47 protein-coding genes (1 of these 47 running past the window's edge) are annotated in these 57,671 nt (G+C 63.3%); 20 read left to right on the forward strand and 27 right to left on the reverse strand.

Features of this window, described 5'->3' with window-relative positions:
* Positions 1-17: 17 nt before the first annotated feature.
* The 5 genes from B7449_RS09125 to B7449_RS09145 form a co-directional block, all read right to left on the reverse strand.
* Positions 18-1,217 (reverse strand): MFS transporter, encoded by a 1,200-nt coding sequence (locus tag B7449_RS09125; protein ID WP_039736774.1) that lies wholly within the window; start codon positions 1,215-1,217, stop codon positions 18-20.
* Between the two features lie 14 nt (positions 1,218-1,231).
* The gene (locus B7449_RS09130) at positions 1,232-2,527 is read right to left on the reverse strand and encodes a lipase family protein (protein ID WP_039736870.1); all 1,296 of its coding nucleotides are present in this window, start codon (positions 2,525-2,527) and stop codon (positions 1,232-1,234) included.
* A 100-nt stretch (positions 2,528-2,627) separates the two neighbouring features.
* Positions 2,628-3,500: a methylenetetrahydrofolate reductase gene (locus tag B7449_RS09135; protein WP_048883578.1), complete on the reverse strand. Its 873-nt coding sequence runs from the start codon at positions 3,498-3,500 to the stop codon at positions 2,628-2,630.
* Positions 3,493-4,344 (reverse strand): bifunctional 5,10-methylenetetrahydrofolate dehydrogenase/5,10-methenyltetrahydrofolate cyclohydrolase, encoded by an 852-nt coding sequence (locus B7449_RS09140; protein ID WP_039736775.1) that lies wholly within the window; start codon positions 4,342-4,344, stop codon positions 3,493-3,495. The genes B7449_RS09135 and B7449_RS09140 overlap by 8 nt, the downstream gene beginning before the upstream one ends.
* A 24-nt stretch (positions 4,345-4,368) precedes the next feature.
* A complete protein-coding gene (locus B7449_RS09145) occupies positions 4,369-4,950 on the reverse strand; it encodes an NAD(P)H-dependent oxidoreductase (protein WP_039736776.1) in 582 nt (193 codons plus the stop codon).
* A gap of 177 nt (positions 4,951-5,127) precedes the next feature.
* Here B7449_RS09145 and B7449_RS09150 point away from each other — a divergent pair, with 177 nt between their 5' ends.
* Together B7449_RS09150 and B7449_RS09155 are read left to right on the forward strand one after the other, a co-directional pair.
* Positions 5,128-5,871: an IclR family transcriptional regulator gene (locus tag B7449_RS09150; RefSeq protein ID WP_039736777.1), complete on the forward strand. Its 744-nt coding sequence runs from the start codon at positions 5,128-5,130 to the stop codon at positions 5,869-5,871.
* 12 nt (positions 5,872-5,883) lie between these two features.
* Positions 5,884-6,798 carry a bifunctional 5,10-methylenetetrahydrofolate dehydrogenase/5,10-methenyltetrahydrofolate cyclohydrolase gene (locus B7449_RS09155; protein ID WP_039736778.1) on the forward strand — a complete coding sequence of 305 codons (915 nt, stop codon included), beginning with the start codon at positions 5,884-5,886 and terminating at the stop codon, positions 6,796-6,798.
* Between the two features lie 58 nt (positions 6,799-6,856).
* Here the strand turns inward: B7449_RS09155 and B7449_RS09160 are convergent, their stop codons facing one another.
* The 3 genes from B7449_RS09160 to B7449_RS09170 all read right to left on the reverse strand — a co-directional run bounded on the left by B7449_RS09160 (position 6,857) and on the right by B7449_RS09170 (position 10,921).
* Positions 6,857-8,623 (reverse strand): adenine deaminase, encoded by a 1,767-nt coding sequence (locus tag B7449_RS09160; protein WP_039736779.1) that lies wholly within the window; start codon positions 8,621-8,623, stop codon positions 6,857-6,859.
* Between the two features lie 49 nt (positions 8,624-8,672).
* On the reverse strand, positions 8,673-10,016 hold the full coding sequence (locus tag B7449_RS09165) for an NCS2 family permease (RefSeq protein WP_039736780.1): 1,344 nt from the start codon (positions 10,014-10,016) through the stop codon (positions 8,673-8,675).
* Positions 10,017-10,129: 113 nt separating this feature from the next.
* Complete coding sequence (locus B7449_RS09170; RefSeq protein ID WP_039736781.1) at positions 10,130-10,921, reverse strand: GntR family transcriptional regulator; 792 nt, start codon at positions 10,919-10,921, stop codon at positions 10,130-10,132.
* A gap of 211 nt (positions 10,922-11,132) precedes the next feature.
* On the opposite strand from B7449_RS09170, the gene B7449_RS09175 reads away from it, so the two are divergent.
* The 3 genes from B7449_RS09175 (at position 11,133) to B7449_RS09185 (ending at position 15,876) form a co-directional block, all read left to right on the forward strand.
* The gene (locus B7449_RS09175; RefSeq protein ID WP_039736782.1) at positions 11,133-12,728 is read left to right on the forward strand and encodes an acid phosphatase; all 1,596 of its coding nucleotides are present in this window, start codon (positions 11,133-11,135) and stop codon (positions 12,726-12,728) included.
* Between the two features lie 6 nt (positions 12,729-12,734).
* Positions 12,735-13,550: a ribonuclease T2 family protein gene (locus B7449_RS09180; protein WP_082084816.1), complete on the forward strand. Its 816-nt coding sequence runs from the start codon at positions 12,735-12,737 to the stop codon at positions 13,548-13,550.
* A 226-nt stretch (positions 13,551-13,776) separates the two neighbouring features.
* Positions 13,777-15,876, forward strand: coding sequence for a phosphocholine-specific phospholipase C (locus B7449_RS09185; RefSeq protein ID WP_039736783.1), 2,100 nt, complete (start codon positions 13,777-13,779; stop codon positions 15,874-15,876).
* 128 nt (positions 15,877-16,004) lie between these two features.
* Here the strand turns inward: B7449_RS09185 and B7449_RS09190 are convergent, their stop codons facing one another.
* From B7449_RS09190 to B7449_RS09220, 7 genes are all read right to left on the reverse strand, one after another.
* Positions 16,005-17,576 carry an amidohydrolase family protein gene (locus tag B7449_RS09190; protein ID WP_039736784.1) on the reverse strand — a complete coding sequence of 524 codons (1,572 nt, stop codon included), beginning with the start codon at positions 17,574-17,576 and terminating at the stop codon, positions 16,005-16,007.
* A gap of 83 nt (positions 17,577-17,659) precedes the next feature.
* Entirely contained in the window at positions 17,660-19,279 is a 1,620-nt protein-coding gene (locus tag B7449_RS09195) for a carboxylesterase/lipase family protein (protein WP_039736786.1), read from the reverse strand.
* A gap of 152 nt (positions 19,280-19,431) precedes the next feature.
* Positions 19,432-20,736 carry a phospholipase D-like domain-containing protein gene (locus B7449_RS09200; protein ID WP_141654851.1) on the reverse strand — a complete coding sequence of 435 codons (1,305 nt, stop codon included), beginning with the start codon at positions 20,734-20,736 and terminating at the stop codon, positions 19,432-19,434.
* A gap of 122 nt (positions 20,737-20,858) precedes the next feature.
* Positions 20,859-21,767: a S1/P1 nuclease gene (locus tag B7449_RS09205; RefSeq protein ID WP_039736787.1), complete on the reverse strand. Its 909-nt coding sequence runs from the start codon at positions 21,765-21,767 to the stop codon at positions 20,859-20,861.
* 147 nt (positions 21,768-21,914) lie between these two features.
* Positions 21,915-22,946 carry a purine-nucleoside phosphorylase gene (locus tag B7449_RS09210; protein ID WP_141654856.1) on the reverse strand — a complete coding sequence of 344 codons (1,032 nt, stop codon included), beginning with the start codon at positions 22,944-22,946 and terminating at the stop codon, positions 21,915-21,917.
* 403 nt (positions 22,947-23,349) lie between these two features.
* Positions 23,350-24,795, reverse strand: coding sequence for an amidohydrolase family protein (locus tag B7449_RS09215; protein WP_199858412.1), 1,446 nt, complete (start codon positions 24,793-24,795; stop codon positions 23,350-23,352).
* A 70-nt stretch (positions 24,796-24,865) separates the two neighbouring features.
* Positions 24,866-26,122: a cytosine deaminase gene (locus tag B7449_RS09220; protein WP_082084818.1), complete on the reverse strand. Its 1,257-nt coding sequence runs from the start codon at positions 26,120-26,122 to the stop codon at positions 24,866-24,868.
* 217 nt (positions 26,123-26,339) lie between these two features.
* Between B7449_RS09220 and B7449_RS09225 the strand changes: the two genes are divergently transcribed.
* Genes B7449_RS09225 through B7449_RS09260 form a run of 8 tightly spaced genes read left to right on the forward strand, consistent with a single transcriptional unit; the run spans position 26,340 to position 34,007 of the window.
* On the forward strand, positions 26,340-27,338 hold the full coding sequence (locus B7449_RS09225; protein WP_244465753.1) for an ABC transporter substrate-binding protein: 999 nt from the start codon (positions 26,340-26,342) through the stop codon (positions 27,336-27,338).
* Positions 27,335-28,132, forward strand: coding sequence for an ABC transporter ATP-binding protein (locus B7449_RS09230; RefSeq protein ID WP_039736789.1), 798 nt, complete (start codon positions 27,335-27,337; stop codon positions 28,130-28,132). Before B7449_RS09225 ends, B7449_RS09230 begins: the two co-directional genes overlap by 4 nt.
* The gene (locus B7449_RS09235) at positions 28,129-28,911 is read left to right on the forward strand and encodes an ABC transporter permease (protein WP_039736790.1); all 783 of its coding nucleotides are present in this window, start codon (positions 28,129-28,131) and stop codon (positions 28,909-28,911) included. Before B7449_RS09230 ends, B7449_RS09235 begins: the two co-directional genes overlap by 4 nt.
* 34 nt (positions 28,912-28,945) lie before the next feature.
* The gene (locus tag B7449_RS09240) at positions 28,946-29,767 is read left to right on the forward strand and encodes a creatininase family protein (protein ID WP_039736791.1); all 822 of its coding nucleotides are present in this window, start codon (positions 28,946-28,948) and stop codon (positions 29,765-29,767) included.
* 26 nt (positions 29,768-29,793) lie between these two features.
* Positions 29,794-31,155, forward strand: a complete 1,362-nt coding sequence (locus tag B7449_RS09245; RefSeq protein ID WP_039736792.1) for an FAD-binding oxidoreductase — start codon at positions 29,794-29,796, stop codon at positions 31,153-31,155.
* Positions 31,152-32,801 carry a CocE/NonD family hydrolase gene (locus B7449_RS09250; RefSeq protein WP_141654852.1) on the forward strand — a complete coding sequence of 550 codons (1,650 nt, stop codon included), beginning with the start codon at positions 31,152-31,154 and terminating at the stop codon, positions 32,799-32,801. Before B7449_RS09245 ends, B7449_RS09250 begins: the two co-directional genes overlap by 4 nt.
* A 1-nt stretch (position 32,802) precedes the next feature.
* Complete coding sequence (locus tag B7449_RS09255; protein WP_039736793.1) at positions 32,803-33,222, forward strand: cupin domain-containing protein; 420 nt, start codon at positions 32,803-32,805, stop codon at positions 33,220-33,222.
* A gap of 11 nt (positions 33,223-33,233) precedes the next feature.
* Positions 33,234-34,007: a cysteine hydrolase family protein gene (locus B7449_RS09260; RefSeq protein WP_039736879.1), complete on the forward strand. Its 774-nt coding sequence runs from the start codon at positions 33,234-33,236 to the stop codon at positions 34,005-34,007.
* Between the two features lie 254 nt (positions 34,008-34,261).
* On the opposite strand, the gene B7449_RS09270 is transcribed toward B7449_RS09260, so the two are convergent.
* Both B7449_RS09270 and B7449_RS09275 read right to left on the reverse strand, forming a co-directional pair.
* A complete protein-coding gene (locus B7449_RS09270) occupies positions 34,262-34,921 on the reverse strand; it encodes a TetR/AcrR family transcriptional regulator (RefSeq protein WP_039736795.1) in 660 nt (219 codons plus the stop codon).
* 249 nt (positions 34,922-35,170) lie between these two features.
* The gene (locus B7449_RS09275; protein WP_039736796.1) at positions 35,171-36,181 is read right to left on the reverse strand and encodes a zinc-dependent alcohol dehydrogenase family protein; all 1,011 of its coding nucleotides are present in this window, start codon (positions 36,179-36,181) and stop codon (positions 35,171-35,173) included.
* A gap of 515 nt (positions 36,182-36,696) precedes the next feature.
* Between B7449_RS09275 and B7449_RS09285 the strand changes: the two genes are divergently transcribed.
* Entirely contained in the window at positions 36,697-37,932 is a 1,236-nt protein-coding gene (locus B7449_RS09285) for a NupC/NupG family nucleoside CNT transporter (protein ID WP_039736798.1), read from the forward strand.
* A gap of 380 nt (positions 37,933-38,312) precedes the next feature.
* Here B7449_RS09285 and B7449_RS09290 read toward each other — a convergent pair whose 3' ends face one another.
* Genes B7449_RS09290 through B7449_RS09300 form a run of 3 tightly spaced genes read right to left on the reverse strand, consistent with a single transcriptional unit; the run spans position 38,313 to position 42,260 of the window.
* Entirely contained in the window at positions 38,313-39,584 is a 1,272-nt protein-coding gene (locus tag B7449_RS09290) for a M20 family metallo-hydrolase (RefSeq protein ID WP_039736799.1), read from the reverse strand.
* Positions 39,585-39,624: 40 nt separating this feature from the next.
* Positions 39,625-40,899 (reverse strand): NAD-dependent dihydropyrimidine dehydrogenase subunit PreA, encoded by a 1,275-nt coding sequence (gene preA / locus B7449_RS09295; protein ID WP_010514459.1) that lies wholly within the window; start codon positions 40,897-40,899, stop codon positions 39,625-39,627.
* A gap of 11 nt (positions 40,900-40,910) precedes the next feature.
* Positions 40,911-42,260: an NAD(P)-dependent oxidoreductase gene (locus B7449_RS09300; RefSeq protein ID WP_039736800.1), complete on the reverse strand. Its 1,350-nt coding sequence runs from the start codon at positions 42,258-42,260 to the stop codon at positions 40,911-40,913.
* A 314-nt stretch (positions 42,261-42,574) separates the two neighbouring features.
* Here B7449_RS09300 and B7449_RS09305 point away from each other — a divergent pair, with 314 nt between their 5' ends.
* Complete coding sequence (locus tag B7449_RS09305) at positions 42,575-43,315, forward strand: TetR/AcrR family transcriptional regulator (RefSeq protein ID WP_048883581.1); 741 nt, start codon at positions 42,575-42,577, stop codon at positions 43,313-43,315.
* A 47-nt stretch (positions 43,316-43,362) separates the two neighbouring features.
* Here B7449_RS09305 and B7449_RS09310 read toward each other — a convergent pair whose 3' ends face one another.
* Positions 43,363-44,793, reverse strand: a complete 1,431-nt coding sequence (locus tag B7449_RS09310) for an NCS1 family nucleobase:cation symporter-1 (RefSeq protein ID WP_039736801.1) — start codon at positions 44,791-44,793, stop codon at positions 43,363-43,365.
* A gap of 129 nt (positions 44,794-44,922) precedes the next feature.
* Between B7449_RS09310 and hydA the strand changes: the two genes are divergently transcribed.
* Positions 44,923-46,308 carry a dihydropyrimidinase gene (gene hydA / locus B7449_RS09315; protein WP_039736802.1) on the forward strand — a complete coding sequence of 462 codons (1,386 nt, stop codon included), beginning with the start codon at positions 44,923-44,925 and terminating at the stop codon, positions 46,306-46,308.
* 45 nt (positions 46,309-46,353) lie between these two features.
* Here hydA and B7449_RS09320 read toward each other — a convergent pair whose 3' ends face one another.
* Positions 46,354-47,283, reverse strand: coding sequence for a nucleoside hydrolase (locus B7449_RS09320; protein ID WP_039736803.1), 930 nt, complete (start codon positions 47,281-47,283; stop codon positions 46,354-46,356).
* Positions 47,284-47,417: 134 nt separating this feature from the next.
* Between B7449_RS09320 and B7449_RS09325 the strand changes: the two genes are divergently transcribed.
* Positions 47,418-48,026 (forward strand): nucleoside 2-deoxyribosyltransferase, encoded by a 609-nt coding sequence (locus B7449_RS09325; RefSeq protein ID WP_048883584.1) that lies wholly within the window; start codon positions 47,418-47,420, stop codon positions 48,024-48,026.
* 42 nt (positions 48,027-48,068) lie between these two features.
* Positions 48,069-49,817, forward strand: a complete 1,749-nt coding sequence (locus tag B7449_RS09330; protein ID WP_039736804.1) for a glycoside hydrolase family 13 protein — start codon at positions 48,069-48,071, stop codon at positions 49,815-49,817.
* A gap of 149 nt (positions 49,818-49,966) precedes the next feature.
* On the opposite strand, the gene B7449_RS09335 is transcribed toward B7449_RS09330, so the two are convergent.
* Complete coding sequence (locus B7449_RS09335) at positions 49,967-50,818, reverse strand: SDR family oxidoreductase (protein WP_039736806.1); 852 nt, start codon at positions 50,816-50,818, stop codon at positions 49,967-49,969.
* Here B7449_RS09335 and B7449_RS21045 point away from each other — a divergent pair.
* Positions 50,817-50,960, forward strand: coding sequence for a hypothetical protein (locus tag B7449_RS21045; RefSeq protein WP_158003697.1), 144 nt, complete (start codon positions 50,817-50,819; stop codon positions 50,958-50,960). The genes B7449_RS09335 and B7449_RS21045 overlap by 2 nt on opposite strands.
* 93 nt (positions 50,961-51,053) lie before the next feature.
* On the opposite strand, the gene B7449_RS09340 is transcribed toward B7449_RS21045, so the two are convergent.
* The 3 genes from B7449_RS09340 to B7449_RS09350 are packed head-to-tail and all read right to left on the reverse strand — an operon-like array spanning position 51,054 to position 56,203.
* Positions 51,054-53,276 (reverse strand): EAL domain-containing protein, encoded by a 2,223-nt coding sequence (locus B7449_RS09340; protein WP_039736807.1) that lies wholly within the window; start codon positions 53,274-53,276, stop codon positions 51,054-51,056.
* 43 nt (positions 53,277-53,319) lie between these two features.
* The gene (locus B7449_RS09345) at positions 53,320-55,521 is read right to left on the reverse strand and encodes a putative bifunctional diguanylate cyclase/phosphodiesterase (RefSeq protein ID WP_048883585.1); all 2,202 of its coding nucleotides are present in this window, start codon (positions 55,519-55,521) and stop codon (positions 53,320-53,322) included.
* Between the two features lie 25 nt (positions 55,522-55,546).
* Positions 55,547-56,203 carry a hypothetical protein gene (locus B7449_RS09350; protein ID WP_039736808.1) on the reverse strand — a complete coding sequence of 219 codons (657 nt, stop codon included), beginning with the start codon at positions 56,201-56,203 and terminating at the stop codon, positions 55,547-55,549.
* Between the two features lie 262 nt (positions 56,204-56,465).
* Here B7449_RS09350 and B7449_RS09355 point away from each other — a divergent pair, with 262 nt between their 5' ends.
* Entirely contained in the window at positions 56,466-57,035 is a 570-nt protein-coding gene (locus B7449_RS09355; RefSeq protein WP_039736809.1) for a recombinase family protein, read from the forward strand.
* A 308-nt stretch (positions 57,036-57,343) separates the two neighbouring features.
* Here the strand turns inward: B7449_RS09355 and B7449_RS09360 are convergent, their stop codons facing one another.
* Positions 57,344-57,671, reverse strand: the 3' portion of a protein-coding gene (locus B7449_RS09360; protein WP_039736883.1) for an SDR family oxidoreductase. 737 nt of this gene lie beyond the right edge of the window; only the last 328 of its 1,065 coding nucleotides appear in the window; its start codon lies beyond the right edge, outside the window; it ends in the stop codon at positions 57,344-57,346.

A 57,671-nucleotide genomic window follows, 5' to 3' on the forward strand; every position in this document is an offset into this window, starting at 1 on the left:
GCCGCCAGCCAGTCCCGTCAGGCGACGGCCATGCGCGGCTGGCGGATGGCGCGATAGGTCAGGAACAGCAGCCCGGTGGCCGCCACCAGGGCGACGACGGCAAACAGGAAATAATCGGTCCATGTCGTGGTGGAAAAATAGAGCGAGGGCACCAGCACGGACGAGACCGATATGAACTGCCCCACAATGCCCGACACCACCCCGCGCGCGTTGCCGCTGCCAGCCACGGCGGGCAGCAGGGACATGGCGCTGCCGCTGAGGCTGCTATAGGCGAACATCCACACGAACAGCCCGACAGAGGCAAGGATGATGCCCGAAGGCGGGAAGAACAGCATGAACTGTGCGCCTGTCCCCACCACCGCCATGATGACGAACAGCATGAGCGCGCGCTGCTGCGTGCTGGCCAGCAGGCTGATCAGGCCACCGCCAAGCAGCATGACGACAATCTTGATCAGCGCCACTTCGGTCGAGGTGGTGCCAAGGCTTACGGAATGGGCATGCGCGAGATAGGTCGGGGCGACAAGGCTGGTCCCGTAGGCAATGCCGTTGGGCAGCGCCACGCTTAGCGACAGTGTCAGCACCCGTGCAAAGGCCGGGCGCACCTGTGGCGCATTTTCCGTGGTCGCGGCTTTGCGGGCAGGCCCGTCTTCGCGCAGGCGCATGAGGAACATCCAGCCCCCCACAAGGGCAATGACCATCAGCCCGATATGGAACAGGCAGGCCATGGCCCAGTTGCCATTGTGCAGGAAGGGCACCGCCAGCAGCAGCCCGGCGGAATAGCCGGCCGGCGCGAAAGTCGACCAGAAGGCCAGCGCGCGTGAACGCATGTCCTGCGGCAGGTAGTTCATGAGCAGCGCGGGCGATGTGGTGGTGGCATAGGCAAACCCGCACCCCGCCAGCATCAGCCCGATGCGGAAGGGCCAGATGTCATGCGCGCTCATCAGCAGGACATCACCCGCCACCGTCAGGAAAACGGACAGCACGAAGCTCCTGCGCACGCCGATCCTGTCCACCGTCATGCCGAATATGAAGGACAGGATCGCGGCGGGAAGTGAAAAGAAGGACAGGCCCTTGCCCACCATGCCGGGCGAGACATGCTGTATGTCCGCTATCGTATGGATGAACGGTACGACCAGGCCCACCACCGCCATGGACGCGGCGGCATAGAGGTAGATGATCAGGATCAGGCCGATATTGAACGTCTTGTCCCGGTTCATGACCGTTCGCCTTTTCAGTTGTTCCAGGGAATGCCCGGTGTTGCCTGCTGGATGGGGCCCGGCGGCGCCAGCGTGGCGCAGGTGCTGGCGATATGCTTCCCCTTCATTAGCCGTTTCACGAATGGCAGGGAATCCTGTGCCGAGACATTGACCGCCCCGTTATGGGTCAGCCCCGGATATTCATGCCAGCTGACCGTCGTGCCCGCGTCGCACATCGCGGCCACGGCATTGTACTGCCCCGCGGTTCCGGCTTCGCCATCCGCAAGGCCGGTGCCGACAAAGACAGGCATGTGGATATGGCCATCAGGGATGTCGAACGCATCTGCATGGCTTTTTTCATAATCCGACAGTTTCGCGTTGAACAGCGCGGGTGATGAAATGTGCTTCTTCGCCGCATAGTCGAACAGGTTATGCAGGCACGATGTCTGGGCCTGCCGGGCGTAATCCTTCCCTTCCGGCGTCAGGACCGTGCTGGCGTCCCGTGTGGGGTTCAGGCTCTGGTCCGTGCCTTCCACCCGCAGCATGGCAAAGGCGGAATCCATCTGTGTCGGATCGGTATAGACGGCGGGAATGGGGCTGTGCGGCGCATTGGCGGGAACCCTGAACCCGGCCACGACACCTGTCGCCACCACGCCCAGAATGTTCAGGTCCGGGGCATGGGTGGGCGCAAGCCACGCCGTGCCCAGTGCGGCCCCCGACCCCTGTGACTGTCCCACCAGCACGATCCTGTTACGCAGCAGCGTGGGGAACTGCTTCAGCGCCGCATGCAGGCCATCCAGCACGCTGTAGCCTTCGGGGCGGTACAGCAGGTAGGGATGCGGCCCCTTCGTGCCCAGTCCCTGATAGTCCGTTGCGACAATGGCGAAACCTGCGGCAAGCCAGCGCGCCAGATAGGCCCGGTCGCGCGATGAATAGCCCCGCCATGATGGCGCGCATACATCCGCCACCCCTGTCGTGCCGTGTTCCCATGCAATAACGGGCCAGCCATGCCTGGGCGGTTTGCCGCGTGGCAGCAGGATCTGGCCCGAGACGGCAGTGGTCGTGTCCGCCCCCACCCCGCTTGTCGCGCTGTACAGCGTGCGGATGCCGCGCGCGGTCCCGTCCGGCAGGTGGGCGGTGTCCATGTCTTCGGTCCGGATCATGGTGCCGGGGGCGGGCAGCGTCACCCCGTCGGTGTCATAGAAGGCGCTGACGCCGCCATCACCGTACGGACTGGCCGTGTGCGGTGGCGTTGCGGCAGGGGCTGGCGTGGCCACCATGATGGCGCAGGTCGCCAGGAGTGACGCGAAGAAGGGACGTGTATCGGACATGGGCATATCCCGGATGAACGAAGGAATGGAAAATATTATGACGATAACGTAACGTATTGAAAATGAATTATGCCGCCATAAGCCACCGGCGGCATGTGTCTTATGGCCTGCCGCTGGCCTCCCGCCACCCCAGCGTACGCGCCACGGCCCCGAATGGAAAGAAATGGAAGCCCCGGAACAGGGAATTCCCGTCACCGGCGACCGCCCGGGCGACGGGCTGGATCACCTGTTCTGGCGCGCCGGGCCAGAACCAGCGGTGCAGCCGGTGGCGCTGCCCCTTCAGGAACTGCAGCGACTGCCCGACCCCGCATTTCAGGCCATAACGGACCAGCATGCGCGGGGAAATCAGACCGGGCAGCCCCACGTGCACCGGCAGCGTGATCCCGTTATCGCGCAGCCCCCGTTCCCATTGTAGCAGCGGGCCGGGATCAAAGCAGAGCTGGCTTACGATACGGATGTCAAGATCGTCCTGCTGGCCGATATCCTGCTTCATGCGCAGGAAGGACAGTGCCTGCTCCGGTGGAATGACGGGTGATCCTTCGGGGTGGCCGGCCACGTATATCCGGCGTATGCCGCTGTCCTGCAGCATGCGCGTGCGCAGGACGGCAACCGTATCGGCAAAACAGCCCGCCGGTGTCGCCCCGCCACCCGCGATAAGCAGTACCCGGTCCGTCTGCAGTTCCTGCGTCACGGCCTGCGCGATCATCTGCAACATGGGCACATCGGCTATGGCGCGTGCGGGCAGGTGCGGCACGGGCACGCAGCCCCATTGCCGTATCCTGTGGCAGGCCGCCAACGTCGGCCCGAACGGTTCGCCCGTCAGCCAGGTTATGAAAACGGTGGTGCCGGGCGGCAGGGCGTCGGGACGTCGCCGTGCCGTGCTGACATAGCCGGGCGTCATTTCGATGGAGCTTTCATGCACCAGACGCCGGGTCGTACGGTCAACCGCCGCGCGGAATTGGGAATCAGACATTCGTAGCCGCCACATCCAGGATATTGTGCAGGAGCATCATGCGGGTCATGCCGCCAAAACTTTCGTCGGGCGGCGTGATCCAGCCATCATGCATGGTCATGTCGGCAGACAGGTCGCCCGTCATCCGTCCGTCATGCCAGGTCATGCCAACGCCAATCACGGTTGTGCCGGGGCGCAGCATGCCGGGTGTCAGCATGCCGGGAACGCCGGCGGCGGCAATGACGATGTCTGCCTGCCGCGTGCTGTCCGCAATATCGCGCGACCGGCTGTGCAGGACTGTGACATCGGCGTTGCCATGCATGCTCCTGCCCCCCAGCAGGAGGGCCGCAGGCAGTCCGACAAGTTCCCCGCGCCCGATGATCGTGACCCGCAGGCCAGCAAGGTCCGAGTGGACCCGGGCCAGAATGTGGGCGATCCCGCGCACGGTACACGCAATGATGCCGGGCGTTGCATCATGCAGCGTCATGACATTGCAAGGATGCAGTCCGTCCACATCCTTGTGGACCGCAATGGCGCGGCATACGGCGCGTGCATCCAGATGGGACGGCAACGGCAACTGGACCATGACGCCATGATACAGCGGGTCAGCATTCAGCCGGGCGATGTGATCCAGTAATGCGGCCTGCCCGATGGTGGGCGGCAGGTCGTGCGCATCAACATGGATGCCCGCGTCACGGCAGTTTTCCACCTTGCGCGAAATATACAGGCGGCTCTGTTCATCGGTCCCGACACTGAGCAGCGCGAGCGCGGGTGTCACACCCCGACGTGCGAGTTCCCCCGCGCGCTGCCGGGCGCTGTCCATAAGCCCTGCCGTGATGAAGTCGAGGTTGAAAAGGGTGGCCATCGTCGTTCCGCCGTTTCAGTGCGATCAGTAGCTGAGCATGGTGTCCCTGACGCGCCCCATGAAACGGTCGCGCGCGGCCAGAGTGGTGTTGTTCATGTTGTAAAGCGCCAGATAGTCCACCTTGACCCGGCGGTTCATGACCGCGCGCAGGAAACGGGTGCCGTTCTTGCGCGGCGGGTCACCCAGAATGAACGCCCTGTGCCGTGGTGAGCCATAGGTGGTTATGGTCGAGACGCGCCGGATGTTGGAAAACCCGGGCGACAGCACGCCATCAATCAGCTTGAACGACACATCAGGCAGGAAGACGCGGTCGAAATATCCCTTGAGAATGGCGGGCCAGCCAAAATTCCAGACCGGGTGGCACAGCACAAGTGCTTCGGCCGTCTGCAGGCGGCGCACGTAATTGGCCACGTGTTTCTGGTTGATGGCGGGATCATGATAGATCTCCCGGTCTTCCGCGCTCAGGACCGGATTGAAATTTTCCCGATAAAGATCAAGGTCATCCACTTCATGCCCGGCCTGCTTGAGGGAGCGTACCGCCAGTTCATGCAGGGCGGCGTTGAAGCTGTCCGTAAGGGGATGGGCATAGATGACGTGTACTTTCATGGCGCAGCCTGACCGACATGGTGGAAGAATGTGTTCGAAAATCGAACATAAGTTCGTTATTGATTTATGTTAGTCAGATATGATTTTCTTGCGCAAGACATTATTTCGAAGCTGCATCATTGCCGCCCGCATGCCTGCCGGTTGCGGGTTCCTGTCCACCTGTCCTGACGGATTGAAATGACCGAAGCCGATTCCGAAACATCCCTGACCTTCGCCAAGGGGCTGGCCGTTCTCCGCGCGTTCGATGCGGGCGGAAAAGGCATGACGATGGCCGATCTGGCCCGGAAGCTGAATTATACCCGCGCCACGACGCGGCGGCTGGTCCGCACGCTGGAAACGCTGGGATATGTCACGGTGGACAACGCCCTCTACATGCCGACACCGCAGACCCTCAAGCTGGGCCTGGGTTTTCTGCAGAGCCGTTCGGTAGGGCAGCTGATCGGCCCTGTCCTGCGCGAGGAATCCGTTGTGCTGGGGGAACCGATTTCGCTGGCGCTGCTGTCGGGCCCGGAACTGATCTATGTCGTCCATGCCCCGACCTCCGCCAAGATCGAGACGGCGGGCTATACCATCGGCAGCAGCCTGCCGCTTGCGACAACCGCCATGGGGCAGGCCACGCTAGCCTTCCGCGCGGCGGTGGATGATGCCCCCTCCCCGCCCTGCGGTCTGTCCGTGCCCGACAGGCAGGCACTGGGGCCTGTCCTTGCCACCATCCGCGCCCGGGGATTTGCCCATATGTCCAACGCGGATGAACGGGGCTTCTGCGCCATTGCCGTGCCCGCCTTCGGGCTGAAGACGGACGATGCGGTCGGGGCGCTGGGCATTGTTTATCCCGACGGGCAGTATGACATGGACCACCTGCTGGGCGTCATCGTGCCAAACCTGCAGAAATGCGCGCGCTACATTGCCACTGCCCTGTAGGGAGACATCATCATGATCCGTATTATCGACAGCCGGCCATTACTGGACGCGTTCCTTGCGGCGTTGCGTCCCGCCGCCGGGCGCGTGACGCAGGCAACGGGCGGCGCACCCGTGCTGTCCATTGTCCGTGCGGCTGAAAATGCCGGAAGTGCGGCCTATGCCGCACGCATCCGCGCTACCGCCGCGCAGGCGGGCATCACCTGCCACGAGGTGCCGCTGGACGCCCGGATGGATGGTGCGGCGCTATGTGCGCAGGTTGCGGCCGTGTCGGCCATGCCCGGGGTCAATGGCATGATCGTGCTTCTGCCCCTGCCTGCTGGCGTCAGCGTGCCGCAGGTCATGGCGCAGGTGGACCCGGACAAGGACGTGGACTGCCAGCAGCCGCTCAACCTGGGCCGGGTCATGGCGGGAACCCCGCTTTACCTGCCGTGCACGGCCACGGCGGCCGTGACGCTGGCGCAGGGGATGCTGGGCGACCTTGCCGGTGTGAACTGCGCCGTGATCGGGGCTTCGGCCAGCGTGGGCCGTCCGCTGGCGTTACAGCTGCTTGACCGGGGGGCGACGGTGGAAATCGTGCATATCCGGACCCGTGACATTGCGGACCATGCCCGTCGGGCACAGGTCATTTTCGCGGCCGCCGGCCATGCCGGGCTGGTGGATGCGGCATGGGTATCACCCGGCGCGGTGCTGGTTGATATTGGCGTCAATGCCGACCCGACCGGCAGGCCGGGTGTGGTGGGTGACATCGACGTGGCCGCCGTGGCGCAGCACGCCGCCGCCATTACGGCTGTCCCCGATGGGGTCGGCCCGATGACGACGGGCATCCTGCTGGCCAACACGGTGCATGCAGCCAGCAGGCAGGCGGGGCTGGACTTTACCTATCCCGACCTGACCACCCTGCCCGCCTGTCAGGCGCTGCGTCTGTAATCACGGCGCGCGATCCGCCGCCGGGGGTGACTGTCCACTCCGGCGGCGGATGTGCGCATCAGGCCAGAACGCAGTCGGTCACGACTTCCCCGGTCATGCCCGATGTAATGCCCATATCCGTCACATGCGGTCCGGGGTTGCAGGCAAGGCTTGCACCGATCATGAGCTTGATGACGGCGGTATGGCCGTTCCATGTCGTGACGGATGCGCAGGCGTCGCGCACGGCGTTGAACTGACGGGCGACCTGCGCGGGGTCTGCAGCCGACAGCAGGCCGCAGACCGGCAGTTCAAGATGCGCCAGCACCCTGCCGTCGCGCACGGCCACCATGCCACCGCCCGATTTGATCAGGGTATTGGCGGCCAGCATCATGTCCGCTTCCCCCCGGCCGATCACGGCCAGGTTGTGGCTGTCATGCAGCACGGTGGTGGCGACCGCGCCCGACCATTCTCCCCAGCCTTCCAGAATGCCAAGGCCCGGCACGTCGGATGCGCCATAGCGGTTGAACACGGCCATCAGCGCCGCATCCTCGGGAATGACGACATGACCGTCCCTGACCGCAACATCACGTTCACCCCACCGGGTGGTACGGGGTATCGCCACGGTGCGCACGCGGGCGTGGGTTCCGCTGGCGCGGATGTAAAAAGACTGTTCCGTCGTCAGCGCAAGCTTCATGGTTTCGGTCGGCGCGGTCACGGGATCGGGCCGCAATGCTTCGCACAGCTCCCCGTTTTCCGCTACGTGGCGGCCGGATGCAAAGACGTGATGCGCCCGGAATTCCGCCAGGTCGTCAAACACCACCAGATCGGCCCGCCGCCCCGGTGCGACAAGGCCAAGGTCACGGCGCTGCAGGCGCATGGCGGTGTTCAGCGTCGCCGCCCGCAATGCCTGGACCGGGTCCAGCCCGAGCTGTACCAGGCGGCGCAGCATGTACGCCATGCCGCCACGGCTGACGAGGTCATCGGGGAAAATGTCGTCCGTGCACAGGGTGACGGTCTGCGGAACGTATCCCAACTTGTGGAACAGGGCCACCGCCTGCGGCAGGATGTCCTCGTGCGAGACGCGCAGTTCGATCGTCATGCCCGCGCGGATCTTTTCCAGCAGGTCGGCTTCGCTGGTGATCTCGTGGTCGGATTCAATTCCTGCGGCAAGGAAGCCCTGCAGGCCCTTGCCCGCAAGGTCGCGCGCATGGCCGCAGACCAGCTTGCCACTGTCCAGCCCCGCCTGCGTAATGCTGCGCATGAGCGGGCTGCGCGCCAGCACGCCGCGCATGTCCATGATCTCGGCCACGCCGCCCACTTCCGGCCACGACAGCATTTCCTGCATGGCCGCGCCGTCGAACGTGGCCCCCGAACGCTCCAGCCCCGGCGCGGACGGCACGCATGATGGCGCCAGCACGATAATGCGCAGCGGCAGCCCGCGTGATGCGGCAATGGCCCAGCGCACCGCCTCCAGCCCGCCCACGTTGCCCACTTCATGCGGGTCCCAGCAGATGGTTGTCGTCCCCTGCGGCACGACAACGCCGGCATAGGTGCGCGGCGTGACCATTGAGCTTTCGATATGCAGGTGCGAATCAATCAGCCCGGGCGCGACAATGCGTCCGCCAAGGTCGATGACCTCGCCCGCTTCGCGAAAGGTGCCGCGCGGGTGGACGCTGGCGATCAGCGGGCCGACCAGCCCCACATCCGCATCGCGGACCTCACCCGTCGCCACGTCGGCCACGCGGCCGTTGACCAGCAGGGTATCGAATGCCTCCTGCCCCTGCGCCGCCCGGACCGCCCGGTCGCGCAGCGCGGGATCATTCAGGTCGGGATATGGTGAGTTCATATGTCCTGTTCTTTCATGATGGAAGGATGGGTCGCCACAGGGCCGCGCGCTAATGGCGCATGCTCATGCTGACGATGAAAAAGAGCGCCATGATCAGCCCGAGGCCCCACGCGGTGGGCGTGACGTTACGCCACCGCCCCGCCGCGACATTCATGACGATGTAGGAAAATGTGCCAAAGGCCATGCCGTTGAGCAGGTTGCCCGTCAGCACCGCGAACATGAAGGTCATGATGGCGGGTACGGACTGTGTCATGTCCTTCAGGTCCAGCCGCGATATGGCGCCGAACATCAGGATCCCCACCATGACCAGCGCGGGCGTGGTCGCCTGTGGCGGAATGATCATGAACAGTGGCCACAGGAACAGGGCCGCGACAAATCCCAGCGCGATCACCACGGCCACCAGCCCGGTGCGCCCGCCCATCTGCACCCCGATCACGGATTCCAGATAGACCGCCACAACCGCCGTGCCCAGAACCGGCCCCAGGATCGTCCCGGCCGCATCCGCCGCAAAGGCCCGCGTGGCATTGGGGATCGACCCGTCCCGGCGCAGCATGCCCCCCGCACTGGCAATGCCCAGCAGGTTGGCCAGCGTGCCAAACAGTTCCGTGCACAGGAAAAAGATGATGACGGGCAGGACGTAGAAGAAATTGTGGAAGATGTAACCCGGATCCATATGGAACGCCGTGGCCGATGGCCAGACGGGCATGGCGAACATGCGCGTGGGCCAGTGGGTGATCGTTCCGCCATGCCCGTCGGGCACAAACAGCCCGATAAGGGTCAGCCCCGCGATCGAGATGATCAGCGCCCCCGGCACGCCGGCCGCCACCAGCGCCGGGGTAATGACCAGCCCGGCAAATGTCAGCATGACGGCGGGACTGGACAGCGCGCCCATGGTGACAAGTGTCGTGTGGTTGCCCACCACGAAACCGGCATTGCGCAGGCCAATGAACATGATGGTCAGCCCGACCGCGATCTGGATGCCCACCCGCAGGCAGTCGGGCATGCCGTCGGCCATGCGTTCACGCACCTTTGTCACGGTCAGGATCATGAACACGATGCCCGTCAGGCACACGATGGCCAGCGCCGCAGGCCACGGCACGCCCATCTGCTGGACCATGACAACGGCGAACACCACGTTCGAGCCGATGGCGGGCGCAAGGCCCAGCGGCAGGTTGGCCAGCAGCCCCATCGTGGCGGATGCGATGATGGCGATCAGGCAGGTGGCCGTCAGTTCGCTGGCGCGGTCCATGCCCGCGTTGCTCATGATGGCGGGGTTGACCGCAACGCAGTAGACCATGGCGGCGAACGTGCCCAGTCCGGCCACGACTTCCCGCCCGGCGGTGGTTCCGGCTGCCCGCAGGTGAAACAGGCGTTCCAGCAGATTTGTCTTCATTGACACTCCGGCAACCGTGGCGCGTGCCGAGGTGGCATGCATCTTGTATTAACTTGTCTTATATTCGTTCCGATAGACAATCAATAACCGAATGCAGCCTTTTCCCGTACGGGTTACCCGCCGGGGGGCCACGGGTCACGCGGCACGAAATCGGTATCGGGCAGGTTGCCGCCATGGGCCGTGATGGAAAGCCGCGCAATGCCAGGCCGTGCAAGCAGGGTGCTGTGTTCGCACGCCGTCCCCGCGTCATCACAGGTAATGCGGCGCATGACCATGACCGGGCTGCCGCATGGCAGGTCCAGTTCGGCCGCCAGGGCATGCCGTGCTTCCGTCACGTCCACCGTCAGGTGGGTGCGGCCAAGCCGCAGGCCGATATGATCCACCATGAGCCGGGGCGATGAATGGACACGGGCATCGTGTTCGGAAATGAATGCCCGGAAGGCTGGTGGATAGTACACTTCCGTCAGCGCCACAGGCACATGGTCGATCAGGTACCGCCTGCGCAGCAGCAGGGCCTGCCGCCCGTCGGGTTCCAGCGCCGCCTGGACCTCCGGCGGCGCGGGTTCCAGCCCGAACGCCAGCAGTTCCGTTTCCACCTTCATGCCGCGCGCCTGCAGGATGTCGCTCAGCCCCATGACCGGGTCAGGGCGCGGGGGCGCCGTGCGCTCCGCCGGGGGGACGACAAACGTGCCCCTGCCCTGCCTGCGGCAGACCAGCCCGGCGTTTTCCAGATGCCGGAGCGCATGGCGGATGGTCACGCGGCTGACGCTGTAGATCCGGCACAGCGTCGCTTCCGAAGGCAGCCGGTCGCAATAGCCATCTTCCCGACCGATCCGGCCGGTCAGGTCCTGGGCGATCTGGTGGTGCAGCGCGCGTGATGAATTGGGATCGGATAGGGTCTGCATGAACGAGCGGCGTGCCTGTCGGGGAAGGTCTGTTTCAAAAATGCGTCATGACCGTTAGCATGGCATGGCCGGGCGGCAAACGGAATGCGTGGCGCGTCGGTGCGGATGCCCGCCGTGTGGCATTATGGCCCACCGGCTGATTGCACTGTCTGTTATTTTCCCGTTATGATCCGGGCCATATAATAACCCAAGTCGAGCAGATCGGGGATCCATGCCGGGACGCATCCTTACCGAACACTTCCGTTTCATGGCACGTGGCAGCTGGCGGCTGCCTGGTCTTGGCATACTTGCTAGCACGATCCTGACCGCCCTTCCGGCGGGGCCGGTGCAGGCCGCGACACCGGGGCAACTGGACCAGATCGAGACCGTGGTGGTCATCTTTGCCGAAAACCGCTCGTTCGATAACCTGTATAATGGCTTTCCCGGTGCGGATACGTTCGCAGGCAGGCCCCTTTCCGATTTTGCCCAGCGTGACCGCGACGGCTCCATCATGCGCGAACTTCCCCCCGTCTGGGGCGGGCTGACCGGTCGCGGCGTGCGTAACGCCGTGACGCAGGCCATGAGCGCCCACCTGCCGAACCAGCCGTTCCGCGTGGATGATCCGAAGGGGTTCAACGTACCGCTCAGCACGCTGACCCATGACCTGTGGCATCGTTTTTATGAAAACCAGATGCAGATCAACGGTGGCCGGAACGACATGTTCGTGGCGTGGGCGGATTCCGGCGCCATGCCCATGAGCTACTGGGACGGCAGCAGGATGCGGATGTGGGACGTCGCGCGGAAATATACGATGGCGGACCACTTCTTCATGGGGGCATTCGGTGGGTCGTTCCTCAACCACCAGTGGCTGGCCTGTGCGTGCGCGCCCTTCTATCCGCAGGCTGACGCCAGTCCGGCGCATCCGGTCATTTCGGTGGTCGACCCGTCGGGCAAGGCGCTGGTGGTCGCGCCCAATTCCCCGCGTTCGGCGCTGGACGGGGTGCCCAAGTTCGTCCGTGACGGCAACCTGACGCCGGACTTTCATGCCGTCAACACCATGCAGCCTGCCTATCAGCCCAGCGGCAACCCGGCGGCGGCAGGGCAGGATGCGCGCTTTGCCGACCCGACCAGCCCGACAACCCTTCCCCCCCAGACCGAACCCACGATTGGTGACCGGCTGAGCGAGCGCAGCATTACATGGGCGTGGTATTCCGGCGCATGGCAGGACGTGCTGGATCACGGCAACCACTATCCCGCCCCCGATTTCCAGTATCATCACCAGCCCTACAACTATTACCTGAACTATGCCCCCGGCACTGCGGCGCGGCAGGCGCACCTGCGTGATGGCGGGCTGGCAGGCGCGCGGTTCATCGACGCGATTGACCATGGCACCCTGCCGCAGGTCGCGTTCTACAAGCCGCAGGGCAACCTGAACGAACATTCCGGCTATGCCGACATCCAGTCAGGCGACGAGCATATCGCCGACCTGATCGACCATCTGGAGAAAAGCCCCCAGTGGCCGCACATGCTGGTGATCGTGACCTATGACGAAAATGGCGGCCTGTGGGACCACGTGGCCCCGCCAGAGGGCGACAGGTGGGGGCCGGGATCGCGTATTCCCGCCATCATCGTCTCCCCCTATGCGCGGCGTGGGTACGTGGACCATACGGTGCAGGACACGACTTCGATCCTGAAATTCCTGACCGAACGCTTTCACCTGCGTCCGCTGGACGGGCTGACGGTACGTGACCGTGCCATACAGGCGGCGACCGGCCATCCGCTGGGCGACCTGACGACCGCCCTCGACCTGCATCCCACCGGGAAATAACCCTTCATGCCATATCGTGCCCTGACCGCCCTTCGTGGCCTGCATCCGACGCTGGCTGCGCTTGTCCCGGCCCTGTGCCTTATGGCCGGATGCGCGCATACGCCGCCGTCCACCCATACGGACGCGCTGTCGATACCCGTAGCCCGGCATGGCGATTTCGGGCATTATACGCTGGCGCTGACGTGGCAGCCCGGCTTCTGCACGGATCAGCACGGGTCAGGCTGCCAGCCCGACCAGCCACATGCGCCGCTGATCGGGCTGCATGGGCTATGGGCCTCGCGCCCGTCCGACCTGGTGCATGAGGGCCTGCCCGTGACCCAGTGGTGGATCAAGGGATGTGACATTTACCAGCATGACGATACGCCACCGCGGCTGTCCCCCGCGCTGTCGAAACGGCTGTCGGGTACGGTGGCCCATACCCGTTCCAGCCTTGTCACCCATGAATATACCAAGCATGTACAGTGCTTCGGCATGAATGCCGAACGGTTCTTTAACGTGGCCAGCACGTTGCGCGACCGCTTTGCCGCAGGTCCCGTGGGGCGTGAACTTGACCATGATGCCGGTCGCGACATCAGCAAGGCCGACGTGATCGGGTCATTTGAAAAGACATATGGCGCCCTGCCCGAGCGGGGACTGCAGTTCCGCTGCAATACGGACGCGCAGGGCCAGCCGATCCTGGCGCAGCTGTGGTTCACGCTGGACCCAAAAAATCTTGGGCGCTTTCCCGCCGCTTCGGGCTTTCTGCCATCACCGGATGTGCAGGATAACTGCCCCGCCCGCTTCCATGTTCCCACATGGCCGGTCACGGCGCAGGCCGGGTAATGTCAGCCTGCCGGTAGGGGCATGACATGCATCGTGGCTGTCCGGCAGGACGGTGGAACAGATTTTCAGGCTGAAACGTCCCGCGCGACGGGATGCTGCGGCCGGCCCCGGCGGATGACAGGGGGAGCCTCACGCCAGCGCGGCGGGGCTGAAGGGCATGTCCGGTTCATGCGGCGCCGCGCCAGCATGCGGTACGGATACAGCCATAGCAGAAGGAAGAAAGTTCATGCCACGCATCTCCCGCCGGTCTTTCCTGAAGGGAGGCGCCGGTTCCGCGATGTCCGCCATGCTGATGTCTTCCATCAACCGCGCGCTGGCCATTCCCGCCAGCCGTCGGGCCGGGACAATCGAAGATGTCGAACATGTTGTCGTCTTCATGCAGGAAAATCGGTCGTTTGACCATTATTATGGTCACCTGAATGGCGTGCGGGGCATCAATGACCGGCACCCCGTGCTGCGGCCCGATGGCAGGCCCGTCTGGTTCCAGCCCCGGCTGAAGGCGGACCATGGGGATATCCTGCCATTCCATCTGGATACGCGGTCAACCAGTGCGCAGTGCGTGGTGGACCTGGATCATAGCTGGAAGCCGACCCATGCGGCCATCAACGCAGGGCGCAATGACCGCTGGCCGCCGAACAAGACCGACATGACCATGGGCTATTACACGCGGGATGACATTCCATTCCATTATGCGCTGGCCGATGCCTTTACGGTATGTGACCATTATTTCTGCTCCACCCCCACCCAGACCCATCCCAACCGTTTTTACCTAATGACCGGCATGGTCGATGCCGATGGGACGGGCGGTGGCCCCATCCTTGACAACATCGACTGGGTGGACCGGGCCGCGTATGGTCACGTGCCGCCGCCCTTTACATGGACAACCTACCCCGAACGGCTGGAAAAGGCCGGTGTGTCATGGCAGGTTTACCAGCAGGGGCTGGAAGGGCGTGATCTGGAAAACGGGAATTTCGGGACCAATATCCTGATGAATTTCCGCAATTTCGTCCATGCGCCCGAAGGGTCGTCCCTGCACAGGCGGGCGATGACGCGCCGCACGCTGGATGACCTGCGCGCGGACGTGCTGGGGCACCGGCTGCCGCAGGTCTCGTGGCTGCTGCCGCCCGCGGCCTATTCCGAACATCCGCGCTGGACGCCGGATTATGGCGCGGCCTACATCGCCCGCATCCTTGACGCCCTGACGGCGGACCCGGATGTATGGTCGAAGACCGTCCTTTTGCTGATGTATGACGAAAATGACGGCTATTTTGACCACATGCCCCCACCCCAGCCGCCGACCCCGGTACTGCCGGGACGCAGCACGGTCAGCACCCGGGGCGAAATCCATAACCGGCTCATGGATTTCTCACCACAGGCCTATACGGTCGATAACCTGCCCTATGGCCTTGGGCCACGTGTGCCGATGCTGGCGATTTCACCATGGAGTACGGGTGGCTTCGTCTGTTCGGACGTATTCGACCATACATCGGTCATCCGCTTTATCGCCGCCCGTTTCGGGGTGGATGAGCCAAACATCACGCCGTGGCGGCGGTCCGTCTGTGGCGACCTGACCACGGCCTTTGATTTCTCGGCCCCCGGACAGACGCGCCTGGGGGGACTGCCTGATACGCGCGACTACCGTGAAAAGGTGGAACAGGCCCGCCACCGTGTCGATCCGGCCCCGCCACCGCGCAGCGCGGCCGGGGACATGGGCATACAGGAAAGTGGCACCCGTCCCCTGCGCCCCACGTCCTACGATCTGGCGGTAAACGAAACCACGGGCACGGATGCAGGTGCGCTGGCGCTGGAATTTTCCAGCCACGGCGCGTTGGGCGCGTGTTTCCATGTCTACCATGAACATACCGATGACGTGCCGCGCCGCCATACGGTAGGCGCGGGCGACAGCCTGACCGATACGCTGGACCTGTCGCCGCATGGCGTGGATGTCTGGAGTGTGACCGGGCCCAATGGGTTCCTGCGCCGTTTCCACCGTGCCGGTCCATCCTCCATCATGGTCGCGGCCCGTCATGCGGGGGATGGCCAGTCACTTGTTCTGGAACTGACCAATCACAGCGATCATGCGCGGCATGTGCGGATTCATGATAACGCCTACCATCAGCATGCCATTCACCTGACCGTACCCGCCAGTGCAACGATCCGGCATGAAATGGCGTTTGCGGCCAGCGGCGGCTGGTACGATTTCAGCGTGTCTGTCCGCCACGAACGCCATACGCTGACACGACTGGCCGGGCTGGTCCCCACGGGGGCACCCGGCATTACCGACCCGGCCGCCACGTCGCCCGTCCTGCATCCCCTGAAAGTATGAAAGACTGTTCGCCTGAAAAGGCGATTTACAAAACACCCTGTAAATCAAATGAAAGTTTTTGGTGAAGCTTCTTTCAAAAAGCTTTGGAAGACGTCGCCTTTTTGAAAAAAGGCGACGTCCGGAAACTATTATTTCGGGCCTGTCAGACGTGCATTGGGCAGGCGTGCGCGGGTTTCTTCCAGTGTTTCACAGGGGGGCTCATTCGGGGGCGTGCCGGTGGTGACCAGCGGATAGATATGCCGCCGCGCCATATCACGTTTCAGGGTCGCGAAGGAAAAATGCTGGTCCGTGCGGATACACAGCGCCTTGGCCTGCCCGTCAATAACCACCTTTTCACAGCCGGGCTGATGCAGGTGGCGGATAACCTTGCGATCCCCATAAAGGACATGGCCGCCCCGCATGACCATGTCGACGGTACCGGGTGTGGACTGGACCGCCGCGTCGTACGGTGTCTGGCCCTGCGGACGGAACAGGACAAGGTCCGCCACGTGGTCCGGCGCGATTGCCCCCATCACGCTGCCGCCATGCACGGCTTCGGCCCCGCCCTGCGTCGCCATGCGCCACAGGTCACGTGACGACAGGGCGCTGGCAAGGTGGTCGCGGTTGTAATGCACGGCGCAGGCGAATTCCCGGCTCATGTTCATGGACCCCGAGGGCAGCCAGTCCGTGCCAAGGGCAATGGTCACGCCATGGGCACGGGCTGCGGGAATGTCCACGGTCCGTCCATACAGCGCAAGATTGCTGCGTGGTGACCAGACAAGGCTGATCCCCCTGTTGTGCAGCAGGTCAAAATCATTCGCACCCAGCCCCACCCCATGCAGGATGGTCATGCCCGGCTGCATCATGTCCTGACTGATGCCACCGCCACCCTTCTGTGGCGTGCGATCATAGGTATTGGAACTGAGGCAGCGGAATTCATTATGGGCCGCCCCGTTCGTGCCTTCCGCCACATGGGCAAGGAAGGCGGGCGTGGCTGCGACATCGGCGGGGGTGGACGGGTGGTGCCCGTAATCGCAGTCATGCGTGCGCATGATCCCGGACACGTCATCAAGGGGGAATATCTGGTATGTGACGGGACGTTGCGGCAGCCCTTCAAGCCCCGCGGCAAAATCCAGGTTGCGGACAAGGCCGGGCGCCATGCTGTCCCCCACCATGGACGTTATGCCGCTGATGAGGAAACGCAGTTCACCCCATGCGATCAGTTCCGGATTGGTATCGCCAATGGCGCCCTTCAGCTCCGTATGGCCGTCAAGGCCCTTGCGCCATTCATTGCGGTGTTCGAACCGCTCCCCCGTATCGGGCTGCGGCGCGTCGCCGGTGAAATCGATATGGTCATGGGGGTTGATGAAACCGGGCGAAAGGCTGTCCTGCGGGCAACTGATGACGGTCGGATGTGGTGCGGTCGGCTGGCACGTGGCACCGGCACACCGGATGATGCCGTGGGCGTCGATGATGACCCGTCCCGGCTTCGGGTCGGGCGTGTCGTCAAGGAGAATGGCTTCGACCACCGTTTCCCCCTTGCCCGCATGCACGGTGCAGCGTGGCCCCGTCGCCGCATGGGCGGCGGCGCCCCATGTCAGCATGGCAAGGGCGGCAAGATGGGTCCGGGACCCGCACGCCTGCCTGAGGAATGTGGATGTCCGGCTGCGGGCGCATGCTGTCACGCAAACATGGGACAGGATGAAGGGGTCAGCATTCATGAACGGCGGGATCTTTCCTGTCTGGGTATCATGGACCCGCGTCATATGCCCGCCATCGGGTGTTCGGCGCGGGTGATGTGTGATTATGGGAAAAGGCTGTTGGGAATGGCGGGGTGACGGTCCCAGAACCCGCAATGGTGACGGGTTGCGACGTCGCGTTCGACCCGGATCCCTCCATCGGCCGGCAGCGCCAGCACCGTGACATCGGGGGCCTGCGGGGTCCATGCTGGCCATGGCGCGGTCGTGCCTGATCGTCCGAACGTGGCCCACATATCCATCATCCGCGCGGACAGCGCCTGCTGCGCGGGAGATAGCGGACCGGCAACGGATTTGTAACCAAACAGGTACAGCAGTTCCGCCGTATGGGACGCGCCACGGTCAAATCCCGGCGCATCCGGCAGTTTCATGGCAAGCGAGCGGAAAGGGGGCGCGGTGCGGTCGGCAAATTCATAGACGGCAACATGCGTCGGGCCATTCAGCACCGCCGCCGCCCGTAGCGCGGGACAGATCAGCATCTGGTCCGTGCGCAGGGCGGAAAGGGTATAGACCGGGTCCTGCCCCGCGATGAGAGGATATTCCTTTTGCAGGTCCGCTGCGAACCCGCTGTAATCCTGCGTCAGCAGCGCGTGGTAGCGGTCAGTTGACAGCGGATAATAGCCCGCAAGGAATGTCCGCAGTTCGTCGCGGTTGAAGCCGATCAGGACGGGAACGGACCCCACGGCGCCAGCCCGGATTGCCGCGTCCACCGGCTGGGGCTGCAGGGTGCTGCCGGATGGCGTGATCGGAAACAGGGGGCGGGAGACGGATGTCCCGTCCTTCAGCCGGACGGCTGGCTGCTGCCATACCGTATTCCATGCCGCCAGCAGGGCGGGAACCGGCAGGCGCTTCATGCAGGGCAGCGGGTCGGGCCCCGTGCAGCCGGCCGCCTGCGCCGTTGCCGTGCCGACCGCCTCCATCACAGCGCGCGTGGGCCGGCCGGGGCAGAAGCCGCTCTGCATGATCGCCTGCGTTACAAGCCCATGCGCCGCGGGTGCACCCAGTACGTCACATATGTTCGCGGCCCCGGCGGATTCTCCCACCACGCTCATGCCCGTGGCGTTGCCACCAAATGCCGCGATATTGTCGTGGGTCCATTTCAGCGCCGATATGATATCGCTGAGCGCCAGATCCCCCTGTGGCTGCCCCTGTTCACCCCCAAGGGCCAGGAAACCGAAAACCCCCAGCCGGTAGGTGGGAATGACCACGATGGAATGGGTGCGCGTGGCGAATTCCGTCCCGTCATAACTGGCGGGCGTGCCGGTCTGGTTGCCGCCGCCATGAATGAAGACGGTTACTGGCAGGCTGGCATGTGCATCCACGCCTGCAGGGCGATAGATGTTGAGGTACAGGCAGTCCTCATTCACCGTCTCGCCCACATCGGCGCTGATCGGGGCGGCGCAGCCCATGCGCGCGGTCGTGGCCTGGACGGGGGCGGGATAGGACGCGAGGGGCGTGGATGGCTGCCACCTGCCCTGCCCCGTGGGCGGGGCGGCGAACGGAACGCCAAGGAAAATATCCGCATTCCCCCGCTTCATGCCCGAGATCACGCCCGCAGGCGCCGTGACCGATGGGGCCGCGGCCTGTGCCGCCGCGGCCGCCAGCATGCCGGTGGCAGCGGCAAGAACAGCCGAAAGAAGCCCGCGCGCTAACGTCCGTTCCTGCATGTCGCCACCTGATCATCGTTCATTTCATTTCTTTATCATTACAAAATGGACGTGCCAAGCCGGTTCGGGCGCCATATGGTGGCAGGGCAGCCCGCCCCGTGTTGTCATGCGGCACATGCATGGAATGTGGATGAAGGTGCCTTTGTGCCCGGTCAGTCGCGCTTTGGCATGGTGTAGGTCCTGCCCGCTTCGAGCTGGGTTACATATGGTCCGGTCCAGTCATGCATGAAAATGGCGTTCAGGTCCCGCGCAGGTGATGCGCCATGCACGAAAATGGATGCATTGACCGTTGTCGTGAAATAGCTGGGTTCCCAGTTGCCGGTCCCGATATAGACCGCATTATCATCCGCGACCGCGTATTTGCAGTGTTCAACCCGCGCGAATGGTATCTTCTCCCCCGGCATGTCGGGAACCGTGCTGAATTTGACGGTGACATGCGGCAGGACGGACAGTGACTTGAGATAGGACTGCATCGGTTCGGACAGCGACCAGTTGGACACGATGATCTGGGTTTCCACCCCCCGCGCCGCCGCATCGCGCAGGGCGGTATCCAGTACGGGCCAGTAGCCACGCGCACCGTAATGGTTGAATGCGCTCATGGTCAGGACCTGCAGACGCAGGGTCCTGCGCGCGCCATGAATCATGTCCACCAGCGCCTTTTCCTCGGTCGTCAGGGAAGACGGCATCATGACCGCCGGGCTGAAGGCGGGAAAGGCAATCAGCGGCTGCGTCCCGTCCGACAGGATAATCGGGTTGGCCTGCGTTACGGGCGCGAAATCCGGTGTCGCCGCGAATTTGGCATAGGCATTGGACAGTGGCGCGCCCTGCGCCAGCATCCACAGCATGTTGAAATCCGATTCAAAATCCCGTGCTATCGGCGCATTGTCGATCCGTGCGCCAATTTCGTGAATGTGTTCAAGCGCGCGCCAGTCCCAGTTCTGGCTGCCTACGAATACGCTGTTATTATCAACAACCATGTATTTGGCATGCAGGATCCCCCCCGTCAGCGTGTGGCCGGGCAGAATGGCGGTCGTGATGTTGGGAACGCTCTTCAGCTTTTCCAGAACGCTTCCGGTTTCCTTCAGGAAGGACTGCTCCACCACGATGCGCACCTGCACGCCCGCCCGGGCGCGTTCCGTCAGGGCGTCAAGGATGTCGGACATGCTGTGGCCGGGTTTGTCCGTAATATAGAAAACCGCCGCGTCAATGGAATGCTGCGCGTGGTGGATCATGTCCAGCCAGACATCCTTGGTGCGGGCGATGCCGGACTGGCCGTACAGGGAATTTTCCGGCACGCTTTCCACGATCTGGAAATTCCTCTGCGCGCTGTCATCCGCGCGGGCTGTGCTGCCGTTTGCGACAAGGCTGCCTATGGCCATGGCGCAGCCCGCCAGCCAGCGCAGGCGTCCGTGTCGGGAGGTCTTACGCGAAAGAATGCTGTCTGAAAAAAGGATCACGGCGTATCGCCCTTTTTTGAAATGAACATGAAATCCGTTCCGTCTCCTGCACAGGCCGCAGGAAAATCCGGTTTATGCCGCCGGGCCGCCCATGCGCCGCATATGGCACGCAGGCCGCCGTGTTACCGTCTGGTCTTGACCTTCACATCCGCCAGATCCCGATTCAGGACGAATGCCAGCCGGACACCGGCTTTTTCCAGCTGTTCCGTGACGACCGTGCGCGCCGTTGCCTCGTATCCCGCAGGCAGCGACAGGGGCGCGCTGTTGGCGTCGCACCCTGCCGGGGGGTGAAAATCATATACGTATGTCTTTGCCAGACTGAAGCTTTCCATGGCCCACTGCGTGGGGGTGCCGGCCTGCCATGCATCTTTCTGGTTGACGGAAATCTGGTCGAACAGCCGGTCGGCCAGATGCCGGGCGTCCGGTTCTATTTCCGTGACCACCGCCGTGTCCCAGTAGCTGTGCAGGTTGGTCGTGCGTGGACCGCCCAGGCTGATCCGCACGCAGTTGCCGCCCCGGTCGTCATGGTCCGCCGCGTGCAGGGGCTGGTGCATGTCCCCCACGAAATGAATGACATATTTCAGCGCCAGCACGCGGTCCGCATCCGTGGACGCCGGGTTGGACAGGACATGCTCAAAGCGTTCAAGCTGGCTTGTGACACAGGCCTGTCCCCCGCCCTGCGCCGGGGTCTGGCAGGCAGCGGCCATGTCAGGGTGGTCGATTTCAAGGTCGATGAAATGCCACGGCCCGGTTTCCGGGTGTCCGGCGGCGCGCCATTTATCGGCCCATGTCGCGCGTGACATAAGGTCCGGCGCGGTCAGCGTGTCATGATCCGTGGCGAGGATGGCATCAACCTTCGCACGGGTATCCGGTGTCATGTATTTCCACGCAAGTGCTGCAATGGCTTTGTGGCCTTCCATGCCCCATGCATGCGCCCGGTCGGGACTCAGGGACAGGCCGAGGAGTGCGGCGCCGATGCACCAGACCGGTTTGCGCCTGCTGGCGCGCGTATCGGAAGACCTGCTGTTCATCGTGACGTTGCCTCCTCATCAGGGTGCCGGAATGGGTCATGGACATACATCCGGTCCTGTACCTGCCAGATGGCGTGTCCCGGCCACCCGGCAGGCCCTGTTAAACCATTGCCGCCAGCATTTATGTGTATTTATTAAGAAGATTCTTCATGAGGGAATATTGTCGCGGTATTTTTTCCAGTTCGACAGGATTTCCTCGATTACCGGCTCCCCTGCCCGTTCGTTATTGTCAAACGCCAGCGACTGCCCCGGTCCTTCATCGCCCATCGACTGGGTTACGGGCACGCCCGGCGGTGGAACCGAGAAATTGCTGCCCGAACGCAGCACCATGATCCGGTCGGGATCGACAAAGCCCAGCGTGGCGAGCGTGCGCATTTCGCGCTGGTAGGTCTGGCTTTCCTCATTCGTCATGACGAACTGGCCCTGTCCATGCGTCCACAGCCTGACCCAGTCCTGCGCCCAGCGGTTGCGTGGCGCGCCGTGCCAGTAGCGTTCCGCGCCCAGTGTCTCGCCCATCAGGACAAAAGGTGGCTTGCGGGCCTGATCGAAGCCCGTCCATGCCTTGCGCCGCAGGGCGATGGCCGGGTCATCGGCCAGATTGACCCGCTGGCTGAGCGCAAACGCCCAGCGTGCCAGCCCCTGGTTAAGCGGATATGCCCGTGTCAGTTCTGCTACATCCGTCACCGATCCGTAATGGTTCGGTGCTTCCGGCAGGGTATTGGGGCGTGATGCGCCGATGGCGTACAGCCCGTAAGGCCAGTCCCTGGGAATGGTGCGGTCGTCGATCTCACGCAGGGCGTCGCCATCCACGACCCAGCGCGCCCATGCGACACTGCCGACCGAGGCCGCATTGGGGTCAACACCCGAAATACCCGTAAACAGCCAGTAGGTGTGATGGAAGTCGAAACGCGGATCAAGGACGAACGCCGCAAGGTCCGTTACGCCATGCCGCAGCACCAGGCCATACAGCCCCGCCCTGTTGCGGCGGACCACGTCGGGCGCACCGCGGACAGGTACTTTTTCATCCAGATGTTCACGTTCGACCCAGTTCTGGTACTCACCGGGTTCGTCGCCGCTATCCGCGCCGTTTTCCCAGTTGGTCACGACAACAAACCTGACTTCCTGCGCAGGTGGCGCGGCATGCGCGGCCATGGGCAGGCAGGCCGCGCCCGCAAGCATGACAGATGTAAAAATACCGGCAGGGAACCTGCTTCGCCTCTGGTCAGCCATCAAATACTTTCGCTTTCATTTCCAGACCACCTCCACCATGAAATACAGATGCATCCGAAAGCGACACAACGGCGCCGCCGCCCCTGATTACTCCCGGTTGCCCACGGACCATGCCACGCGCCCGGCATGGCCGGATCATCACATCAGGTGGATGGGACCGGTAGACGTTACAGATGCGGTCAGATTGCACCAGATACAAAGACGGCCACAGACTGTTGCATTTTAATTGACACCTTTTCGTCCCGGTCCGCTCCGGGATCAGGTCGTGGGTGGAGGAGGTGTCGCCTTTCTGGAAAAGGCGACACCCGGAAACTTTTATCTTTTTTTCAATGGGCTGTTTTCAGGCAGCTTCCTATTTGTGGCGGCCGGTATGGCCCGGCAGCGATGCCGCCACGCGCCGGTCGGCCTGCGCTTCCACTGCGTTGATGTCCTGCGTCAGTACCCTGCCGTGGTCCACCACCAGCCTGCCGCCAACATAGACCTGTTCCAGATCCCGCTCGGACGCGGCAAGGACCAGCGTGGCGTACGGGTCAAACACATGCGCAAGATGCGTCGGGTCGATTATCAGGAAATCGGCAAGCTTGCCCGCCTCAAGGCTGCCCAGACGATCGGAAACCTGCAGGACGGACGCACTGCCCACCGTATGCAGACGCAGCACGTCATAGGGGCTCATGATGCTGGCGCTCTGGTATTTGTCGCGGATGGCGTACAGCCCCGTGCGCATGTTTTCGAACGGGTCGGCCAGGTCGGCGCTGGCCTCCCCGTCCTCGCCTATGCCGACACGGATGCCATCCTTCAGGTAGGTGGGGATGTCCGCCGTGCCTGAGGCCAGCCGCCCGTTGGACAGGGGATTCCACGACATGGCCGCCCCCGCGCGCGCTGTCTGCGCCAGGATTTCGGGCGTGGTATGGATGAAGTGCCCGAAGATCAGGTTCGGCCCCATCATCCCGCTTTGCGCAAAATAGGGGAAGACCGCCTGCTCGGACGCAATATTGTCGGGCGGTTCAAGGTAATGGGTCTGGTTGCCGACGCCGAACTCCTTCATCAGGGTCGCCTCCAGCATTGCTTCCGACCGGGCGCTGGCCGCGTTCTCCTGGAAGGCGACGGTGCCATTCAGCATGATGGACAGGAAGGCGGTGCTGGCAGGCTGCGCCCTGGTCCAGTCAATAAAGCCGCGCAGGTGCTGGCGCGCGCCATCCAGCGAATGGTCGGCGGCATCCGCCGTGGGGTTGATGCCGTGCACGAAGCGCAGGCCGGAATCCTGTTCCGCGCGAAACTGCTGGTGGTCCACGTCGTCGCGTTCGGTCTTCGGCCTTCCCCAGTGATTGCCATAGTTGAAATTATAGGCCGCCGTTACGCCGTGTTGCAGGTGGTCAAGCGCGCCATCCAGCGTAAACCAGTAAAAATCCTCGGCCTGCGCATGGCTGGCGGCCTTGTCATACAGCGCGTCAATCCATCCCGGCAGCGTCCTGTCCTGCGCCAGGCCACGATAGGCGGCCTGCCACAGGTGGCTGTGGGCGGAAATGAAACCCGGCATGATCCAGTGGCCATGCGCGTCAAGCGTGGTTGTGGCGTGGATGCCTGCGCCAGGTGTGCCCGGCGCAACGGACAGGATCGTGCCACTGGCGTCGATCAGCATGTATCCGGTAAAGGGCTTCTTATATTTATCCGACATGGAGAATATATAAGCGTTCTTTACAAGAAACGATGGCTGGCTGTCCGCGGCGCCGGCATGGGCAAATGGCAGCAGGCACAGCATCGTGGCCGCCAGCAGGGTTCTTTTTCCGATTGGCTTCATGACGGTCTATCCATTTTTCAGAACTGGTAGCAAAAGAACAGGGAAGATGGTCTGATGTCTGCGCGACATGTCACAGTTCGGCATATGATGGCGCGCGCGCATCGATGGCCCGTCCGTGGCGGATGACGGCGCGTGGCCCCGTGGGGCGGGTGACAAGCTGGTTCATGTCCCGGGCCGCGAAAACCACCAGGTCGGCAGGGTTGCCGGCCCGCAGCGCCGTATCCAGCCCCATCCACCGTGCAGGGGTGACGGATACGGACTGCCACCACCCGCCGAACGGATGATCAAGATGCGCAATGCGCACGGCCTGCGAAAACACCTCCGCCATGTCAAGGTCGCCATAGGCATAGAACGGGTCGCGCGTGTTGTCGCTGGCGAACATGACCGGCACGCCCGCCGCGTGCAGTTCGTGCACCATTGTCACGCCACGCCACAACGGGGTGCGGCCGGGCGTGCGGTCCTGCAGGTACATGTTGCACATGGGCAGGCTGACGATACCGATGCCCGCATCGGCCACGCTTTTCACGATCCCGGCCTGACGCGGCGCATCCTGCACCGACAGGCTGCAGCAGTGCCCGCACAGCACCGGCAGCCTGAAACGCCGCCGCATGACCGTTTCGGCCACGGCCTGCAGGGCGGTGCCGCCGCGCACGTTGTTTTCGTCCACATGCAGGTCCAGCCCGCAGCCGAAACGTTCCGCCAGTGCAAACAGCCGGTCCAGATGTTCCGGCGTGGCGTTGTCATGCATGAGCACCGCGCCAAGGCACGCGCCCGGCGTGCTGGCGACATCGCGCGCGATGCGTTCGCCGTCTTCCCCAGCATAGGACTGCGGCATGACGAGGGAGACAGCCTGCAGCGCGATCCGGCCCGCCCACCGTGCCTGCATGTCCCGGATCAGTGGCCACACCCGCTGCCCGTGCGTGCCCATGGTGTCCAGATGGGTGCGCACCGCCTGCGTGCCGTGCGCGTATGCGCAGCGCAGCGCGAATGTCATGCGGCGGCGCACGTCTTCCGTGCTCCAGTAAGCTTCGCGGTCCTGGTTGACGGCCTGCAGCGCCCCCATGAAGGTCCCGTCGGGGTTGGGGGTCCGGTCCCATATGAACCCCTTGTCCAGATGGGTGTGGATATCCGCCATGGCGGGCCAGACCATGGCGCCATCCAGCGCCACCACCGGCAGCGCCGTATCGGGCGCGCGTTCGGATATGGCGGCGATCCGCCCCCCGTCAATGACCAGACTGCGGCGCAGCAGGCGGCCATCGGCTGCGGGCAGCGTGGCATCGGCCAGTACGTAGGCGTCGTTATCGGGGAAAAGTGCAAGATCCATCATTATGTCCCGGGTCCATGCTGCCTGCCTGCCATGCCCCTGCGCGCGGCCTGTCCAGAACGGAATCGTATCATTAATCCCGCATCCGGCCGCGATTGCAACGAAACAGCATGATGCCAGTTAAGCAACACGACATGTTAAAAATACCGCTTTATCAATACGATTCTATAATGTTACGGTGTCGTTGTAAATTCAGCCGTCCGGGTTAACGGGGAAGACAATGCACCATCAGGGCATAGGCAGACGTAGCATGCTGGCGGCCGGTGGCGCCATGATGGCCACCGTGTTCATGCGCCCGCGCCCCGCCGCGGCGGACCAGCCGGCGCTGCGGCTGCTGACAAACTGGTATGCCCAGGCCGAACATGGTGGTTTTTACCAGGCCCGGGCCAACGGCCTGTATGCGCAGGCCGGGGTTCCCGTCTCCATCAGAATGGGCGGGCCGCAGGTCAACAACATGCAGCTGCTGCTTGGCGGTCAGGCCGACATCATGATCGGCAGCATGGAGCTTGCGCTGCTTGCCGCGGCAAAGGACCTGCCGGTCGTGGCCATAGGGACATCGTTCCAGAAATCCGTGACCGGCCTTATGGTGCACAAGGACATTACCGCGCTTGAGCAGCTGAAGGGGCACCCCATCCTGATCAATACCGAAGGGCGGTCCACCTTCTGGCCGTGGCTGCGCGCGCGATTTGGGTTTTCGGATGCGCAGGCCGGTGTCTATACTTACAACATCCAGCCATTCGTCATGAACCCGCGCATGGCGATCCAGACCTTCGTGACCTCCGAACCCTTTGCCGCGACACAGAAGAACATCCCCTTCAATTACCTGCTTCTGTCTGATTCCGGCTATCGCACATACGGCAACGTGCTTCTGGCCACGCGTGATGTCATTGCCCGGCGCGGGGATGACGTGACCCGCTTCCTGCGCGCCAGTGCGGCGGGGTGGAACACGTACCTGTATGGCGACCCGGCGGCGGGGGACAAGGATATCGTCATTGACAATCCGTCCATGTCCGCAGCCCAGCTTGCCTATTCGCGCGATGCGTTGCGCAGGATCAATGCGCTGGGGGAAAAGGGCAGCGTGATCGGCACGATGGATGATGCGCAGTGGGCGGCGCTGCACAGCCTTGTCACGGCCGATGGCCAGTTTCCCGACACACCGGCATGGCGCAGGGCCTATACGACCGAATTCGTGTCGCATCTGAGCACGACCGTAGCATGAGCCCGGTTGTAGGCCTATGGGGGGTCGAAAAGATTTTTGGCAGTGGCGTCCGTGCGCTTGCCCCGGTTGACCTGGAAATCCAGCCCGGCGAATTCATAAGCCTGATCGGCCCGTCCGGCTGTGGCAAGAGCACGCTGCTCAAGGTTATTGCATCCATCCATCCGCCCACGGCCGGGCTGGTGCGGTGGTGGGGGCGCGATTTCACGCATGTGGGGTCCGAAGGGCACCGGATGGCCTTCGTATTCCAGGACCCGACCCTCATGCCATGGGCGCGGGTGGAAGATAACGTGCGCCTGCCGCTGGACCTTGAACGCGTGCCCGCCTCCACCGCTGCGCCGCAGGTCCGTGCCGCGCTGGAACAGGTCGGGCTGGGCCATGTGCTGCGGCATTACCCCGCGCAGCTGTCGGGCGGCATGAAAATGCGCGCCTCCATCGCGCGCGCGCTGGTGACGCGGCCCGACCTTCTGCTGATGGATGAGCCGTTTGGCGCGCTGGATGAATTCACCCGTGACCGGCTGGATGGCGAAATGGCGCGCCTGTGTTACGAAAACGGGCTGACCACGGTCTTTGTCACGCATTCGCTGTACGAAGCGGTTTTCCTGTCATCCCGTGTCATTGTCATGGCGGCCAATCCGGGGCGGATATTTGGTGAATACCATATCGATCCCGCCATCCGCCGCGACGACGCATTCCGGCTGAGCGACGGGTTCGCCCATATGTGCCGCGACCTGAGCCAGATGCTGACGGAGGCAACCCATGCAACCTTTGCTGGCGCGGAGGGCGTAAGTCCATGAATCCGCGCAACGCGGCACGACTGGGCCTGATCGCACCGGTGCTGGTGGGGCTGTGCACGCTGGGGATATGGCAGGCGGCCTGCCGGCTGTTTGCCATTCCGGTGTACCTGTTCCCGGCACCATCCGATATCGTGGCCTCGCTGTACGCCAACGGACCCATGCTGCTTCATGCGCTGGGCAGCACGCTGTATGTCACCCTTGTCTCGCTGCTGGTTTCGGTCCTGCTGGGCACGGCCATCGCGGTGGTACTGGTGCAGCACAGGCTGCTGCAGGCCAGTTTCATGCCGTATGTCATCATCCTGCAGGTCACCCCCATTGCGGCGGTGGCGCCGCTGATCATCGTGCTGGTCAAGACGACGTCCATGGCGCTGGTGCTGTGCGCCACGCTGATCGCCATTTTTCCCGTCATTTCCAATACGCTGATCGGCCTTGGGGCCGTTGATCCGGGACTGGAGGCCTATTTCCGCATGCACAAGGCCACGCGCGTGCAGATGCTGCTGCGGCTGCGCATTCCCAGTGCGCTGCCCATGTTCATGGCCGGTGTCAGGATCGCCAGTGGACTGGCCCTTGTCGGCGCGGTCGTGGCGGAGTTCGTGGCCGGTACGGGGGGCAATAGCGCGGGGCTGGCCTATGAAATCCTGCAATCGGGGTTTCAGATGGACATACCGCGCATGTTCGCCGCCCTTTTCCTCATCACTGTCACGGGGCTGGTGCTGCATGGTGGCATGACCACCATCGAACGCCTGCTGCTCGGGCGCTGGATGCGCCCGGTCACATGATGCATTCCCCCCTTTTTTCGGAATCTGACCTGATATGACCAATACCCTCCCCCGTCGCTACTGGCAGGATATGATCTCGCGTGAGTTCCGTGAACTGCCGGACAATACGGTCGCGGTGCTGCCCGTGGGCGCGATTGAACAGCACGGGCCGCACCTGCCTGTCAGCGTGGACAGCTGCATCAATGCGGGGCTGCTGGAACGTGCGCTGGAACGTGCACCCGCCGACCTGCCAGTCACGGCGCTGCCGCTGCAGGCCGTGGGCAAGAGTGACGAGCACATCGCCTATCCCGGCACGCTGACACTGTCGGCGGATACGCTACTGCATGTGCTGCTGGACCTTGGGGCCAGCGTCGCGCGCGCGGGTGTGCGCAGGCTGGTGCTGCTCAATTCCCATGGGGGGCAGCCGCAGATCCTCGACATCGTGGCGCGGGAACTGCGGCGGACCCACAACCTGTTTGTGGTGTGCGTGGCATGGGGCCGTTTTGGCTGCCCCGAGGGTCTGTTCACCCCGGAGGAGCTGAAATACGGCATTCATGGCGGCGATGTCGAAACGTCGCTCATGTGCTACCTGCGCCCCGACCTGGTGCGGATGGAGCGGGCGGAAAACTTCGTGTCCTGGCCCGAAGAAATGGCAAAGGAATACAAGTGGCTGCAGGCTGAAGGCCGCGTGGGGTTCGGCTGGCATGCCCATGATCTGCACCCTGCTGGCGCGTGTGGCGATGCATCCGGGGCGACTGCGGAAAAAGGCAGGCTGGTCGCGGACAAATACATCGAGGGCTTTCTGGAACTGATGGCGGAAGTCGCCCGCTACCCGCTGGAACGCATCCGCCCGGTCACGCCGGACCTGGGGCGCTAGGCCGATCGGGGATAGGAGAGACGCATATGACCCTGGAGACGTTCCTGAACGACCTGCCGCATATCGCGGCCCAGACCGAGCCTGCCATCGTTAAGCGCAAAAGCCGGGATTTCTACTGGTACAGCCCGGCGCTGAAGGCGCAGCTGCACGGCCTGGCGGCGCAGGCGGTGGTCATACCCCGCACGACGGACGACGTGCTGGACATAGCCCGGGCGGCGCGGCGGCATAATGTTCCCCTGACCGTGCGCGGCGGGGGCACGGGCAATTATGGTCAGGCCGTGCCGCTGCAGCAGGGCGTGATCGTGGACATGACCGAAATGAACCGCGTGCTGAAGGTGGAACACGGCGTGGCCCGGGTGCAGGCGGGCGCCAACATCCTTGCCCTTGATCGTGAACTGCGTGGGCAGGGGCTGGAAATCCGCATGTTCCCCTCCACCAAGCGCACGGCGTCGATTGGTGGTTTCTACTGCGGCGGATCGGGCGGCATCGGTTCGGTCAGGTGGGGCGGGCTGGGCAATCCGGGCAACCTGCTGGGTGCGCGGCTTGTCTCCCTCGCGGCCCGGCCCGAGGTGCAGGACCTGCGCGGCAGGGACGTATTCTGCCTGCAGCATGCCTATGGCACCACGGGTATCGTGACGGAAGTGGACGTGCCGGTCGAGCCGGTGATCGCATGGCAGGATCTGGCCATCGGCTTTGCGGATTTTGCCGCAGCCGCCGCGTTCGGACGCGCGCTGGCCATGCAGCCGGGTATTGACAGGAAACTGGTCAGCGTGATCGACGCGCGCCTTGTCCCCTATTTCCCGCATTTATCCAGTGTCGTGCCGCCGGGCCATGCGATCGTCATTGCCATGGTGGCACCCGCAGCCGTGGCGGTGGTGGATGACCTCGCACGTCAGCAGAATGGCAGCATATGCTACCGCGCTGACATGCATGAGGCCGAGGACGATCCGACGCGGATGCCGCTGTATGAACTGACGTGGAACCACACGACCCTGCAGGTGCTGAAAAAGGACCGCTCCTTTACCTACCTGCAATGCCTCCATCCCGCGCAGGATATGTCTGAAAGCGTGGCCACGATGACGCGGCTGCTGGGTGAGGAGGTGATGTTCCATCTGGAGTTCATGAATGTTGGCGGCCAGATCGCCTGCGCGGGGCTGCCGGTATTCCGCTTTACCACGCAGGACCGCCTGGATGCGATCATCGCCCTGTTCCGCGCGCATGGGGTCAGTGTGGCCAACCCCCATGTCTATACGCTGGAAGATGGCAGCCCGCGCCAGCAGATCGCCCCGGAACTGCTGGCGGCCAAGCATCGCAATGACCCGATGGGTCTGCTTAATCCCGGCAAGATGCGCAGCTTTACCCCGGCGGCGCAGGAAACCCCGGCATGACGGACACGCTGTATGCCGTGGCCGCGCCGCGCACCGAACGCATGTGCGCGCGCGACGGGACGGTACTGGTGGCCGACATATGGCAGCCTGAAGGGGACGGTCCGTTTCCCGTCCTGCTGATGCGGCAGGCCTATGGCCGGCGCGTTGGCACATCGCTATGCTATGCGCCGCCGGAATGGTATGCGGCACGCGGGTATATCGTGGTCATGCAGGACGCACGCGGACGTGGCGCGTCCGGCGGTACGTTCGACCTGTTCCGGTATGAAGCGCAGGACGGGGTGGATACGGTCAACTGGGCTGCCGGGCTGCCGGGCAGTTCCGGACGGGTCGGGATGTTCGGCTTTTCCTTTCAGGGAACCAATCAGCTGCTGGCCGCGACCCAGGAGTGTCCTGCCCTGCGCGCGCTGGCGCCAGCCATGATCGGCTGGGACCTGCGTCGTGACTGGGCCTATGAAAATGGTGCCTTTCCCCTGCGCGCCAACCTGGGGTGGGCGATACAGCTTGCGGCCGAGACCGCGCGCCTTGCCGGGGACCATGCGGCGCAGGCGACCCTGTTCGCGGCGTCGCGCGCCATGTCCTTTTCCGGGCCGGCACCTGTCAGGCCGCCCATTCTCGACCTGTTGCGCCGGTACAGTCATTATACCACATGGCTGGATACCCCGGCGGATGATCCGTACTGGGCGTCGATCTCGCCTGCCGCGCATGTGGATGCGATCATTGCCAGCAAACCGGCTGTTTTCCTGATTGGTGGCTGGTACGACAGCCACCTGCCGGGCACGCTGGCGGCATGGCGGGCGCTGTCAGGTCATGTTCCGGCGCGGCTGCTGGTGGGGCCATGGGGGCATTTCCCGTGGGACCGGCGCACCGGGGACCTGGATTTTGGCAATGACGCCATAACCGATATCGACCAGCAGCAGATCCGCTGGTTCGACCAGTGGCTGAAAGACCGTCCCCCCGCCACCCCCGACGCGCCCGTGCGCCTGTTTGACATGGGGGCGCATGTCTGGCGTGATGGCGTGGACCTGCCGGAACCACAGGCCATGTTCCACCTGTCCGGAACCGGGCGTGCCGCCATTGATACGCGCGATGGCGGGCTTGCGCCCACCGGCCAGATCCGGCCGGGTGCGGATGTTGCGCAGTCCCTGACCCTTGACCCATGGCGGCCCGCCCCGGCGCAGGGTGGCAGCTTTGGCATGCCGGTCGGCCCGGTTGACCGCAGCCGGACGGATGCCCGGTCTGACATCGCGACGTTTACCACCCCGCCACTGACCGCGCCGCACCTGCTGTGTGGTCAGGTCAGGTGCCGGTTTGTGGTGCGCAGCGCGCATCCGTCCTTTGACCTGCATGCCGTCCTGTCGCGCATAAGCGTAACGGGACAGGCCTATACCCTTGCGGAAGGCTATGCCACGGCCGGACCGGGAGACACCACCGTGCCCATGCGCGCCACCTGCGCGCGGGTGGAAACGGGCGAAGCGCTGCGGCTTTCGGTTTCCCTGTCATGCTTTCCTGCCTTTCCCCTCAATCCCGGGACGGGTGTCGCGCCATGTGACGCTACCCTGCCGGACATGACCGTGACCACCGTACACATCGTGACAGGGGATGGCGGTACATGCCTGCATCTTCCCCTTTCGCCAGCCGGAGAATGACATGAACGCTTTTTACAAGAGATCGGTCGACCAGATCGACGCCCGTCGCATTTCACCCAATGACAGCAACTATTTCGTGCTGCTGTTTGATGAAAAGGACGGCGGGACAACCTGCGTCGCAGTTGTGGAAATCTTCACGGTAGGCGGCAAGACACCGCCCAACACGCATCGGGCGGCGGATGAACTGTTTTTCGTGCTGAGCGGACAGGGTCGTGCGCTGTGCAACGGGCAGGCCACCGAACTGCGCAAGGGTGATGCGCTGCTGGTCAAGCCGGGGTCGGAGCATATCGTGGAAAATACCGGCGATAAAAAGCTTTATACCCTGACGGTCATGGTGCCGGATGAAAAATTCGGTGCGCTGATCCGTCGCGGCACGCCTGTCGAACTGGATGATGAGGACCGCGCGGTCCTGTGCGGCTGAAGGAAGACCCGATGAACCCGCTGGGCTGCAACACCCGTAACCGCTGGCAGGTGTCCGACATCACTGCCAACCTTGTGCGCCCCCCCGTCGTATCGCGTCCCGTAACGCTCAGCGCGCCGCCCAAGCAGGTCACGCTTGACCTGGCGCGGACGGCCATGATCGTGATCGACATGCAGAATGATTTCTGCCACCCCGAGGGCTGGCTGGCCGGGATCGGGGTGGACATCACGCCCGCGCGCGCGCCAATCGCGCCACTGTCGCGCCTGCTGCCTGCCCTGCGCGGCGCGGGGGTGCCGGTCATATGGGTGAACTGGGGCAACCGGAAGGATCTGGCCAACATTCCCCCTTCCCTGCTGCATGTCTATGACCCCGAAGGACGTGGCACGGGCCTTGGCGGGGCACTGCCGGTGCATGATGCCCATGTACTGGAACATGGCAGCTGGAGTGCCGGTATCGTGGATGAACTGGCGGCTGATGCGTCGTGTGACATCCATGTGGACAAATACCGCATGAGTGGCTTCTGGGACACGGTGCTGGACAGTGTTCTGCGCAACCTGCGGGTGGACACGCTGCTGTTCGCGGGGGTCAATATGGACCAGTGCGTCATGGCCACGTTACAGGATGCAAGCTGCCTTGGGTACGACTGCATCCTGCTGGAGGACTGTTCCGCCACGACATCGCCTGATTTCTGCGCGCAGGCGACGGTCTATAACGTGCGGCAGTGCTTCGGCTTCGTCACCAGCGGCGACGAATGCCTGCGTGCGATGCATGATGGCGCGGCGTGACGGGACAGCCGGAAAATTCCGGATCAGGCAGGGGCTGCCGGGTCATTCCGGCGGTCTGTTTCCGGGGGCGTTGACCCGGGCCTGCCGCTGGTCGCCTTGTACCTATCGGCGGATGCATCCAACAGTGCTGTCATATGCGTCCGTTCCGCCTGCCGCGCCATGACCTGCGCGGGATGATCCGTGACCTGTGGACCTGCATGTCTGGTACATGGATGCGGACCATAATCACCCATTCCCTGAACCCGGCGGGTGGTTCAGGCGCTGGCCTGCGTGCATATGCCGGACAGGAAAATCCCCCATGCCCTGTCAAAAAACTTTTTTCGCGCGGCGGCGTCCTGCAACTGGTTCTGGCCCAGCATGGTGTTCTGCAACGGCCATCCGATCACCAGGCTCATGAGGACGCGCGTTATTTCCTCATGGTCATGGGACTCAATATGTCCCGCATCCGCCGCGGCACGTAGCAGGCGGCTTATGGTTGCCACGAATGGCTCCACAATGGTGACCATCATTTCATCGGCAATGAACGGAATGCGGTGCCCGTCGCCAATGACAATCCGGTAGGCTTCGCGCGTTTCCGGCCGCAGCATGAAGTCCAGGAAGAACCGGGCGATTTCACGTGTCGCTATCAGCGGGTCCTTTGATGATGCCTCCATGGCGCCTGATTCATGCAGCAGCAGCCGACCCCGCTCGGCCACCACCGCCTTGAACAGGTCCTCTTTGGAGGAATAGCGACGGTAAAGCGTGGCCTTGCTGCACCCTATGACACGGGCAATCTTTTCCAGCGAAGTGGCGGCATATCCCTGCTCGACAAAAAGGGCGGTCGCAACCTCAAGAACCTGCCGGTCAAGCTGCGCCGACACTTCCGGTGTCGGGCGTCCGCCTGTGTGCTGGGGCCTTGGGGATACGTCAGGCATGTCCGGTCCTCTGGTTGCATCTGTTTCGAAAGAAACAGGCGATCCATACCACACAACCCCTTTCAGGCGCCATCGCCCTGCCCCGCGACATGATATGCACCCGTCGCGGGGGGCACGCGCAGCGCACGGGCCATGATGGCGTACGAACCAGTTTCCTGTTGATGATTTCCTCGATAGCCAGCGAGGACAGTTCATGCATTCAGGAGGCATGCCGGGGATAGCCCCTGACCATGCAGGGGCATTTCCGTGTTACTGGATGTCCAGGCAGATCTTGCCGAAATGCCGGTTGCTTTCCTGGTGGCGGAACGCATCCACAATGTTTTCCAGCGGGAAGGCGCGATCAATGACCGGGCGGATGGCATGCGCGTCAAAGGCCCGCACCATGTCCTGCTGATCCGCCCGGCTACCGACCAGAACCCCCTGCAGGCGGAACTGCTTCAGCAGCATCGGCACGATTTCCAGATGGCCCGAAACGCCGCTCAGGATGCCGATGGTGGAAATATGCCCCCCTACCCTGACCGCTTCCATTGACTGCGCCAGGGTCGCCGGACCGCCCACTTCAATGACATGATCCACGCCCCTGCCGCCGGTCAGATCCCATGCGGTTTTCCCCCATTGCGGGTTTTCGCGGTAATTGATCACATGATCCGCGCCCAGTTCACGCAGGCGGTCCAGCTTGGCGCCGCTGGATGACGTCGCGATTACCGTTGCCCCAGCCATCTTGGCGAACTGCAGCGCGAATATGGACACCCCGCCCGTGCCCTGCACAACAACGGTGTTGCCCGGGCTGATCCGGTCATCGACAAACAGGGAGCGCCACGCGGTCAGGCCGGCGGTGGTCAGTGTCGCAGCTTCGGCGTGGGTCCATCCGCGGGGCGCATGGGTAAATGATGTTGCAGGGGCGGTGACGTATTCGCGCGCATATCCGTCCACCCCATCGCCCGGCACGGTCGTAAACCCGATAACCTGTGGCGCGCCGGAAAGCCACGTGGGGAAAAACGTGCTGACCACCCGATCGCCGGGCGCGAATTCCGTGACTCCCGCCCCGGTTTCCATGACCTCGCCTGCCCCGTCCGCCATGGGAATGCGCGGCACGGCCGGTCCCCACATGCCGCTGACAACGGCATAATCATGATAATTCAGTGACGAGGCATGCAGGCGCACCCTGATTTCACCCGCGCCAGGCGCGCGCACGGGCTGGTCCGTCATGACCACATTCGCAAACCCGCCGGGGGGCTGCACCACGATCGTCCGGTTCATGATTGGCATCTCCTTTTATTACGAATGTTTGTTATTTTTATTATGGATTGAAAATCAAAGGTGGTCCGCACTCTGGCCCGGCTGTGGCGTGCTGTCCATCATGTCCCCTCCGGCGGTCCGGCCCGGACATGAAAAGACGGACGGGCCGGGCACTGTCGATCCTGCCTGCACAGGGCTGGCTGACAGGGATATGCCCGTGGGAACATTATGCCGTTCTTTTTATGCGGATGGCCATGGTGGCAATGCTGGTGTCCGCCCATGACATGAAGCTGTCGGAAAGTCCGTGCAACTGCCCTGCTGCCTGTCCGCCGCAGCCGTGATCCCCATTTGCGCTGGCAGGACGCGGCGCATCATGCTGCTACGTGCCCAGGTGGATACGGTCCTGTCTACCCGGTACGCGGAATATGCGCGCACGGCAAGACAGATGCTTGACGAGGGATGGCATGATGTTACGCTAACCTAACCAAATAGTCAGAAAATTCCATTTTGCGGTTCTGCGGCCTGAAAGTTCCCTCATGCATATCCGTGGCTTTATCGGCATTATATTCCTGATATGTGTTGCCATGGTGTTTTCCACGGACCGGAAACGCATCAACCTGCGCATTATCGGGGCCTGTCTGCTGCTGCAGGCGGGAATTGGCCTGCTGGTGCTGCGCGTGCCGTCGGGGCAGGCCGCGTTGCGGGCCATATCGGACATGGTGACGCAGGTCCTGTCTTATGGCAACGAGGGCGCGCGCTTTCTGTTCGGGGGGCTGGTTGGTCCCCGCATGCATGACCTGTTTCCCGACGGGTCCTATATTTTCGCGTTTCAGGTGCTGCCTTCGCTGGTCTATGTCAGCGCGCTGATTGCCGTTCTCTATCATTTCGGCATCATGCAGGCCTTTGCCCGGCTGCTGGGGCGCGGGCTGCAATGGCTGCTGGGCACGTCGCCGGTTGAATCCTTTGGCGCCATCATCACCATTTTCGTGGGCCAGAGCGAACTGCCGGTCGCCCTTGGCCCCTATCTTGCGTCCATGAGCACAAGTGAACTGGCAAGCGTGATGTGCAGCGGCACGGCGTCCGTTTCCGGTGCGACGCTGGTCGGGTATTTCGGTCTGGGCATTCCGGCGGACTATCTGGTGGCCGCGTCCTTCATGGCCATTCCCGGTGGCCTGATGTTCGCCAAGATGCTGGAGCCCCGCGCGCCGGACAGCCCGGTCAGCCCGATCGACGCCGGACGGGCGGCCTATCACCGCGCTTTTTTCGAAGCCGTGATGGAAGGCGCGATGAAGGGCGCGCAGACCGCCGTGGCAGTGGCAGCCATGCTGGTTGCGTGTATCGGCCTGATCGCACTGGTCAATGGCATGCTGCAGGGGATCGGGGGGCATGTCGGCCTGCCTGCGCTGTCGCTGGAATACATCATGGGTCTGCTGCTGGCGCCGCTGGCATGGATGCTGGGCGTGCCTGCCGGTGAATGCGATGCGGTGGGTTCGGTTCTGGGGCTGAAGGTCGTGCTGAACGAATTCGTCGCCTACCTGCGGCTGGGGCCGGACATACAGGCAGGCCGCCTGTCGGCCCGGGCGGCGGCCATTGCGTCGTTCGCCCTGTGCGGGTTCGCCAATCTCAGTTCGCTGGGGCTTGCCGTGGCGGCCTTTGGCAGCCAGTGCCCGGACCGGCGCGAGGAAATCGCCCATAAAAGTGCGCGCGCCGTGTTGGGTGGCATGCTGTCCAACCTGATGAGCGCGGCCATAGCCGGCATCATCATGCCCTGATCCGCCGCGCGGTAACGGGCCTGCATGCATGGCGGCTTTCTTCGCGCACGCCTGTTGTCGCGCGGTGCTGGCAGGATCAAGTTACCGGATGCATCCTGAACATGCGGCGTTCTTTGGCGCGTTCTCAAAAAAAGCGTCACCAGAAACGCCTTATGATTGCCGGGCATGTCCAGAGGCGGTTTCTGCAACCGCCTGCTTCCACTGGCGGCGTCACCAGCCGCCGTTTCGCGGAGCAGGGCGACAACCGGAAGCCTTCATGTTTTTATCCGGCACATGCATACAGGCCGGTCCACCCATAAGGGCAGACCAGCCTGTATGCCATGTGCATCGTATCTGTGCCTGCCCCCGCCCATTATCGCGCGAAGGCAGGTGCGGCGGGGTTATTTGCTGTTGAAGGCGGCATCCGCCCTGAGCACAGCCCTGAGCAGGACATCCGCCCCGGCCGTTGCATCCGGTTCGGTAATGCTTTCCGCCTCGTTATGGCTCAGGCCATCGGCACAGGGGACGAAAATCATGGCCGTCGGCGCGATCCGCGCCATGTAGGCCGCGTCATGGCCGGGGCCGGATACGATGCGCCGGGCGCTGTAGCCGCTTTCCGCCGCCGCGGCCTGAACCATGTCGATGCAGGCAGGATTGAAATGGACGGCGGGTGCGTCCCATATCCGCACGATGTCCAGTGTCACGCCACTGCGCTGCGCGATTTCGGGCAACTGGCTGTACAGCTGCTCTTCCATCTTGCGCACGACCGCATCATCGGGGTCGCGCATGTCGATGGTGAAAAACACCTCGCCGGGGACCACGTTGTTGCTGTTGGGGCGGTTTTCAATCAGCCCCACGGTGCCGACTGCTGTGGGCGCATGGGACAGGGCGACCTCGCTGACTGCTTCGATCATGCGGGCGGCGGCCAGCAGCGCATCGTGGCGCATGGGCATGGGGGTGGAACCGGCATGGGCGTCCTTGCCCGTGACCGTGGCCTCGTACCACCGCGCGCCCTGCACGCCGGTGACAATGCCAATGGTCTTTTCTTCGGCTTCCAGGATCGGGCCCTGTTCGATATGCAGTTCGAAATACGCGGTGACCGGATGCTGCCCGCACGGTTCGCTGCCACGGTAGCCGATGGCCTCCAGCTCATCGCCGAAACGCTTTCCCGCCCGGTCGCGCTTGTCCAGCACTTCCTGTTCGGTAAACACGCCGGCAAAGACGCCCGAACACATCATGGGGGGTGTAAAGCGCGATCCCTCCTCGTTCGTCCAGTTGATCAGTTCGATCGGGTGGCGGGTCACGTAACCGGACCGGTGCAGCGCGCGCAGCACGGCAAGGCCACCCAGAACGCCCAGGATACCATCATACTTGCCGCCCGTGGGCTGCGTATCAAGGTGGCTGCCAATGGTGATGGGCGGCAGGCTGTCATCCTGCCCCGGCCTGCGGGCGAACTGGTTGCCCATGGAATCATGCGTGACCGTGCAGCCCAGTCCCTCGCACGTGCGCACGAACCAGTCGCGCACCTGCCTGTCTTCCGCCGTCAGTGTCAGGCGGCGGATCCCGCCCTTGGGCGTGCCGCCAAACCGGGCGGTTTCCATAAGGTCAGACCACAGGGCCTGCCCGTCAATGCCAAGATTGCTGCCATGTGTCGCGGTTGTATGCTGTGTCATAAGCTTCCTTCCATGCCGGGCTGCACCCTTTGCTGGCCTGTTACGACCCTACGGTGACGCGGGCGGGGTTGCTGGGGTGTTCGGGCCATGTCAGCACGCCGTCCACCGGCTGCGGCTGCATGGTGATGCACTCGTCAACGGGGCAGACATGCGCGCACAGGTTACAGCCCACGCATTCCTCATCAATCACTTCGTAATGCCGTTCCCCGTCCACCTTGCTGCGGGCGATGGCCTGGTGGGAGGTGTCCTCGCACGCGATATGGCACAGGCCGCATTTGATGCAGGCGTCCTGATCAATCTTCGCGATGGTCTTGAACTTCATGTTCAGCCGGTTCCACGGCACGAAGCGTTCGACCGCGCGCCCGGTCACGTCGGCAATGGTGGCGTATCCCTTCTGGTCCATCCATGCGGACAGGCCATCGGTCATGTCCTCGACAATGCGGAAGCCGTAATGCATGGCCGCCGTGCAGACCTGTAGCGTGGTGGCCCCCATGGCCAGGAATTCGGCCGCGTCCCGCCACGACCCGATCCCGCCGATGCCGGAAATGGGCAGGCGCGCCAGTTCCGGGTCACGGGCGATGTCGCCGATCATGCGCAGCGCGATGGGCTTGACCGCCGGGCCGCAATAGCCGCCATGCGTGCCCTGCCCGTCCACAACCGGCATGGGGGCCATGAGGTCGAGGTCAACGCCAATGACCGACTGGACGGTATTGATCAGGGACACCGCGTCCGCCCCGCCTCGCAGGGCCGCGCGCGCGGGCATGAGGATATTGGTGATGTTGGGCGTCAGCTTGACGATTACGGGCATGCGGGTGTTCTGCTTGCACCACCGCGTGACCATTTCCACGTATTCGGGCACCTGCCCGACCGCCGCGCCCATGTTGCGTTCGGACATGCCGTGCGGGCAGCCGAAATTGAGTTCGATCCCGTCAGCGCCGGTTTCCTCCACGATGGGCAGGATCGCCTTCCAGCTTTCCTCCACGCAGGGCACCATCAGGCTGACCACCACCGCGCGGTCGGGATAGTCGCGTTTGACGGACTTGATTTCGGCAATGTTCGTGGCCAGCGGACGGTCGGAAATCAGTTCGATGTTGTTCAGCCCGATCATGCGGGTGCCGTTATAGTCCAGCGAACCATAACGCGAGCTGACATTGACCACCGGCGGGTCTTCCCCCAGCGTTTTCCATACCACGCCGCCCCAGCCTGCCTCGAACGCGCGGCGGACGTTGTATTCCTTGTCCGTAGGCGGTGCGGAGGCAAGCCAGAACGGATTGGGCGAGCGGATGCCAACAAAATTCGTGCGTAGATCAGCCATATCCGGTTTCCTTACCTGCCTGCCGCCATGTAGGCCGCGTGAATTGCCTCTGCCGCGTCGCGCCCGTCGCGCACGGCGGCGACCGTCAGATCCTCGCCCGGCGTGCAGTCGCCGCCGGCGTAAACGCCCTGCATGGTGGTCTGGCCCGTTGCGTCCACCATGATGCGCCCGCCGGAAATGGCGATGCTTTCCCCATTCAGCGGGTCGGGCATGAAGGTCTGGCCCACGGCCTTGAGAACCATGTCCGCCGCCACCACGAACGTGTCATCCGGGTCATAGGCGGGCCGCCCGTCGGGGCCGATGCGGCCGCGTGCGAACTCGATCCCGTCCAGCACGCCATCGCGCGCCACCAGCCTGACCGGGGCGGCCCACAGCCGGACCGTGACGCCGTTGGTCTGCGCCCATTCGCGCTCCACCGGCGTGGCGGACATGTTTTCCGCGCCCCGGCGGTAGACAAGGGTCACATCCTCGGCACCCAGCCTGCGGGCCTGGACGGCGGCATCGACCGCGGTGTTGCCGCCGCCGATCACCACCACGCGGCGGCCGACCGGCACGGTCTGGCGGTTGGCCGAACGCAGGCCCTCGATGAAGTCCACCGCGTTCATCACGCCGTCCAGGTCTTCCCCCTCGATCCCCAGCGAACGCACGCCCGCAAGGCCGACAGCCAGGAACACGGCGTCATATTCGCGGCGCAGGCTGGCCACCGTCATGTTGCGGCCCAGCACCTTTCCGCCCTCGAACGTGATTCCGCCGATGGACAGCAGGAAATCCACCTCGCGCTGGGCGAAGTCATCGGCCAGCTTGTAGGCGGCGACGCCATATTCGTTCAGGCCGCCCGCCAGCGCATGGCGGTCATGGATCACGACGTCGTGCCCGTGCATGGCCAGCCGGTGCGCGCAGGCAAGGCCCGCAGGCCCCGCGCCGACAATGGCGATGCGCTGGCCCGTGGGGGCCGCGCGGGTAAAGGGCTGGCCGCCGTGGTCCATCTGCCAGTCGGTTGCATGGCGCTGCAGCATGCCGATGCGGATGGGCTGGCCTTCCTCACGCGTGTTGTGCACGCATTTCTGTTCGCACAGGATCTCGGTCGGGCAGACGCGCGCGCAGGATCCGCCAAGGATGTTGGATTCAAGGATGATTCTGGCCGAACCCGCCATGTTGTCCGTGGCGATGGCGCGGATGAAACGCGGGATGTCGATACCGGTGGGACAGGCCTCGATACACGGCGCGTCGTAACAGTAGAAGCAGCGGTCGGCCTCGACAACGGCCTGTGCGTGCGTCAGGGGGGGATGGGCATCGGAAAAATTAAGCGCAAGTTCGACATCGGTAAGACGTCCGGGCGCTATATCGGGACCTTGCGGCATGATCGCTCCAGCATCTGTGTGTTGGGATCAACCTTAGGGGCGTTCGGTAACGCTCCGCAATGTTTTTTCTGACCATATGATCAGGTTTTTTCCACGATCGTGTCCTGATCGCGATTATCTCGTATAAAGAATGATATATGGCGGTGCATTTATTTGCATAAGTATGAAATGGCGCCTGCACGCGCCGGTCCCGCCCGTTGTGGCCCCGCGCGCGGGAATCCTGTTATGGAATGGATTGACGCGAAATGCCCGGCTTGAGAAGTTGGGGCTCACCATCAACCATTTTCTCCTGTCACGGTAATCCTGTCCTGCCCATGCCCCTGTCAACGACGTCACGTTCCCCCCGTAACACGCGCGCCAGCGTGCCCCGCCAGAACAATACGCGCCAGATCCTGGACGCGGCGGAAAAGGTATTCGCGGCCCATGGGCTGTCGGGCACGCGGGTCAGCGATATTGCCGAGGCCAGCAACCTGCCCAAGGCCAATATCCACTATTATTTCCGCACCAAGGAAGACCTGTACCGCGCCACGTTGCAGCAGCTTCTGGAAGACTGGCTGGGCGATGCCAGCAAATGGCTGTCCGCCGACAGGTCCCCGCGAGAGGGGCTGGAAGGCTTCATCCGTTCCAAGATGGCGTTTTCGCGCCAGCGCCCCGAGGGTTCGCGCCTGTTCGCCCACGAAATCCTGTCAGGGGGCCGGTATGTCCACGGCTTTCTGGTCGATACCCTGCGCCGGCATGTCGAACACCGGCGCGAGGTCTTTGAAAAATGGCACGCGGCGGGCCTGATCGGGACGGTGGACCCGACGCATTTCCTGTTCTGCCTGTGGGCGATGACGCAGGCCTATGCCGACATGGGGGTGCAGATGGCCGCCGTGCTGGACAAGCCCCGCCTGACGGCAGGGGATTTCGAGGCAGGCTGCCAGACCATCATTCAACTGGCTACGTCCATCCTGCCCGATTCCGCCGCCCCGCCGGCGCAGGACGCAATCCAGACCCGCCCCAGACGCCGCCGCACCACGGTGCGCTCCGCCCGGTCCCGGCGCGTCGCCACCTGACAGTCCTGGCCCCGGTTCCGCGACGGGCGGTACGCATGGCCGGACGGTCAGTTCCCGCGCGCGCCAGCGCGTGACAGGGCCAGGTGGCTTGCGACCGCGCAGCCGAAGCCCACGAACCACGACAGGTTGCGCACGGGTGCGAACACGGGAACAAACACCAGTCCCAGCCCGCACAGGACCGAAAACAGCAGGCTGGCCATGGCCGTGACATTGACGCCGTTGCGGTACCAGTATGGCGCCTGCGGGCTGGCGGTATACAGGGCGGCAGTGTCCGTGCGCGCCCGGTGCACGCCGTAGTAATCCGCCAGTAGCACGCCCGTCAGCGGGCCGATGAACGTGCCCAGTATATCCAGCGTCAGGTGAATCAGCTCGGGCCGGGCATACAGGTTCCATGGCGTGACCACCAGCGCGCCCATGGCCGCGATCAGTCCGCCCCGGCGCCAGCTTATGGCGTGCGGCGCGAGATTGGAGAAATCAAACGCGGCCGAGACGAAATTGGCCACGATATTGATCCCCGCCGTGGCGGTGACGAAGGTCAGCACCCCTATCGCCACGGCGGTCGGGCTGTCGATCTGGGCCACGGTTTCCACCGGGTCCAGGATCACGCGGCCAAAGACCGGGCGCGTCAGCACGATCGTTACCAGCGTCAGCACGGAAAAACCGACGAAATTGACCGGCAGTCCCCAGAAATTGCCGCGCCGGATGTCACGCATGCTGACGCCATACCGCGCGAAATCCCCGAAATTCAGCGCAATGGGCGAAAAATAGGCCACGATCAGCGCCATGGCGTTGACAATGCCCAGTAGCCGCCACCCCATGCCGTGGGGCGGCGCGTCAAATACATCCAGCGATATGTGGCCGCCCGCCTTCCACAGCAGCCAGCCATCCAGCGCGATCATGACGACATAGATCACCGGCCCGGCCCAGTCGATAAACCGGCGGATCGTTTCCATTCCGCGCCAGAAAACCGCCGCCTGAATGCCCCACAGCAGCATGAACGCCCCCCACCCCAGCGTGGACAGCCCCAGCAGGCCATGCAGCCGCACGTCCGCCCATGGCGCCAGCGCAGGCCACTGCCGCAGCAGCAGGATCAGCACCGCATTGGACGCAAGCCATGTCTGGATGCCGTACCACCCCACCGCAATGATGCCGCGCACCAGCGCGGGCACCACGGCGCCGCGCACGCCAAAGGCCATGCGCGCCATGACCGGATAGGGCGCGCCGGATTCAAAGCTGGGCCGTCCCGCCAGGTTGCAGATCACCTGCACGATCATGATACCGGCGACAAGGGCGATGAACACGTCGCCTGCCGGCAGCCCGACGGCGAACAGGCTGCCCGCCGTCACGTATCCGCCCACGCTGTGCACGTTGGACATCCATAACGAGACGTAATCGAACCATCCCCAGCTTCGGGCCCGCACGGGGGCAAGATCCTCGTTCACCAGATGGCTGTCCATGCGATCGATCGTGTCCGGCATGGGGATTCCTTTTTGGTCCGTCGCGGGAAGATATAATCTTGACCGCCAGGTCAGAATAACAATACGGTCCCGATATGGAATGACAACCCCGTTTCGAATGCGCAATACCAGAACAGGAGGAAGACGATCATGCTTCATGTCAGGGGCGGTACGATTGTCACAGCCGAACGGACGTTCAGGGCTGACATACTGTGCGGCGATGACGGGCGCATTGCTGCAATCGCACCCGAAATCGACACGCCCGCCGGGTGCGCCGTGGTGGAGGCGGACGGCCTGCTGGTCATGCCCGGCGGCATCGACCCGCATACCCATATGGAAATGCCCTTCATGGGCACGGTCGCCAGCGAGGATTTCTATACCGGCACGGCGGCAGCGCTGGCGGGGGGCACGACCAGCATCATCGACTTTGTCATTCCCGACGCCGGCACGTCACTGCTGGAGGCATGGAAGGCATGGCGGGTGAAGGCGGAAAAGGCGGCGTCCGACTATTCCTTTCACGTGGCGGTTACCCATTGGGATGATCAGGTCCACCGCGACATGGGAACGCTGGTGAATGAATGCGGCGTCAATTCGTTCAAGCACTTCATGGCGTACAAGAACGCGCTGATGGTGGATGATGACGTGCTGCTGCATTCCATCCGCCGCGCGGGGGAACTGGGCGCGCTGTGTACCGTCCATGCGGAAAATGGCGACGCCGTGGCCTACATGCAGGCGCAGATGCTGGCGGAAGGCCGCACCGGCCCGGACGCACACCCCGCATCCCGCCCGCCCGTGGTGGAAGGCGAAGCGGCCCAGCGCGTGATCGCGCTGGCCGGCCTGCTGGATGCGCCGGTTTATATCGTCCATGTCTCCACCGCCGAGGCCGCCCACGCCATTGCCGACGCCCGCATGCGCGGACAGCGCGTGTATGGCGAGGTGCTGCCCCAGCATCTGGTATTTGACGACAGCGTGTATTCAGACCCCGACTGGCTGACCGCATCCCGTTATGTCATGAGCCCCCCCTTCCGCCCGAAACACCACCAGCATGCGCTGTGGGCGGGCCTGACATCGGGGCAGCTGCAGACCACCGCGACCGACCACTGCTGCTTCTGCGCGGGGCAGAAGGAAAAGGGCCGCACCAATTTCACCCATATCCCCAATGGTGTTCCCGGCATCGAGGACCGCATGAGCATCCTGTGGCACCACGGTGTGGCGACGGGGCGGCTGAGTGCGGAGGAATTCGTCGCAATCACCTCCACCAATACGGCGCGGATCTTCAACATGCTGCCGCGCAAGGGCTGCATTGCCGTAGGCGCGGATGCCGACCTGGTGCTGTGGGACCCGCAGGGCACGCGCACCATTTCGGCGCGTACCCACCACCAGAACGTGGATTACAACATTTACGAAGGCATGACCGTCACCGGCCTGGCCCGCCGCACCATAAGCGCGGGCAGGCTGGTCTGGGATGACGGCGACCTGCGCGCGACGCGCGGCGCGGGCCGTTATGTCGAACGCCCCGCCCTGCGGCCGCGCTGATCACCCGACCGGGCGACAGGGACATCCCGCCGCCCGCGCCCGGCGCTAGAACCGAGACAGGCGTTCCACCACCAGGTCGTATACGCCCCCCACATCCACCTCGCGCATGAACAGGGCGTTGGGGGCCGCGGTGCCTGTGCCCCACCAGTCAACAACGCTCATGCCCATGGTCAGGGGGCTGCCTGTTTCAATCTGCACGTTGACCTGCCGCCCGCGATACAGGTCGGGTTTCAGCAGCCAGATAACCGTGTTGGGATCATGCAGGGGACCGCCATCCGTGCCGTATTTCGTGGCTTCGAAGCGTTTTTCAAACCGCAGCCATGCCGCGACAACCGGGCCGATCCGGTTGGGAATGGCCGCAATGCGTTCCAGCCGGGCCGCGCTGGTATGCAGCTGATGCGTCACATCCAGCGGGAACACCACGATCGGCACGCCGGACGCGAATACCATTTCCGCCGCATGGGGATCGACATAGATATTGAATTCGGCCGCCGGGGTAATGTTCCCCACTTCGGAAAAGGCGCAGCCCATCATCACGATCCGGCCGATCCGTTCACGCAGGCGCGGCTCACGCGCCAGCGCAAGGGCGATGTTGGTCAGCGGGCCGATGGTGCACAGCGTAACGGCGCCCGGCGGGTTGTCCATGACCGTGCGGATGATGAAGTCCACCGCATGACCCGGCGTCGCGGCACGGGTCGGTGGCGGCAGGTCGACACCTTCGAACCCGGTGCGGCCATGCACGTGGGTTGCGGTCACGCCCGGACGCAGCAGCGGGCGGTCGGCCCCCGTATGCACCGGAATGTCGGGACGGCCCGCAAGGTCGAGGGTCTTGAGCGCGTTTTCGGTGGTCTGGGCCAGCGGCACGTTGCCTGCGACCGTGGTGACGCCCAGCAGCTCGATCTCGGGGCTGGCCAGCGCGAGCAGGATGGTCAGGGCGTCATCCTGCCCCGGGTCGGTGTCGATAATGATTTTCATGATGGCTCCATGGAAAAAATACGCATCCCTGCATGTGGCATTCCGGCCAATGGGACCACGGCCCGGCAGAAAAGGCGATACAGGCAGGGACGGATTTATTATTATTCATCCATAACGAACAGGCAGGACCCTACATGACCACCCAGCCCAAGACGACCCGCGCGCCGCGTATCTATCTGGCGGGCGATACGGTTTTCCGCCCCGCAGCCGCCGACCTGTTCCGCGCGATGAAGGACATCTGCGCCGCCGCCGGGCTGGAGGGCGTCTGCCCCTTTGACGGACAGGCCGAGGTGGACGCGCTGGCCCCCGGTGCGCAAACCAGCCTGCTGATCGCCCGCCTTGACCGTGACCTGATGGACGGGTGCGATGCGGGCGTGTTCTGTCTGGACCCCTTCCGTCGCGCAGCCGACATGGACCCCGGCACCGCGGTCGAGATCGGGTACATGGCGGCACAGGGCAAGATGCTAACGGGATACACCGTGGACGGGCGGCCCTATCCGCGCAAGGTGGCGGAATACCGCAGCCGGGCATGGGGGGACGCGCTGCGCGAACGGCAGGGAACGGGCGGCAGCGGCGGCATGGAAGATGCCGATGGCCTGATCGTGCATTCCGAGGGCATGGTGCAGAACGCCATGACCGAAGGCTTCATCCGCCTGTCGGGCGGGACGGTCTGTGTTGATGCGGACCTGCTGACCGCCTTTGCCATGGCGATTGATACCCTGCGCCAGCGCCTGCTGGGCTGAGTGGTTTCGCATGGTGACTGATCAGGACAAGGAACGCACGACATGGATCTGACCCGCCGGGACCTGACCCGACTGCTTGGAAGCGCATTTTTCCTGACCCCCGCCGCAGCACGGGCGCATGCCGGAACGGCGGCGTGGTGGAAGGATGTCGTGGCGTACGAGATCTATCCCCGCTCCTTCTGCGATGGCAATGGCGACGGGATCGGGGATTTCGTGGGCATGGCCGAACGGGTGGACCATCTGGCCGATCTGGGGATCGGGGCGGTCTGGGTTGCCGCCTGCTTTGACTCCCCCAATGCCGATAACGGCTACGACGTGCGCGATTACCGCCGGATCATGCCCGATTTCGGCACCATGGCGGATTTCGACCGCTTCATGGCGCGGGCAAAGGCGCGCGGCATTCACGTCATACTGGACATGGTGTTCAACCATACCAGCGACGAGCACGAATGGTTTGTCAAAAGCCGCAGTTCGCGCACCAGTCCGTACCGGGATTACTATATCTGGCGCGACGGACGGAACGGCGGCCCGCCCAATAACTGGAAGGCGGCCTTTGGCGCAGGGTCGGCATGGCAGTTCGATGCGGCGACGGGGCAGTACTACCTGCATACCTTTGTCAGCAAGCAGCCCGACCTGAACTGGGAAAACCCGAAAGTTCGCGCCGAACTGTATGACATCCTGCGCTTCTGGGCGGCCAGAGGGGTCAGCGGCTTCCGTTTCGATGCGATCACCAGCCTGGCGAAGCCGCCAGCCATGGGGGATTTTACGCCCGGACAGCATGCGGGACAGGCGTCCTTTGCCGAAGTGGGGCCACGGCTGGATGGCTACCTGCATGACATGTACACCCATGTCTTTGCCGGGACCGACCTGTATACCGTGGGCGAGGCATGGGGGGCGTCGCATGACGCGATCATCGCCATGACCGATGACCGGCGGGGGGAAATCACCTCCGCCTTCCGCTTCGACCTGCAGCTGAAGGATGCGGACGGCTGGCGCAAGCTGCCATGCAGGCTGGATGACATGCGTGCCTTCAATGCGGATAACGCCTTCAACGACAACCCGCATGTCTGGCCGCTGGTCTATCTGGAGGACCACGACTTCCCCCGCGCCGCATCGCGCTATGGTTCCGGCGTGCCGGAATATGGCGCGCGGTCGGCCAAGCTGCTGGCCACGATGATGCTGTCGCTCAAGGGCACGCCCTATATCTATCAGGGGCAGGAAATCGGCATGACCAATTTCCCCTTCAGGCGGATCGAGGACTATAACGACGTGCAGGCCCATAATGGCTGGCGCAACGAAGTGCTGTCGGGCCACGTCCCGGCTGCGGAATTCCTGCGTAACCTGGCCCAGGTCAGCCGTGACAACGCCCGCACGCCCATGCAGTGGGATGATACGCCCAATGCGGGCTTTACCACGGCGGCTAGGCCATGGTTTGCGGTCAACCCGAATTACCGGCAGGTCAATGTCCGGACGGAACGTGCGGACCCGGACTCCGTCCTGTCCTTCTATCGCGCGATGATCCGCCTGCGCCGGGCGTGGCGCTGCCTGTCAGCCGGGCGGTATGAGGATATTTCGCCCCCCGGCAGTCAGGTTTATGCCTATACCCGCCGCGACGGCGGAACGGCAGCGATGGTCGTGCTGAATTTTTCCGATAGCGCAGCATCCTTCACCCTGCCCGCTGGGCTGCGCGCCACGCAGTGCCTGATTGGCAACATGACGCCCCCGGCCCAGGTAACGCACGGCACCGTGGCGCTGCGCCCGTGGGAAAGCGTGATTTACCGGCTGGGCTGAACGGGATGGTGGCGCTGAACGGGATGGTGGCCGTGCCCGCGCAAGGCAGATGATGCATGTATCCTGCGCCCGGTCATCCCTGCGGGTGGCCGGACGGAAACTGGTCCCTGACCTGCGCGGCTGTCCGGGGGCAGTTCTATCCGCCAGCCCTATTCATCCACCGGCGTGCCGGGCTGCATGTCGTAGGCGGTCTGGACCATCGCGAAGCGTCTGCCCAGGTTCTCGCTGGATTTTCTGGTCCAGACAGCATCCATCTGCTGGCGTTGCATGGCGATATTCTGTTTCGGCTCAACATTGCGGTAGCTGTCGATCGTGCCTTCGATCACGCCAACCGTCGTTTCGACCACGGGTTCGATGTCGAACTGTTTGTATGGATAGGCGATCCGGTCATAATCAAACAGCGTATCCCCCCGTTCGACAGGCCAGTTTTTCCATGAATCGAAAATCCGCTCATTGAACCCCGTCAGGAACGGGCCGGGATTGATGGTGGCCACCGCCACGCTGAATTCCTGCAGTTCCTTGCCCAGCGCGTCCGCAATGGCCTCGATGGCGTGTTTGGATGCGGAATAGGCCCCGGTAAACGGGTCGGAGGTCAGCCCCGCGCAGGAAGACATGAAAACGATTTTCCCCGCCCGGCGCGCCACCATGCGCCTGGCGATGGCCTGTGTCAGCATTACCGGGCCGGTCACGTTGACCTCGAACTGCCGGCGTAACGCCGCTTCGGGTATGTCCACCATGGACCCGCCTTCGCCAATGCCCGCGTTATTGAGCAGGACGTCAACATCCACTTCGCTGAAGCGGTCACGGTCCGCCGCACAGGTCACGTCCAGTTTTTCAACCTGCAGGCGCACGCCGCGCCGTTCGGCTTCAGTATGCAGGGCGAAGATCTGCGCGGGGATCTGCACGCCCGCGATGACCGTCCACTGGCGTGCCGCCAGCCGCAGGGCGATTTCCCGGCCAAAACCCGATCCGGCGCCGGTAATGAGGACTGTCCTGTTCATGGTGGTGTCTCCGCTTCATGCATGGGTCCGGGGGGAACCATGGCGGCGCGTCCTGCCTGTCCGGCAGGCCGTGTCCCCGCCCGGTGGCGGCGTGGGCCGCGATGGCGTGTTCATGGAAGGTAATGATCCATGGCGCGGATAGTTTGATAAAAAACGGGATTTCCGGGTGATCGGTGCCGTGGGGCGGGCTGCCGGGGTATAATGTTTCCCCGGCAGGCAGTCGCGTTACGGGTGGTCAGGACTGGTCCTGATCGGGCTTTCTGGTCATGGCGGGCATGAGCAGGCGGGGCTGGCGGGCCCATGCTTCCAGGTCGGTGGCCGACATGGGGCGGGCAAACAGGTAACCCTGCAGCACGTCGCAGTGCAGGCTTTCCAGCAGGTCGTACTGCGCTTCCGTTTCCACCCCTTCCGTCACGACCGTCATGCCCAGCCGGTTGCCGATCCCGATGACGGCGGTGGTGACGGCCTGTGCATTCGCGTCGTGTTCAAGGTTCATGATGAAGCTGCGGTCGATCTTGATTTCCGTCAGCGGCAGGCGGGTCAGGCGCGACAGGCTGGAAAATCCGGTGCCGAAGTCATCCATGGACAGGCCGACCCCCAGCTTGCGGATGGCGGCGAGGACATTCATCGTCTCCTCGCTTTCCTCCATCATCACGCTTTCGGTAATTTCAACCGTCAGGCGTTCAGGCGCCAGCCCGTATTTTTCCAGCAGCGCGGCAATCATGGGCACAAGGCCACGGTTGTGGAAATGCGCCGCCGACAGGTTGACCGACACGACGGGTATGTGCACGCCATCGCGTTCCCATGTCACGATCTGGCGGCAGGCTTCCTCCAGCGACCACCGGCCGATCGCCTCGATCTGTCCCGTCTCCTCCGCCACGGCAATGAAGCGGGAAGGAAAGATGTTGCCCAGCGTGGGATGGTTCCACCGCGCCAGGGCCTCCACGCCATATATCTGCCCCGTGCGGGCCTCGATCTGCGGCTGGTAATGCAGGTTCAGCAGTCCCTTGGACAGGGAATCCCGCAGCGCGCTGCCCAGAACAAGCCGGTCCTGCGCATCCTTGCTGTCGATCGTGCTGACCAGCCGGTAGCTGCCACGCGCCTCCTTCTTGGCCTGGCGCATGGCCACTTCGGCATGGCTGATTAGGGATTCACCATCCGGCCCGTTTTCGGGAAAGGTTGCGATGCCCGTGCTGAAGGATGCGGAAAGCTGGTTGCCCGCGACATCCAGCGGGCGCTGCATGGCGTTGATGATGGTCTTGGTAAAATCGACCGCCATATCCGCCGTGGCGTTGGGAATGACAATGACAAAGTCATCCCCGCCCGAGCGGCTGAGGACATAATTGCTGCGACACAGCTTTTTCAGCCGTTCGGCAATGACCTTCAGGAATGTATCCCCCTGCACATGTCCCAGCGCGTCGTTGATGTCGCGGAAACGGTCAAGGTCCAGCAGCAGCACCGCGAAGTGGTTGTCGCCCGGCTGGCTGATCATGTTCCGCAGTACCTTGTGCAGCGAGGTGCGGTTGAGGAAGCCGGTCAGCGGATCGTAATTCGCCAGTTGCGAGATATGCTGCCGGGCTTCGTACTGTTCGATCACGACACCGCAGAACGGCACGGCGCCCGACACGATCTTCCGTGGCCATTCCGCGACCTTGTGCTGGTTGCGCGAATACAGCGCCAGAATGCCCGATATCTTCCCGTTGGGCGCCCTGATGGCCGACGCCCAGCAGTCATGCAGCCCGAGCGAGATCCCCAGCGAGCGGTAGCTTTCCCATACCACCGAACTGGCTTCATCCAGGTCATTGGCCAGCGCGGTGATGTCGGCTTCCGTCAGCGTCATGTGTTCCAGCGCCGTTGCGAACCGGCGCGGCAGCCCTGACCCGGACAGGATCTGCAGCGTATGTTCCGGCGTCAGTAGCATGAGCACGGCGACGGAATTGGGCACGAATTCTTCCACGCCATCACAGACCAGGTCGGCAACGTCCTGTATCAGCATGTCACCCGAAAGGGAGCGGAAGACCGTGTTCTGCAGGTCCAGCAGTTTCCGGCGGTGGCTTTCTTCCGTGACCCCCTTCATGAAGGCCATGTAGTAGCGTTTCCTGTCCGGCCCGATCAGCGCGGTTGAAATGGACATCTCGGCCGAGACGTAATCGCCGCTCTTGCTTTCGAACGTGATCTCGCGCGATGTGCCGACAATGCGGTTGATGCCCGTTTCGCGGTTATGCGCGATGAAGCCGTCATGCCGGCTGCGGTATTCCGTCGGCACCAGGCATTTGACATTGCGGCCCATGACCTCGGCTGCCGTATATTCCCACAGCTCTTCCGCCGCATGGTTGAAAAAGACGATGCAGTTCCTGTCATCAATGATGATGACGCCGTCGCGCGCCTGTTCCAGCATGTCCATGCAGATGCCGGAATTGACATTATCTTCTGTTACGGGGAAAACTTCCTTACCCATCTCCGCACCTTTTTTATTATGACTGTATGAATCTGTTCAGTTTTTATATGTCACGCTGCTGTTCCTGCCGGTCACGGACCCAGCGCGCCAGTTCGGTGGCGGCCAGCGGTCGGGAAAACAGGTAACCCTGCATCACGTCGCACTGCAGGTTTTCCAGCAGCGCCTTCTGGGCTTCGGTTTCGACACCTTCGGTCACCACCGTCATGCCCAGCATGCCGCCCATGCCAACCACCGCCGTTGTCAGCGCCTGTGCATTGGCATTGTGTTCAAGGTTCATGATGAAGCTGTGGTCGATCTTGATTTCGCTCAGCGGCAGGCGCGCCAGCCGCGACAGGCTGGAAAATCCGGTGCCGAAGTCATCCATGGACAGGCCGACCCCAAGCGTGCGGATGGCGCGCAGGACCGCCATCGTGTCCTCGTTTTCATCCATCATGACGCTTTCGGTAATTTCCAGCGTCAGACGCTGCGGCCCGAGGTCGTGGGCGTCCAGCATTCGGGAAATGGTTTCGGGCAGGCTGCGTTCACGGAACTGCCCGGCGGACAGGTTGACCGCAACGGTTGGCACATGGACCCCGTCGCGTTCCCATGCCACGATCTGGCGGCAGGCTTCCTCCAGCGACCATGTGCCGATGATTTCGGTCTGGCCGGTATCTTCCGCCACGGCCATGAAGCGGGACGGAAAGATATCGCCCAGAAGCGGATGGCGCCACCGTGCCAGCGCCTCCACGCCATAAAGCTGCCCTGACCGCGCGCGCACCTGCGGCTGGTACTGCAGGTGCAGGAGCCCGCGCGCCAGCGTTTCACGCAGCGCGGGTCCCGCCAGCAGCCGCCCCCGCGCCGTGCCGTGCCCGGCGGGTGTGGCGATGCGGCAGGTGCCGCGCGCGGTTTCCTTGGCCTGCCGCATCGCGGTTTCCGCCAGCCCGATCAGGGATTCACTGTCCGGCCCCGTATCGGGAAACATGCTGATCCCTACGCTCAGCGATGGTGTGATGTGATTGCCGCTGACATTGACGGGCTGCGCCAGTCCGTCCAGCAGGGTCGCGACACGGGTCATCGCCTCATCCTGAGGGGTTTCGGGCAGGACGATAATGAACTCATCGGCGCTGGAACGGCACAGGACATGGTCGTGGCGCGTGAGCGCGCGCATGCGGGTGGCCAGTGTTTTGAGCAGCACGTCACCATTGGCGTGCCCGAGTGCTTCATTGATGTCACGGAATCGGTCAACGTTGAGCACCAGCACGGCAAACTGGTGGTCCCCCGGCTGTCCCACCAGTTTTTCAAGGACATCCTGCACCGCGGAACGGTTGAGGAAGCCGGTCAGCGGATCGTAGCTGGCCAGTTGCGCGATATGCTGGCGGGCTTCGTACTGTTCGATCACCACGCCGCAGAACGGCACGCACCCGCTGACAACCGTTTCCGCCCGGTCGGATACCGGACCGGGATTGCGGAAGAACAGGGCGAAGATGCCCGTCACCTTCCCCGCAGGTGACACGGTGGCCATGGCGCGGCAGTGATGCAGCCCGAGCGAGAGGGCTAGCGAGTAATAGCTTTCCCACACCATCGCCCCCGCGCGGGACGGGTCACGGGCCAGGATCGCGCGGTCGGCCTCCGGCAGGGTGACGTTTTCAAGGGCAGCGGCATACCGGCGCGGGAACCCCGCACCTGACAGGATCCGCAGGCGCCCGTCGGGGTCCACCAGCATCAGCACGGCGGCGGTGTCGGGCACGAAGGTTTCCGTCTCGCGGCAGATCAGGTCGGCCACGTCCTGGATCGTCATGTCGGTTGAAAGGGCGCGAAATACCGTGTTCTGCAGGCCCTGCAGGTTCTGGCGGTGGCCATCGCCGGTCATGTCCTTGATGGTGGCCATGTAATATTTCTGGTTGTCGGGCCGCAGCGTGACCATGGACAGGGCGAGTTCACCCGCCACGTACTCCCCTGCCCTGTTTTCAAACCGGATTTCGCGCGATGTGCCGATAATGGTGTTGATGCCGGTGCTGCGGTTGCGATCGATGAAGGCATCATGGTCGGCGCGCATGCCGGCAGGCAGCAGCATGCTGACATTCTGCCCGATCACATCGGACTGCGCATATCCCCACAGGTTTTCGGCCGCGGCATTGAAGAAGACGATCCTGTTGCGTTCGTCAATCACCACAATGGCGTCCGCCGCGCCATGCATGACCTGCAGCGCATTTGTTCCGGATAGGGAATGATGGGGACGGAGGAAAAACGGCGTGTTCTGGTTCATGTCCATCAACAGTGTTCAGGAATTTCTATTTTTTCACGACAATGCAGATTTCATGCGTTTCCCCGGCCGGATAATGGCGGAGATACAGCGGCGCACCGCCCTGCTGTCCGGGTATGGCCTCGCTGCATTCATCGGGCAGGCCACAGACATTTCCCAAAAACCGGACCACGGCCCATGCATTGCAGTCCAGCGTGGTCGAGGCGCCACTCAGCAGTCCGATCAGGGTGATGTCGGTATCGGCATCATAGGTGACGCTCAGGCTGGCGACATCGCGGAAGGTGATGGAGATGGTGCCCGGGGCATCCTCCTCCAGCGTGACATCAACCAGCAGCAGGCCGGAATCCGGTAGTTTCGGGCCAAAAATCAGGCTGCCCCCGCCCGCCTTGACCGCAATGCGCACCCACAGGATATGAAGCGTGCCGGAACTTTCAAATTCCATCGTGCCGCCACGCAGCACGTAGTCACGCTGGCAGCTGGTGGCAATATCGCTCAGGGAGGCACGCAGCCATGCATCCGGCCCGACCACCAGACGTTCGGATGCATGGTGGTGGGTGTGGAATGCCGATGCATTCCGCGCGACCTCCACCAGGGCATGCCGCAAGACAAAAAAACCACCGCGAATTTCCTGATCCGTATCCCGACTGGTCAGGACTCGATGTTCATCATCCGTTCGGCGTCCCATCAATTATATTATCCTGATTTCGCAAAAGTCTTAATGTTTCGATAATTTTGGGCTTATACATATATTGCAATAGTAATGCAACTCATTTCGACCCTAGGGAATAAATGCTTTTTTAATTGAATGCTGGGAATTTATTCCTTAGTTCTTTACCATTCCATGAGAAGGAAATGGGAACGTCTTGTGACGTCGCTGCAATGTCTGTTCAGTTGTTCGATTTTTGACTACATATGTAATTGAATTTTAATTGTGATCTGAAGATAAGATGCTGATCGGTTATGCGCGTGCAGGGACGGACGAGTGCACCCTTGAGGAGCAAGTGTGGCATTTGCATGACGAAGGCTGCGAAACCATTTACGAGGACCCCCTGCCGGAGGAAGAAAAGGAACGTCCCGGGCTGACGCGCCTTTTGCAGGCCGCCCGTACGGGCGACATCATTATCGTCTATCGCCTTGACCGCCTTGCCCGCTCGACACAGCACCTGCTGGAAATCGCGGAAAGCCTGCGGCAGAAGGGCGCGGGGCTACGTTCCATCCGCGAACCGTGGGCGGATACGACATCGCCCGAAGGCCGCATTGTCATGACGGTATTTGCGGGGATCGCGGATTTTGAACGCGCGCTGATCCGCGAACGCACGGCGGCAGGCCGCATGCAGGCCCGCCAGCGTGGCATCCATATGGGACGCCCGCCCAAGCTGACCCAGGCGGATAATGCGGAAATATACAAGATGGCAACGCAGGACGGCCTGCCCATTGCGGACATTGCCGAACAGTTCAGCGTGCACAAGGCGACCATCTACCGCATCATTTCCAAGTTCCGCAGTGAAAATGGCTGAATCTATTCTAATATTCCGCCTGTAAGCAGGCGTTATCTGGCGACGCCTTCCGAAGCTTCCCGAAAAAAGTTTCGCCAGAAACGTCCTTGATGACGGCTGGATATGTTCCGGACAGGCTTTTCAGGAAAAACCTGCAAAAACAGGGACCGGTCCCGCACGCCGTTTTTTGCGGAAAGACAATGCTCCCCTGAAGCCGCTCATGGTCCACGGGCTGCATGGAGCAGATGTGCCCGTCACCGAAACAGGCGGGCGCATCCGGGCAAAGCTGGCAGGCTGTCCCTGCGGTGCAGGAACCACCGCCCGCGCGGTCAGGGAATATAGCGTTCGGCGCGCAGGCGGTCGAACAGGTCGAAGAAGGAATCAGGCGTGTAGCGATAGCCGGTGAACCCGAGTTTGCGGCTCAGGCTCATGTCGGTCACGCATTCGACGGGGCGGCCCAGATCGGCATCCGTGTGCCATGGCGACGCCAGCCGGTTCAGCGCTGCTTCCCGCAGGCCATGCCGGTGGGCGATGTCCGCCCATTGTGCGCCCTTGTCCGCCAGCATGTGTTCCAGCGACGTGGCGTGACCGGGATAGGGTGCGGCGTCAATGCCGAACCATGCGGCCAGTTCGCCCCACAGCCATTTCCAGCGGAAC

The sequence above is a fragment of the Komagataeibacter intermedius TF2 genome (assembly GCF_000964425.1).
Taxonomy (GTDB): domain Bacteria; phylum Pseudomonadota; class Alphaproteobacteria; order Acetobacterales; family Acetobacteraceae; genus Komagataeibacter; species Komagataeibacter intermedius.

Bases quoted from the DNA above. Each gene is read 5' to 3' on its own strand.
- B7449_RS09355 (WP_039736809.1), top strand. From the start codon at position 56,466: ATGCTGATCGGTTATGCGCGTGCAGGGACGGACGAGTGCACCCTTGAG.
- B7449_RS09285 (WP_039736798.1), top strand. From the start codon at position 36,697: ATGCATATCCGTGGCTTTATCGGCATTATATTCCTGATATGTGTTGCC.
- B7449_RS09130 (WP_039736870.1), bottom strand. From the start codon at position 2,527: ATGTCCGATACACGTCCCTTCTTCGCGTCACTCCTGGCGACCTGCGCC.
- B7449_RS09305 (WP_048883581.1), top strand. From the start codon at position 42,575: ATGCCCCTGTCAACGACGTCACGTTCCCCCCGTAACACGCGCGCCAGC.
- B7449_RS09240 (WP_039736791.1), top strand. From the start codon at position 28,946: ATGACCAATACCCTCCCCCGTCGCTACTGGCAGGATATGATCTCGCGT.
- B7449_RS09220 (WP_082084818.1), bottom strand. From the start codon at position 26,122: ATGATGGATCTTGCACTTTTCCCCGATAACGACGCCTACGTACTGGCC.
- B7449_RS09330 (WP_039736804.1), top strand. From the start codon at position 48,069: ATGGATCTGACCCGCCGGGACCTGACCCGACTGCTTGGAAGCGCATTT.
- B7449_RS09310 (WP_039736801.1), bottom strand. From the start codon at position 44,793: ATGCCGGACACGATCGATCGCATGGACAGCCATCTGGTGAACGAGGAT.
- B7449_RS09260 (WP_039736879.1), top strand. From the start codon at position 33,234: ATGAACCCGCTGGGCTGCAACACCCGTAACCGCTGGCAGGTGTCCGAC.
- B7449_RS09160 (WP_039736779.1), bottom strand. From the start codon at position 8,623: ATGAACTCACCATATCCCGACCTGAATGATCCCGCGCTGCGCGACCGG.
- B7449_RS09235 (WP_039736790.1), top strand. From the start codon at position 28,129: ATGAATCCGCGCAACGCGGCACGACTGGGCCTGATCGCACCGGTGCTG.
- B7449_RS09165 (WP_039736780.1), bottom strand. From the start codon at position 10,016: ATGAAGACAAATCTGCTGGAACGCCTGTTTCACCTGCGGGCAGCCGGA.
- B7449_RS09135 (WP_048883578.1), bottom strand. From the start codon at position 3,500: ATGTCTGATTCCCAATTCCGCGCGGCGGTTGACCGTACGACCCGGCGT.
- B7449_RS09275 (WP_039736796.1), bottom strand. From the start codon at position 36,181: ATGAACCGGACGATCGTGGTGCAGCCCCCCGGCGGGTTTGCGAATGTG.
- B7449_RS09190 (WP_039736784.1), bottom strand. From the start codon at position 17,576: ATGAATGCTGACCCCTTCATCCTGTCCCATGTTTGCGTGACAGCATGC.
- B7449_RS09145 (WP_039736776.1), bottom strand. From the start codon at position 4,950: ATGAAAGTACACGTCATCTATGCCCATCCCCTTACGGACAGCTTCAAC.
- B7449_RS09125 (WP_039736774.1), bottom strand. From the start codon at position 1,217: ATGAACCGGGACAAGACGTTCAATATCGGCCTGATCCTGATCATCTAC.
- B7449_RS09180 (WP_082084816.1), top strand. From the start codon at position 12,735: ATGCCATATCGTGCCCTGACCGCCCTTCGTGGCCTGCATCCGACGCTG.
- B7449_RS09340 (WP_039736807.1), bottom strand. From the start codon at position 53,276: ATGGGTAAGGAAGTTTTCCCCGTAACAGAAGATAATGTCAATTCCGGC.
- B7449_RS09325 (WP_048883584.1), top strand. From the start codon at position 47,418: ATGACCACCCAGCCCAAGACGACCCGCGCGCCGCGTATCTATCTGGCG.
- B7449_RS09205 (WP_039736787.1), bottom strand. From the start codon at position 21,767: ATGAACAGCAGGTCTTCCGATACGCGCGCCAGCAGGCGCAAACCGGTC.
- B7449_RS09245 (WP_039736792.1), top strand. From the start codon at position 29,794: ATGACCCTGGAGACGTTCCTGAACGACCTGCCGCATATCGCGGCCCAG.
- B7449_RS09300 (WP_039736800.1), bottom strand. From the start codon at position 42,260: ATGCCGCAAGGTCCCGATATAGCGCCCGGACGTCTTACCGATGTCGAA.
- B7449_RS09150 (WP_039736777.1), top strand. From the start codon at position 5,128: ATGACCGAAGCCGATTCCGAAACATCCCTGACCTTCGCCAAGGGGCTG.
- B7449_RS09230 (WP_039736789.1), top strand. From the start codon at position 27,335: ATGAGCCCGGTTGTAGGCCTATGGGGGGTCGAAAAGATTTTTGGCAGT.
- B7449_RS09210 (WP_141654856.1), bottom strand. From the start codon at position 22,946: ATGCTTGCGGGCGCGGCCTGCCTGCCCATGGCCGCGCATGCCGCGCCA.
- B7449_RS09175 (WP_039736782.1), top strand. From the start codon at position 11,133: ATGCCGGGACGCATCCTTACCGAACACTTCCGTTTCATGGCACGTGGC.
- B7449_RS09255 (WP_039736793.1), top strand. From the start codon at position 32,803: ATGAACGCTTTTTACAAGAGATCGGTCGACCAGATCGACGCCCGTCGC.
- B7449_RS09215 (WP_199858412.1), bottom strand. From the start codon at position 24,795: ATGAAGCCAATCGGAAAAAGAACCCTGCTGGCGGCCACGATGCTGTGC.
- B7449_RS09170 (WP_039736781.1), bottom strand. From the start codon at position 10,921: ATGCAGACCCTATCCGATCCCAATTCATCACGCGCGCTGCACCACCAG.
- B7449_RS09335 (WP_039736806.1), bottom strand. From the start codon at position 50,818: ATGAACAGGACAGTCCTCATTACCGGCGCCGGATCGGGTTTTGGCCGG.
- preA (WP_010514459.1), bottom strand. From the start codon at position 40,899: ATGGCTGATCTACGCACGAATTTTGTTGGCATCCGCTCGCCCAATCCG.
- B7449_RS09195 (WP_039736786.1), bottom strand. From the start codon at position 19,279: ATGCAGGAACGGACGTTAGCGCGCGGGCTTCTTTCGGCTGTTCTTGCC.
- B7449_RS09250 (WP_141654852.1), top strand. From the start codon at position 31,152: ATGACGGACACGCTGTATGCCGTGGCCGCGCCGCGCACCGAACGCATG.
- B7449_RS21045 (WP_158003697.1), top strand. From the start codon at position 50,817: ATGGTGGTGTCTCCGCTTCATGCATGGGTCCGGGGGGAACCATGGCGG.
- B7449_RS09155 (WP_039736778.1), top strand. From the start codon at position 5,884: ATGATCCGTATTATCGACAGCCGGCCATTACTGGACGCGTTCCTTGCG.
- B7449_RS09185 (WP_039736783.1), top strand. From the start codon at position 13,777: ATGCCACGCATCTCCCGCCGGTCTTTCCTGAAGGGAGGCGCCGGTTCC.
- B7449_RS09350 (WP_039736808.1), bottom strand. From the start codon at position 56,203: ATGGGACGCCGAACGGATGATGAACATCGAGTCCTGACCAGTCGGGAT.
- B7449_RS09270 (WP_039736795.1), bottom strand. From the start codon at position 34,921: ATGCCTGACGTATCCCCAAGGCCCCAGCACACAGGCGGACGCCCGACA.
- B7449_RS09225 (WP_244465753.1), top strand. From the start codon at position 26,340: ATGCACCATCAGGGCATAGGCAGACGTAGCATGCTGGCGGCCGGTGGC.
- B7449_RS09140 (WP_039736775.1), bottom strand. From the start codon at position 4,344: ATGGCCACCCTTTTCAACCTCGACTTCATCACGGCAGGGCTTATGGAC.
- hydA (WP_039736802.1), top strand. From the start codon at position 44,923: ATGCTTCATGTCAGGGGCGGTACGATTGTCACAGCCGAACGGACGTTC.
- B7449_RS09320 (WP_039736803.1), bottom strand. From the start codon at position 47,283: ATGAAAATCATTATCGACACCGACCCGGGGCAGGATGACGCCCTGACC.
- B7449_RS09290 (WP_039736799.1), bottom strand. From the start codon at position 39,584: ATGACACAGCATACAACCGCGACACATGGCAGCAATCTTGGCATTGAC.
- B7449_RS09345 (WP_048883585.1), bottom strand. From the start codon at position 55,521: ATGAACCAGAACACGCCGTTTTTCCTCCGTCCCCATCATTCCCTATCC.